This window comes from Butyricicoccus porcorum (assembly GCF_002157465.1).
Classification (GTDB): domain Bacteria; phylum Bacillota; class Clostridia; order Oscillospirales; family Butyricicoccaceae; genus Butyricicoccus_A; species Butyricicoccus_A porcorum.
This window is the reverse complement of sequence record NZ_NHOC01000010.1, coordinates 1-55,987: the sequence shown is the minus strand read 5'-3', so window position 1 is coordinate 55,987 and position 55,987 is coordinate 1. Positions and strand designations below refer to the sequence as shown.

At 50.6% G+C, this 55,987-nt stretch carries 61 protein-coding genes, 1 tRNA gene and 1 pseudogene (1 of these 63 cut by a window edge); 27 read left to right on the top strand and 36 right to left on the bottom strand.

The genetic code is table 11. From position 1 onward, the window contains the following. Positions 1 to 977 carry the 3' portion of an IS256 family transposase gene (locus CBW42_RS11170; RefSeq protein ID WP_087021444.1) on the top strand. Its footprint begins 244 nt before the window's first position, so 977 of the gene's 1,221 nt are visible here — the last part of the coding sequence; its start codon lies off the left edge, out of view; its stop codon occupies positions 975 to 977. Positions 978 to 1,231: 254 nt separating this feature from the next. Here CBW42_RS11170 and CBW42_RS11165 read toward each other — a convergent pair whose 3' ends face one another. Beyond that, entirely contained in the window at positions 1,232 to 2,263 is a 1,032-nt protein-coding gene (locus CBW42_RS11165; RefSeq protein ID WP_165761155.1) for a LacI family DNA-binding transcriptional regulator, read from the bottom strand. Between the two features lie 341 nt (positions 2,264 to 2,604). Between CBW42_RS11165 and CBW42_RS11160 the strand changes: the two genes are divergently transcribed. The 4 genes from CBW42_RS11160 to CBW42_RS11145 all read left to right on the top strand — a co-directional run bounded on the left by CBW42_RS11160 (position 2,605) and on the right by CBW42_RS11145 (position 7,904). Next, on the top strand, positions 2,605 to 4,275 hold the full coding sequence (locus tag CBW42_RS11160) for a solute:sodium symporter family transporter (protein ID WP_165761154.1): 1,671 nt from the start codon (positions 2,605 to 2,607) through the stop codon (positions 4,273 to 4,275). A gap of 67 nt (positions 4,276 to 4,342) precedes the next feature. Next, a complete protein-coding gene (locus tag CBW42_RS11155) occupies positions 4,343 to 5,215 on the top strand; it encodes a sugar phosphate isomerase/epimerase family protein (RefSeq protein ID WP_087021435.1) in 873 nt (290 codons plus the stop codon). Positions 5,216 to 5,338: 123 nt separating this feature from the next. Further along, positions 5,339 to 6,364 (top strand): inositol 2-dehydrogenase, encoded by a 1,026-nt coding sequence (gene iolG, locus CBW42_RS11150; RefSeq protein ID WP_087021433.1) that lies wholly within the window; start codon positions 5,339 to 5,341, stop codon positions 6,362 to 6,364. A gap of 133 nt (positions 6,365 to 6,497) precedes the next feature. Further along, positions 6,498 to 7,904 (top strand): IS1182 family transposase, encoded by a 1,407-nt coding sequence (locus tag CBW42_RS11145; RefSeq protein WP_087021430.1) that lies wholly within the window; start codon positions 6,498 to 6,500, stop codon positions 7,902 to 7,904. A 41-nt stretch (positions 7,905 to 7,945) separates the two neighbouring features. On the opposite strand, the gene CBW42_RS11140 is transcribed toward CBW42_RS11145, so the two are convergent. Continuing rightward, the gene (locus CBW42_RS11140; protein ID WP_165761153.1) at positions 7,946 to 8,959 is read right to left on the bottom strand and encodes an AraC family transcriptional regulator; all 1,014 of its coding nucleotides are present in this window, start codon (positions 8,957 to 8,959) and stop codon (positions 7,946 to 7,948) included. Between the two features lie 434 nt (positions 8,960 to 9,393). On the opposite strand from CBW42_RS11140, the gene CBW42_RS11135 reads away from it, so the two are divergent. The 5 genes from CBW42_RS11135 to CBW42_RS11115 all read left to right on the top strand — a co-directional run bounded on the left by CBW42_RS11135 (position 9,394) and on the right by CBW42_RS11115 (position 13,163). Next, the gene (locus tag CBW42_RS11135) at positions 9,394 to 9,870 is read left to right on the top strand and encodes an Lrp/AsnC family transcriptional regulator (RefSeq protein WP_087021424.1); all 477 of its coding nucleotides are present in this window, start codon (positions 9,394 to 9,396) and stop codon (positions 9,868 to 9,870) included. After that, a complete protein-coding gene (locus CBW42_RS11130) occupies positions 9,863 to 11,032 on the top strand; it encodes a pyridoxal phosphate-dependent aminotransferase (RefSeq protein WP_087021421.1) in 1,170 nt (389 codons plus the stop codon). The genes CBW42_RS11135 and CBW42_RS11130 overlap by 8 nt, the downstream gene beginning before the upstream one ends. A 129-nt stretch (positions 11,033 to 11,161) precedes the next feature. Further along, entirely contained in the window at positions 11,162 to 11,704 is a 543-nt protein-coding gene (locus tag CBW42_RS11125; RefSeq protein ID WP_087021417.1) for an ECF transporter S component, read from the top strand. Beyond that, the gene (locus tag CBW42_RS11120) at positions 11,701 to 12,534 is read left to right on the top strand and encodes a pyridoxamine kinase (protein ID WP_087021414.1); all 834 of its coding nucleotides are present in this window, start codon (positions 11,701 to 11,703) and stop codon (positions 12,532 to 12,534) included. Before CBW42_RS11125 ends, CBW42_RS11120 begins: the two co-directional genes overlap by 4 nt. A gap of 11 nt (positions 12,535 to 12,545) precedes the next feature. Then, entirely contained in the window at positions 12,546 to 13,163 is a 618-nt protein-coding gene (locus CBW42_RS11115; RefSeq protein ID WP_242969860.1) for a TIGR04100 family radical SAM protein, read from the top strand. Positions 13,164 to 13,225: 62 nt separating this feature from the next. On the opposite strand, the gene CBW42_RS11110 is transcribed toward CBW42_RS11115, so the two are convergent. Beyond that, positions 13,226 to 13,747, bottom strand: coding sequence for a DUF1836 domain-containing protein (locus CBW42_RS11110; protein ID WP_087021411.1), 522 nt, complete (start codon positions 13,745 to 13,747; stop codon positions 13,226 to 13,228). Between the two features lie 196 nt (positions 13,748 to 13,943). Here CBW42_RS11110 and CBW42_RS11105 point away from each other — a divergent pair, with 196 nt between their 5' ends. Further along, positions 13,944 to 16,355, top strand: coding sequence for an ATP-dependent helicase (locus CBW42_RS11105; protein ID WP_087021408.1), 2,412 nt, complete (start codon positions 13,944 to 13,946; stop codon positions 16,353 to 16,355). Positions 16,356 to 16,712: 357 nt separating this feature from the next. Continuing rightward, positions 16,713 to 17,732 carry a Gfo/Idh/MocA family protein gene (locus tag CBW42_RS11100; protein WP_087021405.1) on the top strand — a complete coding sequence of 340 codons (1,020 nt, stop codon included), beginning with the start codon at positions 16,713 to 16,715 and terminating at the stop codon, positions 17,730 to 17,732. A 793-nt stretch (positions 17,733 to 18,525) separates the two neighbouring features. Here the strand turns inward: CBW42_RS11100 and CBW42_RS11095 are convergent. Next, on the bottom strand, positions 18,526 to 18,810 hold the full coding sequence (locus CBW42_RS11095) for a helix-turn-helix domain-containing protein (protein WP_087021402.1): 285 nt from the start codon (positions 18,808 to 18,810) through the stop codon (positions 18,526 to 18,528). Between the two features lie 144 nt (positions 18,811 to 18,954). Next, positions 18,955 to 19,377 (bottom strand): MarR family winged helix-turn-helix transcriptional regulator, encoded by a 423-nt coding sequence (locus CBW42_RS11090; RefSeq protein WP_087021399.1) that lies wholly within the window; start codon positions 19,375 to 19,377, stop codon positions 18,955 to 18,957. Between the two features lie 198 nt (positions 19,378 to 19,575). On the opposite strand from CBW42_RS11090, the gene CBW42_RS11085 reads away from it, so the two are divergent. From CBW42_RS11085 to CBW42_RS11040, 12 genes are all read left to right on the top strand, one after another. After that, on the top strand, positions 19,576 to 20,007 hold the full coding sequence (locus CBW42_RS11085; RefSeq protein ID WP_242969859.1) for a MarR family winged helix-turn-helix transcriptional regulator: 432 nt from the start codon (positions 19,576 to 19,578) through the stop codon (positions 20,005 to 20,007). 2 nt (positions 20,008 to 20,009) lie between these two features. Further along, positions 20,010 to 20,783 carry a sulfite exporter TauE/SafE family protein gene (locus CBW42_RS11080; protein ID WP_087021395.1) on the top strand — a complete coding sequence of 258 codons (774 nt, stop codon included), beginning with the start codon at positions 20,010 to 20,012 and terminating at the stop codon, positions 20,781 to 20,783. 412 nt (positions 20,784 to 21,195) lie between these two features. Next, positions 21,196 to 21,354 (top strand): hypothetical protein, encoded by a 159-nt coding sequence (locus CBW42_RS14730; RefSeq protein WP_165761152.1) that lies wholly within the window; start codon positions 21,196 to 21,198, stop codon positions 21,352 to 21,354. Then, positions 21,303 to 21,548 (top strand): uroporphyrinogen decarboxylase family protein, encoded by a 246-nt coding sequence (locus CBW42_RS11075; protein WP_242969858.1) that lies wholly within the window; start codon positions 21,303 to 21,305, stop codon positions 21,546 to 21,548. Before CBW42_RS14730 ends, CBW42_RS11075 begins: the two co-directional genes overlap by 52 nt. Positions 21,549 to 21,684: 136 nt before the next feature. Then, positions 21,685 to 21,870, top strand: a complete 186-nt coding sequence (locus CBW42_RS11070; RefSeq protein WP_087021392.1) for a hypothetical protein — start codon at positions 21,685 to 21,687, stop codon at positions 21,868 to 21,870. A gap of 40 nt (positions 21,871 to 21,910) precedes the next feature. Beyond that, positions 21,911 to 22,081: a hypothetical protein gene (locus tag CBW42_RS14725; RefSeq protein WP_165761151.1), complete on the top strand. Its 171-nt coding sequence runs from the start codon at positions 21,911 to 21,913 to the stop codon at positions 22,079 to 22,081. Between the two features lie 86 nt (positions 22,082 to 22,167). Continuing rightward, positions 22,168 to 22,386 carry a hypothetical protein gene (locus CBW42_RS11065; protein WP_087021389.1) on the top strand — a complete coding sequence of 73 codons (219 nt, stop codon included), beginning with the start codon at positions 22,168 to 22,170 and terminating at the stop codon, positions 22,384 to 22,386. 262 nt (positions 22,387 to 22,648) lie between these two features. Further along, positions 22,649 to 23,356, top strand: coding sequence for a tRNA (adenine(22)-N(1))-methyltransferase (locus CBW42_RS11060; RefSeq protein ID WP_087021386.1), 708 nt, complete (start codon positions 22,649 to 22,651; stop codon positions 23,354 to 23,356). 5 nt (positions 23,357 to 23,361) lie between these two features. Continuing rightward, positions 23,362 to 24,138: a Nif3-like dinuclear metal center hexameric protein gene (locus CBW42_RS11055; protein ID WP_087021384.1), complete on the top strand. Its 777-nt coding sequence runs from the start codon at positions 23,362 to 23,364 to the stop codon at positions 24,136 to 24,138. A gap of 25 nt (positions 24,139 to 24,163) precedes the next feature. Further along, complete coding sequence (locus CBW42_RS11050) at positions 24,164 to 25,939, top strand: Rqc2 family fibronectin-binding protein (protein WP_087021381.1); 1,776 nt, start codon at positions 24,164 to 24,166, stop codon at positions 25,937 to 25,939. A gap of 112 nt (positions 25,940 to 26,051) precedes the next feature. After that, complete coding sequence (guaA, locus tag CBW42_RS11045; protein WP_087021378.1) at positions 26,052 to 27,593, top strand: glutamine-hydrolyzing GMP synthase; 1,542 nt, start codon at positions 26,052 to 26,054, stop codon at positions 27,591 to 27,593. Between the two features lie 168 nt (positions 27,594 to 27,761). After that, a complete protein-coding gene (locus CBW42_RS11040) occupies positions 27,762 to 28,031 on the top strand; it encodes a hypothetical protein (RefSeq protein ID WP_087021375.1) in 270 nt (89 codons plus the stop codon). A gap of 124 nt (positions 28,032 to 28,155) precedes the next feature. Here the strand turns inward: CBW42_RS11040 and rbr are convergent, their stop codons facing one another. The 14 genes from rbr to CBW42_RS10970 all read right to left on the bottom strand — a co-directional run bounded on the left by rbr (position 28,156) and on the right by CBW42_RS10970 (position 40,396). Next, a complete protein-coding gene (gene rbr, locus CBW42_RS11035) occupies positions 28,156 to 28,821 on the bottom strand; it encodes a rubrerythrin (RefSeq protein WP_087021372.1) in 666 nt (221 codons plus the stop codon). Between the two features lie 192 nt (positions 28,822 to 29,013). After that, a complete protein-coding gene (locus tag CBW42_RS11030) occupies positions 29,014 to 29,220 on the bottom strand; it encodes a DUF1858 domain-containing protein (protein WP_087021369.1) in 207 nt (68 codons plus the stop codon). Positions 29,221 to 29,436: 216 nt separating this feature from the next. Continuing rightward, the gene (locus tag CBW42_RS11025) at positions 29,437 to 29,715 is read right to left on the bottom strand and encodes a zinc-ribbon domain containing protein (protein WP_087021780.1); all 279 of its coding nucleotides are present in this window, start codon (positions 29,713 to 29,715) and stop codon (positions 29,437 to 29,439) included. A gap of 67 nt (positions 29,716 to 29,782) precedes the next feature. Then, entirely contained in the window at positions 29,783 to 30,370 is a 588-nt protein-coding gene (locus CBW42_RS11020; protein WP_087021366.1) for a sigma-70 family RNA polymerase sigma factor, read from the bottom strand. A 202-nt stretch (positions 30,371 to 30,572) separates the two neighbouring features. Next, a complete protein-coding gene (gene glmM, locus CBW42_RS11015) occupies positions 30,573 to 31,916 on the bottom strand; it encodes a phosphoglucosamine mutase (RefSeq protein ID WP_087021363.1) in 1,344 nt (447 codons plus the stop codon). A gap of 73 nt (positions 31,917 to 31,989) precedes the next feature. Beyond that, positions 31,990 to 33,042 carry a Holliday junction branch migration DNA helicase RuvB gene (gene ruvB / locus CBW42_RS11010; RefSeq protein WP_087021360.1) on the bottom strand — a complete coding sequence of 351 codons (1,053 nt, stop codon included), beginning with the start codon at positions 33,040 to 33,042 and terminating at the stop codon, positions 31,990 to 31,992. Positions 33,043 to 33,058: 16 nt separating this feature from the next. After that, entirely contained in the window at positions 33,059 to 33,676 is a 618-nt protein-coding gene (ruvA, locus tag CBW42_RS11005) for a Holliday junction branch migration protein RuvA (protein ID WP_087021357.1), read from the bottom strand. A 35-nt stretch (positions 33,677 to 33,711) separates the two neighbouring features. Continuing rightward, on the bottom strand, positions 33,712 to 34,212 hold the full coding sequence (gene ruvC, locus CBW42_RS11000; protein WP_087021354.1) for a crossover junction endodeoxyribonuclease RuvC: 501 nt from the start codon (positions 34,210 to 34,212) through the stop codon (positions 33,712 to 33,714). A 103-nt stretch (positions 34,213 to 34,315) separates the two neighbouring features. Further along, complete coding sequence (locus CBW42_RS10995; protein WP_087021351.1) at positions 34,316 to 35,572, bottom strand: methionine gamma-lyase family protein; 1,257 nt, start codon at positions 35,570 to 35,572, stop codon at positions 34,316 to 34,318. Then, positions 35,569 to 35,991: a GNAT family N-acetyltransferase gene (locus tag CBW42_RS10990; RefSeq protein ID WP_087021348.1), complete on the bottom strand. Its 423-nt coding sequence runs from the start codon at positions 35,989 to 35,991 to the stop codon at positions 35,569 to 35,571. Before CBW42_RS10990 ends, CBW42_RS10995 begins: the two co-directional genes overlap by 4 nt. 59 nt (positions 35,992 to 36,050) lie before the next feature. Next, positions 36,051 to 36,866, bottom strand: coding sequence for a hypothetical protein (locus CBW42_RS10985; RefSeq protein ID WP_087021345.1), 816 nt, complete (start codon positions 36,864 to 36,866; stop codon positions 36,051 to 36,053). 15 nt (positions 36,867 to 36,881) lie between these two features. Then, positions 36,882 to 38,030 carry a non-hydrolyzing UDP-N-acetylglucosamine 2-epimerase gene (gene wecB, locus CBW42_RS10980; protein ID WP_087021342.1) on the bottom strand — a complete coding sequence of 383 codons (1,149 nt, stop codon included), beginning with the start codon at positions 38,028 to 38,030 and terminating at the stop codon, positions 36,882 to 36,884. A gap of 17 nt (positions 38,031 to 38,047) precedes the next feature. Further along, on the bottom strand, positions 38,048 to 39,178 hold the full coding sequence (locus tag CBW42_RS10975; RefSeq protein ID WP_087021339.1) for an MraY family glycosyltransferase: 1,131 nt from the start codon (positions 39,176 to 39,178) through the stop codon (positions 38,048 to 38,050). A gap of 27 nt (positions 39,179 to 39,205) precedes the next feature. After that, on the bottom strand, positions 39,206 to 40,396 hold the full coding sequence (locus CBW42_RS10970; RefSeq protein ID WP_087021335.1) for an aminotransferase-like domain-containing protein: 1,191 nt from the start codon (positions 40,394 to 40,396) through the stop codon (positions 39,206 to 39,208). A gap of 361 nt (positions 40,397 to 40,757) precedes the next feature. On the opposite strand from CBW42_RS10970, the gene CBW42_RS10965 reads away from it, so the two are divergent. Further along, complete coding sequence (locus CBW42_RS10965; protein ID WP_087021332.1) at positions 40,758 to 41,255, top strand: COG2426 family protein; 498 nt, start codon at positions 40,758 to 40,760, stop codon at positions 41,253 to 41,255. A 10-nt stretch (positions 41,256 to 41,265) separates the two neighbouring features. Further along, on the top strand, positions 41,266 to 41,823 hold the full coding sequence (locus tag CBW42_RS10960) for a phosphatase PAP2 family protein (RefSeq protein WP_087021329.1): 558 nt from the start codon (positions 41,266 to 41,268) through the stop codon (positions 41,821 to 41,823). 97 nt (positions 41,824 to 41,920) lie between these two features. Here the strand turns inward: CBW42_RS10960 and CBW42_RS10955 are convergent, their stop codons facing one another. The 11 genes from CBW42_RS10955 to CBW42_RS10905 form a co-directional block, all read right to left on the bottom strand. After that, positions 41,921 to 43,321, bottom strand: a complete 1,401-nt coding sequence (locus CBW42_RS10955) for an APC family permease (protein WP_087021326.1) — start codon at positions 43,319 to 43,321, stop codon at positions 41,921 to 41,923. Positions 43,322 to 43,336: 15 nt separating this feature from the next. Continuing rightward, complete coding sequence (locus CBW42_RS10950; RefSeq protein ID WP_087021324.1) at positions 43,337 to 43,687, bottom strand: P-II family nitrogen regulator; 351 nt, start codon at positions 43,685 to 43,687, stop codon at positions 43,337 to 43,339. A gap of 11 nt (positions 43,688 to 43,698) precedes the next feature. Beyond that, on the bottom strand, positions 43,699 to 44,523 hold the full coding sequence (locus tag CBW42_RS10945) for a helix-turn-helix domain-containing protein (RefSeq protein ID WP_087021321.1): 825 nt from the start codon (positions 44,521 to 44,523) through the stop codon (positions 43,699 to 43,701). A gap of 21 nt (positions 44,524 to 44,544) precedes the next feature. Beyond that, positions 44,545 to 45,675: a tyramine oxidase subunit B gene (locus tag CBW42_RS10940; RefSeq protein ID WP_087021319.1), complete on the bottom strand. Its 1,131-nt coding sequence runs from the start codon at positions 45,673 to 45,675 to the stop codon at positions 44,545 to 44,547. Between the two features lie 320 nt (positions 45,676 to 45,995). Next, the gene (locus CBW42_RS10935; protein ID WP_087021316.1) at positions 45,996 to 47,159 is read right to left on the bottom strand and encodes an iron-containing alcohol dehydrogenase; all 1,164 of its coding nucleotides are present in this window, start codon (positions 47,157 to 47,159) and stop codon (positions 45,996 to 45,998) included. Positions 47,160 to 47,172: 13 nt separating this feature from the next. Then, positions 47,173 to 48,321, bottom strand: coding sequence for a tyramine oxidase subunit B (locus CBW42_RS10930; RefSeq protein ID WP_242969857.1), 1,149 nt, complete (start codon positions 48,319 to 48,321; stop codon positions 47,173 to 47,175). Positions 48,322 to 48,346: 25 nt separating this feature from the next. Continuing rightward, positions 48,347 to 49,474, bottom strand: a complete 1,128-nt coding sequence (locus CBW42_RS10925; protein ID WP_087021310.1) for an NAD(P)/FAD-dependent oxidoreductase — start codon at positions 49,472 to 49,474, stop codon at positions 48,347 to 48,349. After that, positions 49,467 to 49,805, bottom strand: coding sequence for a (2Fe-2S)-binding protein (locus CBW42_RS10920; RefSeq protein ID WP_087021307.1), 339 nt, complete (start codon positions 49,803 to 49,805; stop codon positions 49,467 to 49,469). Before CBW42_RS10920 ends, CBW42_RS10925 begins: the two co-directional genes overlap by 8 nt. Further along, positions 49,802 to 51,391 (bottom strand): FAD-dependent oxidoreductase, encoded by a 1,590-nt coding sequence (locus tag CBW42_RS10915; RefSeq protein WP_087021304.1) that lies wholly within the window; start codon positions 51,389 to 51,391, stop codon positions 49,802 to 49,804. Before CBW42_RS10915 ends, CBW42_RS10920 begins: the two co-directional genes overlap by 4 nt. Positions 51,392 to 51,395: 4 nt before the next feature. Next, complete coding sequence (locus CBW42_RS10910; RefSeq protein ID WP_087021301.1) at positions 51,396 to 51,725, bottom strand: (2Fe-2S)-binding protein; 330 nt, start codon at positions 51,723 to 51,725, stop codon at positions 51,396 to 51,398. A 139-nt stretch (positions 51,726 to 51,864) separates the two neighbouring features. Beyond that, entirely contained in the window at positions 51,865 to 52,071 is a 207-nt protein-coding gene (locus CBW42_RS10905; RefSeq protein WP_133058305.1) for a hypothetical protein, read from the bottom strand. A 73-nt stretch (positions 52,072 to 52,144) separates the two neighbouring features. On the opposite strand from CBW42_RS10905, the gene CBW42_RS15170 reads away from it, so the two are divergent. Further along, positions 52,145 to 52,273: a hypothetical protein gene (locus tag CBW42_RS15170; RefSeq protein WP_278308594.1), complete on the top strand. Its 129-nt coding sequence runs from the start codon at positions 52,145 to 52,147 to the stop codon at positions 52,271 to 52,273. Positions 52,274 to 52,361: 88 nt separating this feature from the next. On the opposite strand, the gene CBW42_RS10900 is transcribed toward CBW42_RS15170, so the two are convergent. The 6 genes and pseudogenes from CBW42_RS10900 to CBW42_RS15410 all read right to left on the bottom strand — a co-directional run. Then, positions 52,362 to 52,437: transfer RNA gene (locus CBW42_RS10900), tRNA-Val, on the bottom strand. Positions 52,438 to 52,776: 339 nt separating this feature from the next. Beyond that, a complete protein-coding gene (locus CBW42_RS10895) occupies positions 52,777 to 53,034 on the bottom strand; it encodes an HPr family phosphocarrier protein (RefSeq protein WP_087021295.1) in 258 nt (85 codons plus the stop codon). 39 nt (positions 53,035 to 53,073) lie between these two features. Further along, positions 53,074 to 54,681, bottom strand: a complete 1,608-nt coding sequence (locus tag CBW42_RS15420) for a mannitol-1-phosphate 5-dehydrogenase (RefSeq protein WP_165761150.1) — start codon at positions 54,679 to 54,681, stop codon at positions 53,074 to 53,076. A 498-nt stretch (positions 54,682 to 55,179) separates the two neighbouring features. Further along, positions 55,180 to 55,416 (bottom strand): annotated as a pseudogene (locus CBW42_RS10885) (transposase); the annotation flags it as partial. A 70-nt stretch (positions 55,417 to 55,486) separates the two neighbouring features. Further along, complete coding sequence (locus tag CBW42_RS15415; RefSeq protein WP_407922968.1) at positions 55,487 to 55,660, bottom strand: integrase core domain-containing protein; 174 nt, start codon at positions 55,658 to 55,660, stop codon at positions 55,487 to 55,489. A 32-nt stretch (positions 55,661 to 55,692) separates the two neighbouring features. Further along, positions 55,693 to 55,987, bottom strand: a 295-nt coding sequence (locus CBW42_RS15410; protein WP_407922967.1) for a transposase, incomplete at its 5' end; no start/stop codon positions are given.

The following is a 55,987-nucleotide window of genomic DNA, read 5'->3' as shown; positions in this document are numbered from 1 at the left end:
TTGGCATCAAGATTTCGCGAGATCGTAATGGGAGCTACGAACCCAAAATCATCAGCAAGTATGATCGGAACGCAGAGGGTATGGAGGATAAGATTCTATCCCTGTATGCCTGCGGCATGAGTCAGCGGGACATTGCCGAGCAAATCAAGAGTCTATACGACGTGGAAATCTCTCCGGAATTGGTGAGTAAGATCAGCGAGAAGATTATGCCGGAGGTCAACGCCTGGCAGAACCACCCTTTGGAAGCAGTCTATCCTTTCATTTTCATGGATGCCATCCACTACAAGATCAAGGAGGATCACCGCTATGTAACCAAGGCGGCTTATGTGGTTTTGGGCATCACCATGGATGGTCAGAAAGATATTCTGGGGGTCTGGATCGGCGAACATGAGAGCAGCAAATTTTGGCTGAATGTGTTGAATGACTTCAAAAGCCGGGGCGTTATGGATGTTTATCTGTTCTGCACCGACGGCTTGTGCGGTATGATGCAAGCCATTCAGGCAGTCTATCCCAAGAGCCGTTTGCAGCGGTGTATTGTCCACCAGATTCGCAGTTCTACCAGATATGTCAGTTATAAAGATATCAAGAAAGTGACATCCGACCTAAAGAAGATTTATACTGCCGTCACACTGGACGAAGCGGAAGAGAATCTGCGCTCTTTCGGGGACTCCTGGCGGAAACAGTACCCATCCTGTGTCAAGAGCTGGGAGGACAACTGGGAGGTCCTGAGCACCTTCTTCGAATATCCGCCGGAGATTCGGAAAATCATATACACGACGAACATCATTGAGGGGCTGAATCGTCAGTTCCGGCAGATTACCAAGAACAAACCCTCATTTACAAATGATGATTCTCTGCGCCGGATGCTGTATCTGGCATCTCAGCGAATTGTCAAGCACTGGCATGCACGGTGCCAGAATTGGGACATGGTACTCAGCCAGTTGCATATCATGTTCGCCGACCGTCAGACGGGCTGATTCCCTTGTAATAGGGTTTCCGAAAGGCTGTGCCGGCATTCCAAAACAGGCGCAGACAAGGGGAATAAGCCCCATCATGCACATTGATAACGTGATATTCTTGATTTTGTCGAAAAACGCTTACACAAAATATTCCGACATGCCTATTCTTTGACTGACAGGTCCTGCCTGGCGGCTTGAGTCAGTGCGCACATGCGGACATTTTGGAGAGGTATCCCGATCATGATTCATGGTCGGGATTTCTGTTTGGCGCTTTAGTCCGTGAGGTTGCATCGGAATTTGATGCCGATTTCCGTTGTATACTGCCGTTGGGTGGGTGATTTGCGTTTGGTTAGGTATTGATACAGCAGGCGGAGCGGGAGCCAGGCCTGCGTTTCGGCATCCTGCCCGATGGCAAAATCCACAACGCCTTCGCGGATCATCTGAAGGTTGTCCGCAGTCAGGTCATGAACCACAACATGTACCTGTCCCTGCTTGCTGGCGCGGCGGATGGCCTGATAAACACCGCTGCGTCCGACTGAGGAGAGATAAATGCCGGAAAGATTGTCCACATCCCGCAGGGCACGGGCGGTAATGCGCTCCGCCAGATCCTGATCCAGAAAGCAATATTCCGGCGACATTACCGTTACATTGGGGAAGGACTCGCTCATTTCGGACAAAAAGCCGCTCAGACGCTGCGTATCCGCGAAGTGTCCGCTTTGCTGTCCGAGAATCGGAAGTACACGTCCGGTGCCGCTGATGGTGAGTCCCATCAGCGCGGCGGCTGTGCGACCGCAGGCAATATTGTCCGGGCCGACATAGGCAAGCCGCCCGCAGTCCGCGATATCCGTATTCAGCGTGACAATCGGCAGTCCATGGGTTTCAGTCAGTTCGTTGATCTTATCCCGCACTTGGTTGCTTGCCAGTGGCATCAGCATCAGACCGTCAATCTGCTCGTTTTCCACCAGCTCATCAATCAGCGCGAGCTGATGTAGCACGTTCGTACCGTCCATGATGTGCACGGTGGGGGAAATCGGGAGAATTGTCTGACTTGGAAAGCTCCGGATCAGCTCCGCCAGAGACTGCACAAAGTCGGATGCACCGGTATGCAGCACCACGCCGATGCGCAGCGGACGAATATCAGTCAGAACGTTGCCGTGGCGGGGAATGTAGCCCATCTCTCGCGCCTTTTTCTTGATACCTTCCGCAACCTCCGGGCGCACTCCTTCCCGTCCTCGCAGCGCACGGTCTACTGTGCCGCGTGAAACGCCGCATGCCTCTGCAATCTGCTGTAATGTCACAGCCATGTTGCATCCCTCTTTCTCAGTCATTTTGCTGTCCCTATCATAGCACAGTCGAAGTCGTTTTGCCAGTCCGATTTGTGATATATTTCCCGATAAATTTTTATAAAACGTGCATTGTTTTCTCGTGCAAATGATACTTGTAGAGCAATATGCCTAAAATGTATGAAGATTTTTTGGATATATTTACGATACTTTGCACGGAGAAATGTTCTTTGATTCAAACGCTTGAAACCTGCTTTTGCGTGTGATATCTTTGGTTCAACAAGCAGAGAAAGCTACGGCACCGGCTGGTCTGCTGTCTCGTAACAATGAGAGAGAAATCTACACTGAAGGGAGAAAAAATTTTGAGCTTCTTTAGTTCTACACCATGGATCATTATTACATTTTTATTCTTCACCATTATGGTTGCTGTCGTTGCAGCGCTGAAAACGAAGGATGAAAATCTGGAATCCGCTGAGGGATATTTCTTGGCGGGACGCGGACTGCCGGGAATTGTCATTGCGGGCTCGCTGCTGCTTACAAACCTATCTGCCGAACAGCTTGTCGGCACCAACGGACAGGGATGGGCTTCCAACATGAGTCCGATCGGCTGGGAGGTCGGTTCGTTGTTTACGCTGTTTGCACTGGCATACTGGTTCCTGCCGACCTACTTAAAGATGGGTACTACCACCATGCCGCAGCTGATGGAGCAGCGCTTTGGCAGAAACACCCGCACGATGTTTTCGCTGATTGTCGTTGTAATGTATTCCATCCTCAATCTGCCGGTCATCCTGTATTCCGGCGCGGTTGTGTTCGAAAATATTTTTAATGTCTCCGGAATGCTCGGTTCGAGCAAGTTTGCGGCTGTTGCAATTCTGTGTGTCATCATCGGTATCATCGGCGGTTGCTATGCAATCTTCGGCGGTTTGAAGGCGGTAGCGGTATCCGACACAATCAACGGTATCGGTTTGATTATCGGCGGTCTGATGATTCCGTTTCTGGCGCTGTCCCTGCTGGGACAGGAAACCTCCGGCGGCGGTATGCTGGCCGGCATCCAGTATATGATTGATACCGAACCGGCAAAGCTGAATGCATGGGCTGAGTGGGACGCAGGTGAGCCTGCACTTCCGTGGCCGCTGATCTTCACCGGTATGTTCTTCAATAACCTGTACTGGTGGTGCTGCAATCAGTCGTTTGTACAGCGTTCGCTGGCGGCAAAATCCCTCAAGGAGGGTCAGAAGGGCGCAATCTTCTGTGGATTCCTCAAGACTCTCGGATTCTTCTATCTGGTTCTTCCGGGCGTTATCGCACATTTCCTGCCGTCTATTCAGGATAAGATTGCTGCAGCCGGAGACAGTGCAATCGACTTTGCATATCCGGCTCTGGTGTCTGCGGTTGTTCCGAAGCCGGTGATGGGCTTCTTTGCAGCGGTTCTGTTCGGTGCAATCCTGTCGTCCTTCAATTCCGTGCTGAACTCGGCTTCCACAATGTTTACTCTGGATTTGTTCAAGCCGGTCATCTGCCCGGGACGTACGGATGCATTCTATGTCAAGGTGGCAAAGATTTACGGAACTATCGCGGGAATTATCGCAATCATCATCTCTCCGTTCGTCATGTATGCAAACGGTATCACTACATTCCTGAACTCGATGAGCCAGTTCGTATCTCTGCCGATTCTGTTCACCGTGCTCGGCGCAATTGTATTCCGCCGCGTGCCGCGCTATACGCCGTTCCTGATTACCATATTCCATGTCATCTGCTACGGAGCGTTCATGCTGATTCAGCCGACCTATGAAATTGTCGGAGGATCTTCGGAGCCGATTCATTATCTGTATGCAATGGCAGTCCTGTTTGTGATTGAGCTGCTCATCATGCTGTATCTGAATCACTTCAAGGGTGTAGAAGAATGGGAAGCACCGAATGCCGGCGTAGTGGATATGACCCCGTGGAAGTACCGTCATGTGGTCTGCATTATCGGAGCAATCATTGCAATCGGTATTTATATTCTGTTCTCGCCGATTGGCATTGCTGCTTAACTTGGATATAAATGATTGCCTGCCAATCATTTTAGTGTAAATATTTTACTGAAAAGGAGAAAATGTTATGAAAATCGGATTTAACGAGGCAAATGACCGTTTCTGTAAGGGTCATACCGTGATGATGGATCTCGAGCTGTGCGAGAAGTACGGCTTCGACTGCATCGACATTCAGTCTGAATGCCTGAACCGCGATCTGGAGGCCGGTGTCGTAACGCTGGAGGAGCTGGGTGAGTGGTTCCAGAGCCATCATCTGAAGATGCTGTCCTACAACGCCCTGTGCTTCTTCAACATGAAGCAGACCGAGGAAGAGAAGGCAGCAGTTATGGCAGAGCTGGATGAGATCATCCGCCGCTGCAACATTCTGGGCTGCAAGATGATCGTTGTCGTTCCGTCCAAGGATATGACCGAGCGCGGTCTGCAGCCGACCCGCAAGGAGATCCGAGAGGATGCGGTTGCTGTCCTGAAGGAGATGGTAAAGAAGGTTGAGCCGTATGGCATCAAGCTGTCTTTGGAGTTCTGTGGTGAGCCGGCAATGACGATCAACCGTTTCGAGGATGCTTACGCAATCGTTGAAGAGGTTAACTCTCCGCTGGTCGGTGTAACCCTCGATCAGTATCACTTTTACGCAATGGGCTCCGGCTGGGAGACCCTGGAGAAAGCAGACGGCAAGAAGATCTTTGTATGGCATCTGAATGGTACCGAGGATCTGCCGTGCGGCGCACCGTATAACAACGATGAGAAGCGCATGTGGCCGGATGCTGAGGGCGACTGCCTGCCGCATCAGCGCTATGCAGAGACTTTGCAGAAGATCGGCTTTGACGGTGACTGCTGCACGATTGAGATCTTCCGTCCGGAGTACTATGAGATGACTCAGGAGGAGAATGTCAAGAAGTCCGCTGAGATCACCAAGGCACACGTAGCAAAGTACTGCAAGTAATGTTTTCCGTCTCTGCATTCAGGAAGCAGCGTATAGGTACTATTCTCACCGGCTGTGCTATGGCCGTTACCCGCCGGGCACAGCCTCCCTTTTTAAAAATGTTATAGCAAAGGAGTGCTATTTATGGCAAATCTGAAAATTGGCGTTGTCGGCTGCGGACGCATCGGCAAGCTGCACATTAACAATCTGATCAACAGTGTTCCGGGCGTCGAGGTTGCAGCAGTTGCTGATCCGATGCTGGACAAGTCCGGCGCACGCGAGTGGCTGGCTGAGCGCGGCATTACAACGGTGTCTACCGACTTTATGGACGTCATCAACAATCCGGAGGTAGAGGTTGTATTCGTATGCTCCTCCACCGATACGCACTGCCAGGTTTCGATGGAAGCAGTCAAGGCCGGCAAGCACGTATTCTGTGAGAAGCCGATCGACTACGATATCGACAAGATCAAGGCACTGCTCGCACTGGTTGAGGAAAAGGGCGTCAAGTTCCAGGTAGGCTTTAACCGCCGCTTTGACCACAACCATAAGGCTGTCGCTGACGCTGTCAAGGACGGCACCGTGGGCGATCCGCATATCGTTATCGTTTCTTCCCGTGATCCGGAGCCGCCCCCGGCATCCTACGTTGCAGTTTCCGGCGGTATCTTCTACGATATGATGATCCATGACTTTGATATGGTTCGCTACGTTACCGGTTCTGAGGCAGTGGAGATTTCCGCTGTCGGCTCCTGCTTGGTCAATCCGAATCTGCAGGAAGAGTCCGGCATTCCGGATGTTGACACCGCAGTTGTCACCATGAAGATGGCAAACGGCGCAATTGCCGTTATCAACAACTCCCGTCAGGCGGTTTACGGCTACGATCAGCGTGTCGAGGTATTTGGCTCCAAGGGTATGGCTTCGGATGCAAACGATCTGCGGAACACCGCTACCGTTATGACCGTTGACGGTGCTGTTTCCCAGAAGCCGCTGTGGTTCTTCCTCGAGCGCTACAATCAGGCATTTATCAATCAGGTTCTGTCCTTTGTGGATGCAATCCAGAATGACAAGCCGACTGCTGTCGGTGCAGTAGACGGCCTGCGTCCGGTACTGATGGCTAAGGCTGCAACCGAGTCCTGCCAGAACGGCGGCGCTTGGGTTAAGGTTGAGGCATAAAACAACATATTAGTGCATTCCGCTGACTGAAAACACCCCGTTTATCCGAAGATAAACGGGGTCAGCCTGTCGAAAAAGTCGCCGAAAGGCGGCTTTTTCTGTTATAATAAAGATAAGAAAGACAGGTGATAAAATGATAGTAAAAGGGAAGGAAAACAGAGAGGCAGTAGAGATTGTAAGTCTGGATATGTTAGTGCCCGAGGATCATCTACTGAGGAAAATAGATGCAGCAGTAGATTTCAAACAAATTTATGAATTTGTAGATGATTTGTACTGCAAGGACAACGGCAGGCCAAGTATCGATCCGGTAGTATTGTTTAAGATTGTAATGATACAGCACATATATGGGATACCATCGCTCCGGCGGACGCTGGAAGAAGTGAATATGAATGTTGCATACAGGTGGTTTATCGGTTATCCATTGAATGAACAGGTGCCGCATTTTTCAACAGTAAGCTATCATTTTAAGCATCGTTTTACAACAGCAACTGTAGAATATATATTTCGGTGGATATTGAACACAGCAGCAAAGGAAGGATTTCTGGATACGAGTGCAATTTTTATCGATGGGACACATATCAAAGCAAGTGCAAACATGAAGAAAAAAGCACGAAAAGCTGTTCCAGTTGAAGCAAAACGATATGCAAAGGAGCTGCGGGAAGAAATTAACAGAGATCGCGAAGAACACGACAAAAAGCCATTCGATGATGATGACGATTCAACACCGCCAAAGGAGAAAGAAATAACAGTTTCGACAACGGATCCGGATGCCGGCGTATTCCATAAAGGTGAACACAAGAAGTGTTTTGCCTACGAAGCGCATACAGCCTGTGACAAGCATAATTTTATTCTCGACGTAGAAGTAACAGCAGGAAATGTACATGACAGTGTAGCGTTTGACCCGTTATATGACCAGCTTTGCGAACATTACCCAGAACATAAAACGATAGTAGCAGACAGCGCCTACAAAACTCCTTCGATTTGCAAACGTATTTTTGAGAGTGGAAGAGTATTATCTACAGCATATAAACGTCCAATGACAAAGAAAGGCGGTCATGAATGGTGGAAATATGTTTATGATGAGTATTATGATTGTGTAATCTGTCCGGAGTATAAAACACTTCATTATGCAACAACGAACAAAGATGGATATCGTGAATATAAGAGCAGGTCATACGTCTGCGAACATTGTCCGACCAGAGAGCTGTGTACATCGAGTGCAAAGTTTGAAAAGACTGTCACCAGACACGTATGGGCTGATTATGTAGAGTTGGCAGAAGACGCACGTCATATGACTGAATATCGTGACTTATATAAACTCCGACAACAAAAGATTGAACGTGTATTTGCAGATGCCAAAGAAAAGCATGGTATGCGCTATACACAATATCGAGGCTTGGCTCAAGTTACCAACTGGGTGAAGCTTAAATTTGCTGCCATGAATCTGAAAAAGCTGGCTATGTGGAAGTGGAAGATCCATTTCCCTATTCCAGTTTTCCGGCTTTTTCCCTATATGTGCCAAAATCTGGCTCTCGCTTAATGCGCAGCCGGGTTCTTCGACAGGCTCAGCAAGCCCACCTGTTAAATGCAGGTGGGCTTGCTTACATAGATACGATATGATGATTCGCGGATTTCAGTCATTCGGAATCCTTTTTGCTGCGCGGCTTTCTGGTCCGCGTATTTTTTTTCTTTTTCAGCGACAATGTAATTCTGGCGGAATTTCTTGGGCGGCATGCCGACATGCTTGGTAAACTGCATGTTGAAATAGCTCTGTGTATCATAGCCGACCATTCCGGCGATTTCCGTAATGGAATAATCGGTTGTAATCAGCAGTGTCTGCGCCTCTCCGATTCGCCTGCGCAGCAGATACTGAATAGGGGAATAGCCACTCATTTCCTTAAAGACATGCGACATATAATAGGGGCTGGTGTGCAGCGCTTCTGCAATGGTTTGCAGGGTAATCGGCTGGGTGTAATTCTGGTCGATGAACTGCTTGACGCGGTGCCCGAGAATATTCGGCTCATCGATCTCAGAAGAAGCTGTGCCTTCCTCTGCCGTTCCGGTATTTTCACGAACCACCGTAAGCACCTTGCGCAAAAGGGCATGCATCAGGCTGTTGCAGAAGGCCGCAGCATCCGGTTCTTCCTCCGAAAGATTGCGGAACATCAGTTCCAGCAGTTGGCGGATATCCTCAAAATTGTGCCCCGTCTGGAACAGGTATCCCAGCTCATCCGGAATCAGTGCATTTTCACGCAGTCCGGGCATGCGCAGCCCGCCGACTGCAATGGTGATAAAACCGAGCAGGGAATCCGGCCCGGCCATTTCGTCGTGCACGACTCCTGAATTGTAAATCAACAGGTCACCGGCCTTGACGGTACATTTTTTATCGTGAATCAGATAATCGCTTGCACCGCTGTAAATCAGCACCAGTTCAACCAGATCATCGTGTGAATGCATGATGCGGGGATGGCGGCTGCTGATATCTGGGCGTACCTTACAGACATAGAGCAGCTGCGGATTGTTGTCATCCACAAAAATCGGATGAAATTCTCTTTTTACAAAACACTGTGCATTGAGCGGCTGATGCTGTGCCATGCAAAAACTCCCTTCCCACCAAATACCAACAATTTGTCTATACATTATACAACATTTGCCGAAAAAACTCAACTTTTCTGAAAAAACAAAGCAATTATCAACAAATGATGTCTTTCGTAATCTGCCAGGAAATGCATATCATTTTCAAAAAAGTGCTCCAAAGCAAAGATTCCCGCACGTTTTGGATGATATTTACAGACGGGATAATATTTGGTGCCAATTTCACTTTATATCTGGTTTACTTCGCAACTTTATGCTATACTAAACTGGTGCAATTCTATTTGCCCCCCGATTCATTCCCTTAGAGAAGGATGGCAGGAGCATCTGTCCGCACAATCAACGTGATTTTATCTTGCTGTTTCAGGGAACACATACCGGAACCCATTCCGGTTTCCGTTTCCGGGAGCCGCATCCATTGCAGGAGGTTTATTCTTATGCATCGAATTTTACAGCTGTTGGAGCAGGACGCCCGCATTACGCCCGCCCGCATTGCAAAAATGCTCGGCATTACAGAACAGGAAGTCAATGCCAGCATCCATAAATACGAAAAAGAAAACGTTATCCTCGGCTACAAGGCCATCATCGACTGGGATAAGGTTGAACGCGACAGTGTCACCGCACTGATCGAGGTCCGCGTCAGCCCCCAGAAGGGCATGGGCTTTGATGAGCTGGCACGCCGCATCCATTGCCACAAGCAGGTTGTCAGTGTTTACCTGATGAGCGGCAGCTTTGACTTTACCGTTATCATCAACGGACGCTCGCTTCAGGAGGTCTCGCGTTTTGTATCCGAGAACCTTGCGCCGATGGAGAACATCATTTCCACTTCCACGCACTTTGTCCTGAAAAAATACAAGGATGCCGGTATTGATTTTAATCCGGTTGACGAAAGAGAGGATTTCCACGATGATTGATTATTCCTCCCTGATTTCGGACAAGGCGCGCACCATCAAGCCATCCGGTATCCGGAAGTTTTTCGATATCGTCAATACAATGGACGATGCCATTTCTCTCGGTGTCGGAGAGCCGGATTTCCAGACGCCATGGCAGATCCGCCGTGCAGGCATTGCGTCTCTGCAGCAGGGCAAAACCTTCTACACCTCAAACTGGGGCCTTGCAGACCTGCGCAAAGAAATTGCCAAATATGCGTGGGAGAATTATCATCTGGAATATGATTACCACAAGGAAATCATTGTCACAGTCGGTGGCTCGGAGGCAATTGACAATGCACTCCGTTCGTTTGTCTCGGAAGGCGATGAGGTTCTGATTCCGGAGCCGTCCTTTGTCTGCTATACGCCGCTAACCATCATGGCAGGCGGCACGCCGGTTCCGCTCAAGACGCGCATGGAAGACGGCTTCAAGCTGACAGCAAAGACACTCAAGGAAGCGATTACGCCGCGCACCAAGGTTCTGATTATGCCGTTCCCGAACAATCCGACCGGTGCAATCATGACCCGTGAGGAGCTGGAGAAAATTGCAGCTGTCCTGCGCAGCACCAACATTATTGTTATTTCAGATGAAATTTACTGTGAGCTGACCTATGGCGGCAAGAAGCATGTCTGCTTCGCAGAGCTGCCTGGCATGCGTGAGCGCACCATCGTCATCAACGGCTTTTCCAAGTCGTATGCCATGACGGGCTGGCGTCTCGGCTGGGTTATGGCGCCGAAGGAAATGCTTGCGCCGCTGGTAAAAATCCATCAGTTCGGCATCATGTCCGCACCGACGGTCAGCCAGTTTGCCGGAATTGAAGCCATGCGCACCGGACAGGACGATATCGCGTATATGCGCGATCAGTACGATATGCGCCGCCGGTTTATGTACACACGGTTACAGGAAATCGGCATGCCGTGCTTCGAGCCGGAGGGAGCGTTCTACATTTTCCCATCCATTCAGAAATATATGGAGGATGACGAAGAGTTCTGTGACCGCCTGCTTCGGTCGAAGAAGGTCGCTGTTGTGCCGGGCAGCGCGTTCGGTGAGAGCGGCCGCGGACATATTCGCATTTCCTATTCCTACTCCATGATGCATCTGGAAACCGCTATGGAGCGCATTGAGGAATTTGTCAACGAGTTATAAAATAACGCAAAACAATGGTGGAAAAATGAAAACTGTGCTTTGAAATCCGTACGAAACTGTCCATTTTATTGGGGTCAGTTGTGCGGTATAATGCACCCGTATAGAATCCATTTAATATAAGGTGTAAGTATGAATTCAAACAAGTTTTCCGCGCGTTTTCTGTGCATGACTGCCGTTATGGCGGCATTGATCTGTGTTATGACCATGGTGGTACAGATTCCGATTCCGCTGGGTTATGCACATCTGGGCGATGCGTTTATCCTGCTGACCGTCCTGTTTGTCGGCAAACGCTCCGGCATCTGGGCAGGCGGCATTGGCTCTGCGCTCGCTGACCTGCTGACCGGCTTTACCGGCTGGGTTATCCCGACCTTTATCATCAAGTCGCTGATGGCACTGTTCGTCGGCAAAATTGCGTACAACAAAGATGGCACCTGCACGCTGTTTTCTGCACGCGCACTGATTGCCTGTGTTGTCGGCATGGTATGGATGGTTGTCGGCTACACCGTTGCCGGCGCAATCCTGTATGGCGGCATCGCGCAGGGTCTGGCATCCACGCCGGGTCTGGCTGTCAAGGGTGTACTCAATCTGGCAGTCTGCTATGGCGTCGGCGCACTGTTTGAAAAGGCAAAGGTCCGCCCGCTGCTCACATCGGAAAGAAAGGGTCAGGCATGATTGACCACAACAGACAAAAGAAAATTGCCGTCATCAACGACATGTCCGGCTTCGGACGCTGCTCCATTGCAGTGTCCATGCCGATTATTTCCGCGATGAAGGTGCAGTGTTGTCCGGTACCGACCTCGATTTTTTCCAACCACACTGGGTTCCCGGAATTTTTCTTCGAGGATTATACGGCGAAAATGCAGCCGTATATCGACAACTGGAAGAAGCTCGGGCTGGAGTTCGATGGAATTCAGACCGGATTTCTCGGCTCCGAACAGCAGATTGAAATTGTAAAGCGGTTCATTTCGGACTTCCGAACAGAACGTACGACGGTCATCATTGATCCTGTCATGGGCGACCATGGCAAGCCATATCCGACTTATACGGATGAGCTGTGCCAGGCGATGAAGCAGCTGGTCGGCTATGCTGATATTCTGACACCAAACCTGACCGAAGCGTGTATTCTGACCGATACTCCGTTCCACGAGGGACACTGGGAGACAAAGGAACTTGTGCGCCTTGCATATGCACTGGCAGAGCAGGGTCCGGAAAAGATTGTCATTACCGGCGTTCCGCAGAAGACATATGTCTCCAATCTGGTCTATGAAAAGGGCGGGGAAGCAAAGCTGCTGCGCACACTGCGCATCGGAGATGAGCGCTCCGGCACAGGCGATGTCTTCTCATCCATTGTAGCCACGGATGCCGTCAATCAGGTTCCGTTTGAAACATCTGTGCGCAAGGCATCTGCGTTCGTCAAAAAATGCATTCTGCGCTCGATTGAGCTGGGGATTCCGAAAACCGATGGCGTGTGCTTCGAGGAATTCCTCACCACACTGCATTAAGGAGATTCCCGATGAAAAAAGAAATGACGATTGTGTACGATGTACACAACGGTCTGTATATCAACCTGACCAACCGCTGCCCGTGTGCCTGCACGTTCTGCCTGCGGCAGACCATGGATCATGTGGGCAATTCCGGCGGACTCTGGCTCGAGCATGAACCGTCCTATGAGGAAATCACGGCGGCAATTGATGGCTGTGATCTGGACAAATACAGCGAAGCCGTGTTCTGTGGCTTCGGCGAGCCGACAGAACGCCTGGATATGCTGCTCCGCACGGCGCAGTACATCAAATCCAAGTGCCCGGAACTGGAAATCCGCATCAATACCAATGGCCTCGGCGATCTGGTCAACGGTGAGCCGATTGCCGATCGATTGTCCGGTCTGATTGATGTTGTTTCCATCAGTCTGAACACACCGAATGCAGAGGAATACCTCCGACTGACCCGCAGCAAATTCGGTGAACAGTCGTTTGACGCGATGATCCGTTTTGCGAAGGACTGCGTCAAGACAGTCCCTGAGGTTGTGATGACGACGGTTGACACAACGATTTCCCATGAGGAAGAAGCACAGTGTCGCGCAATCTGCGAAAGCATTGGCGCACGCTATCGCATTCGCCCGTGGGAAGATTGACAAAGACAGAGAAAAGCCCAATCCGTTTGGATTGGGCTTTCGTGTTGTCAGTCCTGCGCCTGCTATGCGGCAAATTGCTCGAGATATTTTGAAAGATAAATTTTGTGCGCAATGGCAGACACATCGGCGCGCATGAGTTTGGTCTGCTGTGTCTGCGTACTGGCAGTGTCTGCTGGCGGCTCCGCGCCGTTGAAAACAGCATGCAGTGCATTCTCCAACTCCGTGCAGAAATAATCATATGCGGCTTCAAGCGGATAGCTGTCCAACTGGATCTGAATCAGCTTGCGGATGCCGTCAATCGACAGCACCTGCTTGGATGCAGCAATAAAGATCAGGTAGGCGATATGATCGCGGGTATATTTCTTTTTGACCGGGCGGCTGATGACACCCTGCTTGGCATAATTGTTAATCATTGACGCTGTCATACACTGCTGCGTATCCGCGTCAAACAGCGGGCTGAGAATCTGTTGGAGCACAGTAATCAACTGATCCAGATAGATCTGGATTTTCGGCAGTTCATGGAATCTGGGCAGTGTGTATTCCCGCATCTCCTGTGCCTTGTCTGATTGAATAAATGAATCCATTTTCCTTCCCCCTGTGATACGGTTTGTTTTCTTTATTATAGCATAACAGAGAAGAGGTTACAAGGAACTCAACAATCTGTCATCTTGTATTTAAAACCGCATGGCGGTTTGAAAGAGGCTGGCCGCTGCATCCTTGTTCCTCCACTAAAATTGTGCTATACTGAAAGTCCAGTCTGCTGTTTTGAAGGAGATCATCATGGAGCAAACAAGATTTGACATACAGTATGCTGCACTGCGCAGCGCGATTATTGAACGGGAATTTGAATCGCTCAATGACCGCCAGCGTGAGGCAGTTTTTCATACCGAAGGCCCTCTGCTTGTGCTCGCAGGCGCAGGCAGCGGCAAGACCACTGTCTTAATTCACCGCATCATCAATATCCTGCGGTTTGGGCGCGGTTATTCCTGTGAATTTGCACCGGAGGACGCAACCGAAGACGATTTGTTATTCCTGCGCGATTACCTGCGCCATCCCACGGAAGAAAATCGCATGCGCGCCGAGCTGCTATGTGCTGTCCAGCCCGCACGCCCGTGGCAGATTCTCGCCATTACATTTACCAACAAGGCGGCAAAGGAAATCCAGCAGCGCCTGGAGCGCGCAGTTGGCGAAGATTTTGCACGCGATATCTGGGCATCGACATTTCATTCCGCCTGTGTACGCATCCTGCGGCGCAACTGCGAAGCCATCGGCTACGACCGTTCGTTCACGATTTACGACGCGGATGACCAAAAACGTGTGTTGACCGCAATTATCAAGGGGAAAAAGTTAGACGACAAGGTCTTTGATGTCCGAACGATTGCCAGCACCATTGGACGTGCAAAGGACAATCTCCAGACGCCGCGCATGTTTGAGCTGGAAGCAGGAGACAACTATTATCAGATGACTGTCGCAGAAATTTATAAGGAATATGCCCGGCAGCTCAAGGAATCCAATGCAATGGATTTCGACGATATTATTATGAAAACCGTCCAACTGTTGCAGGGAAATCCGGACATTCTGGAGCATTATCAGCGCCAGTTCCGCTATGTTCTCGCAGACGAATATCAGGATACCAACCACGCACAGTATGTGCTCATCAGCCTGCTCGCAGGCGGCTATGAAAATATCTGTGTGGTCGGTGACGACGACCAGAGTATTTATAAATTCCGGGGCGCGACAATCACCAATATTCTGGAATTTGAGCAGCAGTACAAAAACGCAAAGACCATCCGTCTGGAACAGAATTATCGTTCGACACAGAATATCTTGAATGCAGCCAATGAGCTGATCCGCAACAACGCGCGCCGAAAGGGGAAAGAGCTGTGGACAGACAATGGAGATGGCGCAAAAATCCGCTTTCATCGTTCCGAGACACAGGAGGGGGAAGCGGAATACATTGCAGAAACCATCCTCGACGGCTTCTCTGAGGGAAACCGCTGGGGGGATTACGCGATTTTGTATCGCAATCACGTGCTGTCCAATAACATTGAATCTGCATTCAAACGCAACAGCATCCCGTACCGCATTGTCAGCGGCCTGCGCTTCTTTGACCGCGCCGAAGTCAAGGATATGCTTGCGTATCTGTGGGTTATCCTGAACCCGGCAGATGACCTGCGCCTGAAACGCATTATCAATGTACCTGCGCGCAAAATCGGCAATAAAACCGTAGAAACAGCCGCAACTCTCGCGGAACAGCACAATACGACATTGTTTGATATTGTATCCCATGCAGGCGAATATCCGGAATTAGGCCGTGCGAGCGCCGCACTGACTAAATTTGCAAATCTGATTCTCGATCTGCAAAAAATGTTGGAATATATGCCGCTGGATGAGTTCTATGAACAGGTCATGGAGCACACCGGATACCTTGCAGCACTCGAAGCCAAGGGGGATTCCGAGTCACAAGGGCGTATTGAAAACACGATGGAACTCAAGTCAAATATTGCGGAATATGCGCAACGCGAAGAAAATCCAACGCTGGGTGGATTTATGGAAGAAGTTTCACTGTTCACGGATATTGACCGCATGGACGCGGAAGCCGATGCAGTTGTCATGATGACAATGCACTCTGCAAAGGGATTGGAATTCCCGAATGTGTTCCTTGTTGGCATGGAAGAGGGAATTTTCCCGGGCTTCCGTGCAGTGGAAAAGGAGGAAGATCTGGAAGAGGAACGCCGTTTGTGTTATGTTGCTGTGACACGCGCAAAAAAACAGCTGTATTTGACCTGTGCGGAGCGCCGTATGATGTATGGCAGAACCCAATATTCCAGACCGTCCCGGTTTTTAGAAGAAATCCCGAAGGATTTTGTCGATTCCAACATTATGGAAACCAAGCGAGAAATTCTTGAAAAGCAGGAGTTTCAGCCGAATCCGAAATTTTACTCTAAGCGGGCACATGATATTTCAGGTAACATTCATACGAATACAGCAACCAAAAAGAAGCCGTCCAGTGTGGCGGCAGTTGATCTGAAGCCCGGAGATCAGGTTGACCACAAAGCATTCGGCCATGGCATGATTACGTCGTGCAGGCCGATGGGCGGAGATATTTTGCTCGAGGTGTCATTTGACAAGGTCGGCACAAAACGCCTGATGGCAAAGTCCGCTATGAATTTTATGACCAAACAGGATTGATTTATATTCTCACGGCAAGAGCGCCTGCATCCGCAGGCGCTCTTCATATGTAATTTCCGGCATTCTTCCAGCCAACAGAACTCCCTGAACGCACGGTTTTGGCTTTCTCATTCGCTGTCCGGACAGCAATAATTATAAGACCAAACGCAATAATTGCAATGGAAAACAGCCGATACACCTGATATGATAAGGAAAAGAGAAGTTAAACTTTGATTTATATAAAATATGCAGAACTGTTATTTATTACAACTACACAGAAGACGGAATGCTTCGCTGTTGACAAATGTCAGGCAGAAAAATGGGAGAAAAGAGGGCAGTGGGCTTCCACAACCTCATTTATAGAAAAGGAGAATTATCATGAAGGAAGTAAAAGTTGGTGTTGTCGGTCTGGGACGTCTCGGGTCTGTCTATGCCGAGAATTTAGCATTCAAAATTCCCGGATGCAAGTTAGTCGCCGCGTGTTCGCTTGATGAGAAGGAACTGGAATGGGCGAAGGATTACCTCAATGTTGATTTCGCCACGACCGACTACAAGAAAATGATTGATGAAGCCGACATCGAAGCTGTCGCTATCGTTTCGTCTTCGCCTGAGCACTGCTGGATGATCGAGTATACTTTGGACGCCGGCAAGCATGTATTCTGTGACAAGCCGCTCGGCTGCTCGCTCGAGGAATGCAAACGTGCCGAAGCCGCCGTCGAGCGTCATCCGGACAAAGTGTTCTTCCTTGGCTTTATGCGCCGCTATGATCCGTCTTATGCCCATGCGAAGGCGCAGATTGATGCAAACAAGATTGGTAAGCCTTATCTGGTCAAAGCAACCGGTCTTGATCCGGAAGCACTGGTCGAGAGCTGCATTAAGTTCTCAAAGACTTCAGGCGGTATCTTTATCGACGCGGCTTCGCATGACATCGACCTTATGCGTTGGTTCCTGGGCGGCGAGATTACCGAGGTTTATGCGGCTGGTACGACGTTTAAGCATCCGGAATTCACCGAAAACGGCGACACAGAGACCGGCATGGCGATGCTCAAGCTGGATAACGGTACGGTTGCTTTCCTGCATGTTGGCCGCACCGCGCCGCATGGTTATCACACTGAGACCGAGATCGTCGGAACCGAAGGCCACATTCGTGTTGCAGATGTACCTTGGAAAGATCGTACCATGGTATACGATCAGTACGGCGCACGGCAGGAGATCATTGAGAACTTCCCGCAGCGTTTTGCGGAAGCCTACCTGCTTGAGATGGTCGATTTCATCGATTGCATCCAAAAGGATCGCAAACCTGAGTTAACAGTATATGATGGTACGAAGGCGACTATTGTTACGTATGCGATCACGGATTCGTTCCACAGCGGCAAGGCCGTCAAGGTTGAATATTGATTCAAAAACATACAGACGAGCCGTGGTATCCGGTTTTGGATACCACGGCTTTTTTTCAGGAACCTGATTGTAACACTGACGGAAGAATTATGCAAAAAAGCTGTTATAAACCCTATAAAATACAATGAAAACAAATACAATATGGTTAAAAAGGAGACGTTTGAATCCACCTGACAAAAGGCATCGGAACGCGGGACAATTGTGGCAAACAAATCGATGACGGCAAAAGCGTGACAAAGCCGCACAAAATGCCTGATAGCAAAGTCAGCATAGTAAAAAGTTTTTGATGCAACTATAAAATCAATACTCGGAATCCAAATAAAAATTATAAATCCACAGCTCACGGCAATCCATTTAGAATTGACAGATGGCCGGACTGCGGATTTTTTTGATTTTATTTTAGGAATAACAGATTCGTAAACAAAACGGCAGACGGATTGTGACGAAAAAATAATGTGCAGACTGCAAACAAAAAACACGAAAAATTTCAAAATCCAATTCGTGGAAAATTTGGCTGATTTGGCCGGTTTTCCGGAAGACCCCTATCTCCAGTTGAACAAAATTTTTATTTTGTTCAACTCATAATATTGCTCCTCTGGGCGATCTCAAGCTTGAACTTGCCATGTCGATTCCATACGTTCTGAACTGTCTTGTTGCAAACTTATTGCAATCCGTTTCAAACCATCTTTCTGAGCAGTTCGGCACATACCTTTGGCTCAAACTGCTCAGAAAGCTTCTGCGTTTCCAATAGGTTCGAGTTGGAATTCAATAAAAAATCCAGACCCGCTGCTTGTCAGCAAGCCAGACGATTGATCCAGGACTCATGCGCATATTCGCTCTGCATATTTTCCGGCAGCAATTCCCCCGGTGAAATCGCAGCAACCATGCTGTCCAGCGAAATATTATATAGGCCGCTCAAAACACAGCAATCATAAATACTCGGCTCTCTCGTTCCATTTTCCCATTCGGAAATCATGGTAATGTTTCCATCGAAAAACTGAGCCAGACGCTCAATGGAATAGCCTGCTTCTTCCCGCAGGCTTTTTAATGTCTGTGCAATGCTGTTGTTCTTTTTCATATAAAACACCCTTTGATAGTATTATTTTGTCCTGCACAGTCCTTCGTGCAGTAAATTTTAGCTTGTTCTTATATAATTGCTAACGGAATTAGCAATTATGGAAAAAGAGTCGCCTACAGCCTGTAGCTGTAGGCAGCAATTCTTTCATGCTGTGCGAAAAACCTGTAGCAGCTTTTTTTGAAGCCGAACATATTCTTTGGCATCCTCTGGCCCGAGCAGTTCGAGCATCTTAACCAAATAGTCCAACATTTGCGCGCGATGTTCCTGCGCAGCCTGCATGCCGGCTTTTGTCAGGGTTACAATGATCTGACGGTTATCCTGTGTATCTGTTGTGCGGGTAATGAACTGTTGCTCCTCCAAATGATTGAGAATGGTAGCGATTCTTGCGGTACTCACCTTCATTCCTTTGCTGAGTTCCTTTGGATAGGCTTGATTGTTGTGAGATGACAGATAACCCAGAAGAAAAATTTCCCCTTTCATCATTTTTGACATCTGGCGCTCAACGGTCATCTGCGACATACTCGTTCGCGTCTGAAGCAGATCCTCTGCCAAAGCTGTATAATCCATATCATATTCTCCTAACGGAATTAGCTTTCTATGTTAGCAATTATAGTCGTCTTCCTCTCACTTGTCAATGTTACGTTTGTAAACAAATTTTGAATCTGTAAATCGTAACTATTGTCTCATTCCGTAGCCGATAAACCTTGCAATATTTTGATTGCGTGCTATAATAGTTCTAAATAGAACTTTTTTGGAGGTGATGGTGTGCTTTTCTGGGAAAATCAAAAAGTCATACACACGTTTTATATCCAGTGTACAAAACCTGTCTGTGCTGCATATGGCCTGACACAGATGGAATTTGATATTCTCATGTTTCTCCACAATAACCCGCAGCATGACACTGCTTCAGACATCGTAAAATTGCGAATGCTGACAAAATCTCACGTTTCTTCTGCGCTGAAATCGTTGGAAAACAAGCGGTATATCACAAAATCCTATCAAAACGGCAATCGAAAGACTGTTCATCTGGCCATAACAGAGGCGGCAGCAGACATCTTAAACGACGGTAAAACAGCACAAATGAAATTTGCACAACAATTGTTCCGAGGATTTTCCAACGAAGAATTTGAATTCTGTAAAGCGCTGTTTTCCCGTATGTACACCAATGCCCGTGATAACATCCACCCGGAGGTTTAAAAATGGAACTCTTTATTAAAATTTTTGTTTGTTTTCTGGCTGGTGCCGGCGCCGGTATTGGCACTGGCTTTGCCGGAATGAGTGCAGCTGCTGTTATCAGCCCGATGCTGATTACTTTTCTGGGTATTCCTGCGTATACGGCGGTTGGCATTGCACTGGCAAGCGATGTTCTTGCAAGCGCAGTCAGCGCTTATACCTACAAGAAAAATAAAAATCTCGACATAAAAAACGGACTCATCATGATGGTGTTTGTATTGCTCTTTACGTTGGTCGGCAGCTTTGTCGCAAGCCTTGTGCCGAATGCAACGATGAGCAATTTTTCCGTCTTTATGACCATGCTGCTCGGCATTAAATTTATTGTAAAGCCAGTTATGACCACCAAAGAGGCCATGGAATCAATTCCGCAAAGAACCAGGATGGTGAAATCTGTCATTGGCGGCATCGTCATCGGTTTTATCTGTGGTTTTGTCGGTGCCGGCGGCGGCATGATGATGCTGCTTGTATTGACCACAATGCTTGGATATGAATTAAAATGTGCAGTCGGAACCAGTGTATTTGTGATGACCTTCACAGCGCTTACGGGATGTGTCAGCCATTTTGCAATCGGCGGAATGCCCGATGCTCTGACACTGATTTTGTGTGTTGCCTTTACTTTTGTTTGGGCAAGAATTGCAGCAACCATAGCCAACCAAGCGCAGCCAAAGGTGTTGAACCGTGTAACCGGTGTTGTATTGCTTTTGCTCGGTGTAGTCATCCTCGGCGTCAATTTCTTCTGACTGTTTGAAAGCAACATTGCCGATTGACTTCCCCGTACCGTTTTCGCCTGTACTTTCTGAAAAAGTACCAGAGCGCTTCCCTACTGTATTGCATTGGAGCGACTGTACGATCTGGCTCATCAGACTGCATCCTGCATTCATATGATAGTCATGGGCGCACAGCAATTTATCAGCACATCCCTTCTTTTTTCACTATTCTTGTAGCATTTTCGCTCACTTGAATAGGTAATGAGGACATTTTTCGAAGAAAATAGTCGATTCTTTGTTTCTTTTGCCCAAATAAAACAGAGCATGAATTCCAAAGTGAACAGCAGGTATCATCATTTTTTTCCGAATACCGCTCGTTTATAATGAGATTCAGAAAGTAACAGGATATCACAAAACATTCTGGAACGAGACAAGGAGGATCCCTATGACTTCGAGAGAAAGAGTAATTGCTGCGATCAACCACCAGCAGCCGGATCGTGTTCCGATTGACTTCGGCGCAACCGGTCAGACCGGTATCAATGTATGTGCAGAATGCTCAAAGAGAAATATGGCGATAAGCTCGTATTCTGGGGCGGCGGTGTAGATACGCAGCGGATGCTGCCGTACGGTACGCCGGAAGAAGTTGCTGCGCAGGTAAAGGAGCGCATTGATATCCTGTCCAAGGGCGGCGGCTATGTCTTCAACACCATCCACAACATTGTCGGTGATACGCCGGCTGAAAACATCTGGGCAGCTTTCAAGGCAGCGCATGAATATAACGCCGAGCATTTCGGTTGAGTTCTTCTGCCTCTGGCTCCCTATATCAGAAATATGATGAATTGCCCCCCGGTAACTCCGGGGGGGGGTTGCTATATTTCCACAGCGATGCATACCGCAATATCTTTCCGCAAAAACTGTTCCAGAGGTGATTGTGATGAAACTGGAACTTCCCCTGGGTTTCGGGATGGCACTGGCGCAGAATGAAGCTGCTATGAAAAAATTTGAATCACTGACGGAATCAGAGAAGCTGGCGGTTCTTCAGAAAACACACAGCGTCCGTTCCAAACAGGAAATGCAACAGCTGGTGTCCAGTTTGGATGCACAGAGTGCGGTCGAATAAGATGCCCTCCCCGCGGCATACTATTTCCGGGGGTGATGATATGGCAAAGCAAACCGACAGGCCGGATCGGACAGATGATCTGCGCCTGAATCCAGAGCAGCGCCTGTGTGCCAAATTTGATGCAGTCAGTATTGCGAACTTCCCTGTCGCTTTGAGAGAAGAGATGGGTGTGCGTGTGCTGGATAACTGTGCAGAGGAGCATATCATGTAGCTCCCGCCGCCTTCTGGCGGCTACATAACTCCTCTGTAACATTGCGGCTTGCTGCGACATAATCTGATGTATAGGGGGTCGATGGTATGACGACCATGATCGCAACTGTGCGGGAGGTTCGTCCGAACAATTTACTGGTTCGTGACCGCCGCACATCACAGGAAGTCCTTGTTCACACATCTTTTGCACGCAGGTTCCGCCCCGGTGATGTAGTGCACGTTCTGTTCAGCGGTGCAATGACTATGAGCATTCCGCCGCAGATCACTGCAATGCACATTTTCAAAGTTGGCACCTGCCGATGCTGACCACAGATAAATAGCAGCCCGGCAGCCGGATTGGTCGCCGGGCTTTGCTTATGGGCTTTTGCCATCGCTGTTTGCCAAATTGATTTGCCAAATCAGCTCTGATATGATAAAATTATTCTGTTATGTTGAGGCTCTTCCATCAGAGAAGAGCCTTATCATATCTGTAAACTGATTTTTGCTTTGGGATTGCCTGAGACATATCTGAAACATACAGATAATGTCTGGCAAAACATGAGATTTATTTGTGCAGGGAGGAATTTCTATGCAGGACAATCGAATGCATCTGACACCGCGCCTGCGCATGATTATGGAGCAGGTGCCGCAGGGTGCGCGGCTTGCCGATATTGGCACGGATCATGCACTTATCCCGGCAGCACTGCTGCGCAGAAAGCGCATTGTATCTGCCATTGCGTCAGATATCCGAACAGGTCCGTTGGAAAGCGCCGCCCGCACAGCTGAACAATTTGGCTTTGAAAACGAAATTTCACTGCGGCTCGGTGCAGGATTATGTACAGTCACACCAAAGGAAGCCGATACCATTGTCATCGCCGGCATGGGCGGCGAAACCATTGCGCAGATTCTTGAAGAGGATCCGTGGGCGCTGGACGGTGAGCATTTGTTGCTCTTGCAGGCCATGACCGCACAGGCGCAGCTGCGACAGTATCTGGCGGCGCACGGAGGTATCATACAAAAGGAATCGCTGTGCCGGGAAGGAAAACGCATGTATACTGTAATGACCGTGCGCGGCGGCGGAGAATGCATGGAAAAAACACTGTCCGATTGTTGTATTTCGGATGCACTGTTGTGCGATCCCCTTGCGGCAGATTATCTGGCGCGTCTGCTCAGCCGGGAGGAAAAAATCTGTGCCTCGCTCGAAGCGGCACAACATCAAAAACCGGATGAGCTGGCACTACACCGCGGCAATGTCCGTGTATTGTCCGGCGAATTGGAGCAACTGGAAAAGGAGTGACAGATATGATTCAGGTAAAACAGGTATTGCAGTGTCTGGAACAGGCGGCACCGTATGAACTGGCGGAGAGCTGGGACAACGTCGGCCTGCTGGTCGGTGACCCGGAGGCACAGGTGGAAGGTGTGTTGTGTGCACTGGATATCACGGAAGCGGTTGTTGAAGAAGCTGCGGAGCGCGGCTGCAATCTGATTGTGGCACATCATCCGGTGATTTTCACTTCCGTCAGTCGTGTTACATCGGATACCGTGACCGGAAAAATTCTGATCTCGATGATTCGGAAAGGTATTTCCGGCATCTGCATGCATACCAATATGGACTGTGCGTCAGCAGGTGTCAATGATCTGCTCGCCGCGTCGCTCGGCCTGACCGATGTAGAAAATATGGAGGCGGGCGAAGGCGGAAATCTCGGCAGGGTCGGAAATTTGCCGCGCGACATGACGTTGGAGGAATTTGCAAAGCATGTGAAGCTTTCACTCGGTGCGGGCGGCGTGCGTGTTGCAGATGGCGGCAAACCGGTACGCCGTGTGGCAGTCGGCGGCGGCGCCTGCGGCAAGCTGATGGACTTCGCCGTGCGAAAAGGTGCAGATACCTTTGTCATTGGCGATTGCAGCTATGATATCATGATGAAAGCGCATGATATCGGGCTGAACTTGCTGGATGCAGGACATTTTCCGACGGAAAATCCGGTTGCCCGTGGCTTCCGTGATCTGATCGCGGAACAGTTTCCCAACCTTACGGTTGAGGTCTCTGATGTCCACTGCGACTGTATTTCATTTTATTAAATAAAAAAATAAGGAGTACTTCCCTATGCCATTAGATGCTGTGTGTCTGCTGGCCACTGTACGCGAAATCAGCACGCGCATGGCCGGTGGTCGAATTGATAAAATCTATCAGCCGGAGCGCGATGAGCTTGTGCTGTCTGTCCGACTGATGCGGGGCGGTGTCAAACTGCTGCTGTCTGTAGGTGCCGGAGCACCCCGGATGCATTTCATTGAAACCGGACGCGAAAACCCCGCTGCTCCCCCGATGTTCTGCATGCTGCTGCGCAAGCACCTGCAAGGCGCAAAAATTGTTTCTGTTACCTCTCCTGATATGGAACGCATGGCAATCATTGAGTGCGATACCGTAGACGAAATGGGTATACCGAGCAAAAAATATCTCGCCGTCGAGATGATGGGCAAATATTCCAACATTATCCTCTACGGTGAAGACGGACGCATTCTGGATGCCATTAAGCGTGTCGATGGCGATACTTCCGGCAAACGGCAGGTTCTGCCCGGATTATTTTACCGCATGCCGCCCCCGCAGGACAAAGTGAACCTGCTCGAGGTGTCTCAGGCAGGCATTGCCGCAGCAATCAAAAACGCGGATGATGATACGGCGGCAGACCGCTGGCTGCTCAGCCATTTCAAAGGACTGTCTCCCCTGCTCTGTCGTGAGTTGGCCTGCCGTGCCTGCGGCGAAACAGCCAAACCAATGTGTGACCTCACGGACGGCGAACGCAGCAGTCTTGCCGATGTGCTCGCAGATTTTGTCCAGATGATTGAGGACAACCGCATGAAACCATATCTGCTCACCCATGCGGAAGACGGCAGTGTCTTTGATTTCACTGTCATGCCAGTCACGCAATACGGCGATCTGATGCACAATCAACAGACGGATAGCTTTTCCCAGCTCCTCGCAGAATTCTACGAGAAAAAGAGCAGTATGGAACATATCCGTCGCCGTGCGCAGAATATGACCCACACGATACAAAATGCACGTGATCGCATGCGCCGCAAGCTGGCGGCGCAGCGGCAGGAGCTGAGCCGTTCGCAGAACCGCGACAAATACAAGCGCCGTGGCGATCTGATTACAGCGAATTTGTATCAGATTGAACCGGGTGCGCGCAAGGTACGCGTCATTGATTATTATGATCCGGCGTGCCCAGAGGTGGAACTGGATCTGGATATCCGCCTCTCTCCCCAGCAGAACGCACAAAAGCAGTTCAAACTGTATACCAAGGCGAAAAATGCCGAAGAAAAACTGACGGAGCAGATTGCGCAGGGCAAACAGGAGCTGGCTTATCTGGACAGCGTTCTGGAGTCCATTTCAGAAGCGGAAAATCTCACCGATTTGGCACAGATCAATGAGGAGCTCGTGAACACCGGCTATCTTTCCGCCAAGCAGGACAAGAAAAAACGCCGTCGTGCCAAGCCGGTACAGGGCAAGCCGTTTCATTACAGGACGAGTGATGGTTTCGATGTATTTGCCGGAAAGAATAACACACAAAACGATCTTCTGACATTAAAAACGGCATTTAAGAGCGACATGTGGTTCCATACACAGAAAATCCATGGTTCCCATGTCATCCTTGTCTGTGACGGGCGTGATCCCACCAATGAAGCGATGACAGAAGCAGCTGAAATTGCCGCCTGGCATTCGCAGGCGCGCGGTTCGGCACAGATCCCTGTAGATTATTCCCAGGTGCGCAACATCAAAAAGCCAAATGGTGCCAAGCCCGGCATGGTCATTTATCATGTCTATCAGACCGCTTTTGTCACACCAGATGAAAAGAAAATCGAAAAAATGCGTATCGAATGAGAAAATATCTTGTCGTTTGTGCTATTCTATGGCATAATTAAAAGAATAAATCTTATTGAGCGCAATGTGCATGCACATGCCAGTTCACGAAAGGAAAAAGGAGTATATTCGGATGAAGAATCATCAGTATGTTCTGATTATTGACTTCGGCGGACAGTATAATCAGTTGATTGCCCGCCGTGTGCGCGAAAACAATGTATATTGTGAGGTCAAGCCATATACAACCCCGTTGGAGGAATTAAAGGCGCTGAACCCAATTGGCATTATCTTTACCGGTGGACCGAACAGCGTATATCTGGAGGAATCTCCCCACATTTCCAAGGAAATTTTTGAATGGGGTGTCCCGGTTCTTGGTATCTGCTATGGCTGTCAGCTGATGGCCTATACACTGGGCGGCGAAGTCACACCGGCACAGGATGATTCCGCCCGTGAATACGGCAAAACCAAGACCTATTACAACACGGACTGCAAACTGTTCCAGGGTCTGCCGGAAGAGGGCATCTCCTGGATGAGTCACAGCGATTATATGGCACGTGTACCGGAAGGCTTTGCACTGGTTGCACATTCCGATGCCTGTCCGAACGTCGCAATTGCTGATGAATCGCGTGGTTTCTATGGCGTACAGTATCATCCGGAGGTCAACCATACCGAGCACGGTCAGGATATGCTGCACAACTTCCTGTATAATGTCTGCGGCGCAGTCGGTGACTGGACGATGGAGGACTACTGCAAAACTGCAATTGCCGCTGTCCGCGAGCAGGTTGGCGATGGCAAGGTACTGCTTGGTCTGTCCGGTGGTGTCGATTCTTCTGTTGCAGCTGCTCTGCTGGCAGAAGCGGTCGGCAACCAGCTGACCTGTGTCTTTGTTGACCACGGCCTGATGCGCAAAAATGAAGGCGACGAGGTCGAAGCCGCTTTCAAAAAGTGGGATATCAATTTTGTCCGCGCAGATGCGGAACAGCGCTTCCTCGACAAGCTGGCGGGTGTCACGGAACCGGAGAAAAAGCGCAAGATCATCGGCGCAGAATTTATCCGTGTCTTTGAGGAAGAATCCAGCAAGGTCGGTCAGGTTGATTTTCTGGTACAGGGCACTATTTACCCGGATGTCATTGAATCCGGCAAGGGCGATGCGGCTGTAATCAAGAGCCATCACAACGTCGGCGGCCTGCCGGACGATGTTCAGTTCCAGATTATTGAACCGCTCCGCATGCTGTTTAAGGATGAAGTTCGCCAGCTCGGCCGTGAGCTTGGTCTGCCGGAATATCTTGTCATGCGCCAGCCGTTCCCGGGCCCGGGTCTTGCAATCCGTATTATCGGTGAAATTACCAAGGAAAAGGCAGACATTCTGCGCGATGCAGATGCCATCTTCCGCGAAGAAATTGCCAATGCCGGTCTTCAGTATTCCATCAATCAGTATTTTGCGGTTCTGACCAACATGCGTTCTGTCGGCGTTATGGGTGATGCAAGAACCTATGACTATACGCTCGCACTGCGCGGTGTCACGACAACCGATTTCATGACCGCAGACTGGGCAAGAATCCCATATGAGGTACTGGACAAGGCATCGAGCCGCATTGTCAACGAGGTTGCCGGTATCAACCGCATTGTGTACGATATCACGTCCAAGCCGCCGGCAACCATTGAGTGGGAATAATTGCATAACTGAATTTATCGACCAATAAGTTCTAAAACAACCCTATTTCGCTTGAAACAATTGCTTTCTAACGAAATAGGGTTGATTTTTTTTGCTACACAAAATTGACTCATCCAAGTGTTGGCTAAAAAGAATGATAAGAGCACATACTGTTCCTGAGGTGATTTTATGGCAAAGCAAGGGATGAAACGTCCGGAGCGGACGCACACGCAACGCAGAAATGATGCGACACCGGTACCGGAGCTTCAGGGAAAAGCCAAGACTGGAAAAAGCAAAGCAAACCCCATCATTTCAGGGACTGTTCCCCCGTCACAAAAGGTATTCCACGCGCATCCGCACACAGCGGAAAAGCCAATCTCTGACATTTATTCTGTCATAGACAACGATCTTGCACGGGATAATCTGGAAAATGATATTCCGGAACCGGATCTTCCGTGACGTTCTGCTGAAAAGATGAGCCCTGAGATACAAATGCATCTCAGGGCCTTTTATGCATGATATTTGATATCAGAAATTAAAAGCTTGCGATATATTGTTAAAAGCAGCCTGACAGATAGTCTAATCAGTAATTTTCCTTGCGGACCTCAAAATAGCTCTGCGCATGTGCACAGACCGGACAGACTTCCGGTGCTTCCATGCCGACGACCAGATGGCCGCAGACGCGGCATTCCCACATTGTCTGTCCGCTCTTCGCAAAGACCTGCTTCATTTCTACGTTGTTCAACAGCTTGCGATAGCGCTCTTCATGTGCTTTTTCAATCGCACCGACACGGCGGAACTTTTCAGCCATTTCCGGGAAACCTTCTTCGTCAGCTTCCTTCGCCATACGGTCATACATATCCGTCCACTCGTAATTTTCGCCTTCTGCGGCAGCCAGAAGATTTGCAGACGTGCCACCGATACCGCCCAGAGCCTCGAACCACATCCGTGCATGCTCCTGCTCATTGCGGGCTGTCTTCAGGAACAGCTCTGCCAGCTGCTCATATCCTTCGTGCTGTGCGACTGCGGTAAAGAATGTATATTTATTGCGCGCCTGACTCTCGCCGGAAAACGCTTCTTCGAGATTTTTTTCCGTTTTGGTTCCGGCATACTTACTGCGGCTGTCTGACTTCTCGTCTTCTACCGGAACGAAAGCAGATGCCGGCTGTTTACAGCGCGGGCAGGTAAAGTCCTGCGTCATCGGGCCCTCATGAATATATCCACAAACAGTACATCTCCATTTTTCCATTGTCTGATTCCTCCAAATCTGTAAAAATAAAAACAGCGAGTAGCAATTCAACTGGATTTACGCAGTTACGCTACACGCTGTTTTTATTATATTACCAAATTTGCGTAGTTTTGTCAAACTTTTTTGTGTAAAACTTACATAAAAAGAAGGGCGACCCAATACTGCGCCGCCCTTCCGGTTTCGATTTGAAAATTAAGCCTTGCTTGCAAGGTAGTTGTTGATCTCCGTTACCAGCTCGTCCGCATTGGTGCCATGAACCATGCAGGCTTCCTCAATACTTTCACCCTGAGAATGCGGGCAGCCGAGGCAGTGCATGCCGATGTTGATAAAGAACTGGGCGGTATTGATATCAATTGCGAGAACCTCGCCGATCGTGGTCTGTTTGGAAATTGCAGCCATGGAAAATGACCTCCTGTGTTTTAGAAATAGATTACTTTAGTATTATACTGTCTCTCCGGATGTTTTTCAATACGCTGCAACTGAAAAACCAGAAAATCAGTCGGAAATTTTTATAAATTTCCAGCTGATTTTCTCACATATTTTTTTGATATTACTAATTTCATAAAAAAGCGTCCATCGATCAACGATAGACGCTTTTCGTTCTTATCTGTCTAATCAGCCCTCTGCCTTCATCTTGGCAAAGCACTCGCTGCAATAAACTGGGCGGTCGTTCTTCGGCTGAAACGGGATTTTTGCCTCTCCGCCGCATGCCGCACAGGTTGCGGTGAAATATTCACGCGGTGCCTTGGCTGCGTTCTTTCTCTTGTCGCGGCAAGCCTTGCAGCGCTGCGGCTCGTTCTGGAAACCACGCTCTGCGTAAAAAGCCTGTTCTCCGGCAGAAAAAACGAATTCCTGACCGCATTCCTTGCATACCAATGTCTTATCCTGATACATCATGATACCTCTCTGTGACTTGTCCTCCGCGTTCGCGGAAAGACTGAATTTTATTGCGCACAGGACGTTACCTGTGTTCGCCCAAAAATGTTGCGGCCTTCCGCCGGATGCGCTGGATTGCGTTGTCCACCGACTTTACGGGTTTGCCGACTTCTGCAGCCATTTCTTCATAGGAACAGCCGTCCAAATACAATGCGAGAACCCTGGCTTCGAACGCAGACAACAGAGACATCAGTTTCTGCTGTCTTTCCCGGTGCTCCTCCGCGCCGATGACCAGATAAGCCGGATCAGCAGCCGCGTGCGCCGTTTCAGTATTTTCGTCAAAAAGAGGGGTTTTTGCAATGCTCTCCGAATGATTGAGCGGTTCATGCTTGGCAGCGGAAGCCGCACTGACGGCGGAATAGATACGGCGCATAATACACATGCGCGCAAACGCCTCAAACGGCACGCCGCGTTCGGATGAAAATGCGCGCACCGCCTTGAGCAGACCGAGCATGCCCTCCTGAATCAGGTCTTCCCCGTCGCCTCCTGCCAGAAAATATGGACGGGAACAGGCCTTGACCACGCTGAAATAGCGTTCAACCAGCAGTTCTTCCGCAGTGCGGTCTCCCTGCTGTGCCAGCGCGCACAACTGTTCATCCGAGTAGTCTTCCATTGTGAGAGTTTCATTGCTATACATCATATTGCTTTGATTATACCCCATCGTTAACAATTTGTCAATAATATTTGTTCACTTTATCGACACAAAGCGAAATATACTCATATTTTTTGTGCGTTTCCGCCAAATGCCGTGTCTTATTTTATGCAGATACAAAAGAGAGGATACATTTCTGCATCCTCTCTGCACAAAATTGTGATCAAACAATAGACTCTATTACCTTTGCAACTGCTTCAGCGGCATTGTGTACCCGGGTTTTGTCCATGCCCTCGACCATGACGCGAACCAGAGGTTCGGTACCGGACGGACGAACCAGAATGCGGCCTTCGCCAAGACCCTGCTTCTCCTTCTCAATGGCCTCCTGAACCTCTGGGCGGTCAGAGATCGAATATTTGAGCGCCGTTGGAACCTGTACGTTAATCATGATCTGCGGCCACGGAACAACCTCAGATGCGATCTCAGACGCACGCTTACCGCTGTCCTTGAGCATTTTGAGGAACTGGATGGCGGTCAGTTCACCGTCACCAGTGGTGGCATATTCGAGGAAGATGATATGACCCGACTGTTCACCGCCCAGGATGTAACCGTTTTCCAGCATCTTCTCAAGCACATAGCGGTCACCGACATCTGAGCAGACGATTTCCATGCCGCGTTCCCGGGCATACGCATGCAGGCCCATATTGGACAGGATGGTTGCAACGAAAGCATTGCCGCGCAGTTTGTGCTGCTTTTTGAGTTCTGCTGCACAAACCGCCATAATACGGTCACCATCCAGCTTCTCACCCTTGTCGTCGACAATCAGGCAGCGGTCTGCGTCGCCGTCGAAAGCAATACCAACGTCATAGCCGCCCTGACGGACAAGCTCCTGCAACGCTTCCAGATGCGTTGAACCGCAGCGATCGTTGATATTGCAGCCATCCGGCTCATAATAGCGGATGGAAGCATCGAGATTCAGCTTGCGGAACAGACGGGATGCCGTTGCGGACGAAGCGCCGTTTGCACAGTCGACAACGACACGCAGACCCGACAGATCTCCATTGATGGTCTCGGCGAGATAGTCGGTGTATTCTTCTACCGGATCAATCTCCGATTTGATGACATGACCGATCTGTTCATGCGTCGCACGCGGCAGGTTTTCCACGTGATCGATGTACTCTTCAATGCGGGCCTCCAGTTCGTCGGAGAGCTTGTAGCCACTGCCTGCGAAGATTTTAATGCCGTTGTGTTCATACGGATTGTGCGAGGCGGAAATGACAATGCCTGCATCTGCCTTATGCTTGATGGTCAGATACGCAACAGCAGGCGTCGGAATGACGCCAAGCGACTCGACATCGGTGCCGGACGAGCAAATGCCGGCAATCAGCGCGGCTTCCAGCATATCGGAGGAAATGCGGGTATCCTTGCCGATCAGAATTTTGGTGCGGTGGTTGGTCTGCTGTGCCAATGCATATGCAACGGCGCGCCCGACCTTAAATGCCAGATGTGCGTCCAATTCGACATTGACGACACCGCGAATGCCATCTGTTCCAAAATACTTGCCCATGTTCATAACTCCTTCTATCTGATAAAATACTGTGCCGAATATAAAAACATATCGCACAATGTGAATTTTCTGTTTAATCGGTAAACCGCAGCTGATCCGGTGTCAGCGGCGTGTTCGGCCGGATGTCGAGATGATCGTAAGCCAACGCTGTGACACAGCGCCCGCGCGGGGTGCGGTTCAGAAAACCGATCTGCATCAGATATGGCTCGTATACATCCTCCAACGTGACAGCTTCCTCGCCAATCGTTGCTGCAAGCGTTTCCAGCCCAACGGGGCCGCCGCCGAATGTGGTCATGATACTGCGCAGCATGCGGCGGTCAATCGAATCCAGTCCAAGCTCGTCGATTTCCAGCGCACGCAGCGCGGTATCTGCCGCCTTCTGTGTGATTACACCGTCAAATTGTACCTGTGCAAAGTCACGCACACGACGGAGCAGACGGTTTGCAATACGCGGCGTGCCGCGCGAACGGCGCGCAATTTCATACGTACCTGCCGGATCGGCTTCGACCTGTAAAATATCTGCTGAGCGCGAAACAATCATTTGCAGCTCTTCCGGCGAATACAGCTCCAGCCGAAGCATGACGCCAAAGCGGTCACGCAGCGGTGAGGTCATTTGACCTGCACGCGTGGTCGCACCGATCAGCGTAAATTTCGGCAGGTCAAGACGAATGGAACGTGCGGACGGCCCTTTGCCAATGATAATATCCAGCGCATAATCCTCCATCGCAGGATATAAAATCTCCTCCACGCTTCGATTAAGACGGTGGATTTCATCGATAAACAAAATATCATTTTCGCTGAGATTGGTCAGCAGCGCTGCCAGATCCCCTGCCTTTTCAATTGCCGGGCCGCTGGTGACACGGATGTTGACATCCATCTCGTTTGCAATAATGCCTGCCAGCGTGGTTTTGCCAAGACCCGGCGGGCCGTACAGCAGCACATGGTCGAGAGGTTCACCGCGGCGGCGGGCCGCTTCGATAAACACCGACAGGTTATCCTTTGCCTTGGTCTGTCCGATGTATTCCGCCATCGTTTTTGGACGGAGGGACGGTTCACTTTCATCCTCCGGCGTCTGTGATGACGTCACGATACGGTCAGAAAAATTATCGTCAAATTCAATACTCATAGGGTTGTTTCCTCAGTTACTGCGCCGCCAGCTTTTTCAGGCAGGCGCGAATGAGATCCTCTGCGGACAAATCGTCAGAAACCGGCAGCCCTTCCATCGCCTGCATGGCTTCTGCCTGGGAATAGCCGAGCACCATAAGCGCGGAAACCGCCTCGCTCACAGCATTTGCCGTGCCTTCCGGCGCCGCAGCAGCCGTCATGACGAGACCGGAGCCTGCACCAATGTTCTCCTGTTCCTTGGCAAGCTTGTCCTTGAGTTCCAGACAGATGCGCTGTGCGATTTTCTTGCCGATGCCGGGTGCGCGTGTCAGAAATTTGGTATCTCCTGTAATAATAGACAGCGCAAGCTGGCTCGGGGGCGCACTGCTCAGAATGGCAAGTGCAGCCTTCGGGCCTACGCCGGAAACACCAAGCAGCATTTTAAAACAATTGAGCTCTTCCATTTCGGCAAAACCGTACAGGTCACAGGCGCTCTCCCGCACGCTCAGATAGGTATATAAGCGCGCTTTTTTGCCGCATTGCAATGCGGCGCACGTATTCTGCGATGTCCTGCACGCATAGCCGACGCCGCCGCAATCGATGACGGCAAGCTCCTGCTCAATCAGCGCAACTGTGCCTTCCACATAATAAAACAAAGATGACTCCTTTTCCGTTCCGAGGGGTAGGGCTGTTACAGCCCCAGTTTCTGCCTGGTCAGCTGAGAACCGGCGGCATGTGCATGACAAATGGCCAGCGCAAGCGCGTCAGCAGCATCATCCGGGCGCGGCATGCGCGGCAGCTTCAGCATGACGCGCGTCATCTCCATCACCTGGCGCTTTTCGGCACGCCCATAGCCGACGACGGACTGCTTGACCTCCGAGGGCGTATATTCTGCCGGCGCAATGCCTCTCTGTGCACAGGCAAGCAGAATCACCCCTCGGGCATGACCGACCTGAATGCCGGTCGTGATATTGGTATTAAAAAACAGCTCCTCCACTGCAACCGCATCCGGATGGAATGTGTCCAGAAGAGTCAGCATATCGTCATAAATTTCTTTCAGCCGCAGATGCAGCGGGATGCCGGCGGGTGTGGTAATCGCACCGTGGCGGATATGCGTGAACTGTGCGCGTTCATACTGCACGACGCCATAACCGACAGTGGCATAGCCCGGGTCAATCCCCAGAATAATCATATATCCCTCCTGCTTCCGCATGCTGTACCATTAGTGTACCACAACTTGCCCGATATCACAAGAAATTCCCGCTTCTGCCGCCGGAAAAAGTGCAGATTGCACATTACACACCGTACCCGGCGCGGCGGATGCGCTCAGCAGCGAGCAGGATGCCTGCCTTGCCGGAAGGATATGTCAGACCGCCCTGCATATAGCAGACATATGGCTCGCGCATCGGCGCATCCGCAGACAGTTCAATGGACGCGCCCTGTACAAATGCGCCGGCTGCCATAATAACCGGATCATCGTAACCCGGCATATCCCACGGAACCGGCGTCACGTAGGAATCAACCGGTGCGCCGGCCTGAATGCCCTCGCAGAATTTGCACAGCGGCTCAGGTGCGCCGAACGCAATTGTCTGGATAATATCATGTCTGGTCTCTTCCGGCAGCGGATGCACCTCAAAGCCCATCATCTGCATGACTTTAGCACAGAAAATTGCGGTCTTGAGCGCCTGTGCAGTTGTATGCGGTGCAAGGAACAGGCCCTGATACAACAGACGATTCTGCCCCATTGTGCAGCCGCACTCGCCGCCGATACCCGGTGCAGTCAAACGGTAGGACGCGTTTTCAATGAGATCCTTTCTGCCTGCGATATAGCCGCCCGTCGGCGCAAGTCCGCCGCCCGGATTCTTAATCAAGGAACCGGCAATGATGTCTGCACCGACCTGAGTTGGCTCAATTTCTTCGACAAATTCGCCATAGCAGTTGTCGACCATGATGACAGCGTTCGGATTTGCCGCACGGACTGCCGAGCAGACCTCTCCGATCTGCTCACAGGACAATGTCTCACGCACGGCATATCCCTTACTGCGCTGGATAAAGACCAGTTTGACGTCGGGGGCTGTGGCTGCTTCCACAATGGCCGGGATGTCCGGCAGACCATACTTCATCTCCACTTGGCGATAGCCGATGCCGTACTGCTTCATGCTGCCTGCCATGTCACCGGTAATGGTATTCATCAACGTGTCATATGCCGGTCCGGTCGCGGACAGCACGACATCTCCGGTTTTGACAGCGGAAAACATCGCGCAGCACAGCGCATGCGTGCCGTTGACAAAGCCAATGCGCACCAGAGCCGCCTCTGTTCCGAAAATATCGGCATAAATTTTGTCGAGCGTATCGCGGCCTTGATCGTCATAGCCATAACCGGTCGTACCTGCAAACATACTCTCGCCGACACGATTTTTGGAAAATGCTGCGAGAACCTTTTCCGTATTGCGCTCACTGATCTCATCAATGCGGTCAAACAGAGGGCGAATGGCTTTTTCTGCGTCGCATCCAAGCTGACGCACTTCGGGTGAAATATCCAAATAATTCATAATTTCTTCTCCATCATCTGATGCGGGCATCCTTCGTCGTCATAGCATTCGCCAAACGGCTGGAACCCGTTTTTTTCATAAAATTTCATTGCACGGCACTGTGCACCGAGCACCAAACGCTGCGCGCCCAGTGCGCGTGCCTTTTCGCAGCACGCCGTCAAAAGCGCCGATCCGCTTCCGCCTCCGCGCTCCTCACGGAGTACTGCCACACGCCCGATATGCATGTTGTGATTGCTTCCATCGGAAAACAGACGCGCCGTGCCAATTGCCTTGCCATTCCGACGGAGCAGCAGATGGTAGCTCTGCCCGTCCAGCTCGTCGAATTCACTGCAAAAGCCCTGTTCCTGCATAAATACCGCTTCGCGGATATGCGCCGCCTCCGGCGGAAGCTCACCATACCTGCTCCAGATACAATCCATAAAAATCCTCCCGGTTCCGTCAAAAAGGACGGCGCATTGCTGCAATCCGTCCTTTTTTGTTATTCAGTATCCTCTGGCAACAGGGATGTACCGTCCGGCATGACAAACAGCGATGCAGACGGCTGTTCCTGCTCCATCTCATCGACGACTACACTGCGCACAAGCTCACTGCCGCGCGTATAATCCGCCTGAATCAGCAAGCCACTGACCGCTGAAATCCAATAGGTCAGACTGTAGCCGGTTTCCGCATCCGTGACCGTTGCATAAATACATGACACACCGCCAACTGTACGCAGACCTGCCTCCGTGATTTCCTGCGGGTCTTCCGCAACCAATGTTTCATAGGTCGGAATCATGCTGAGATCATCGGATGTGACCGTGCCGGTTGCACCGGTGTATTGCGCAGAACCAGTACGCTGCCATGCAAAATAGCTGCCGCCTTTGACCGCTTCAAAGCGCTCAGCAGTGCCGTCTGCGTCATCATATTCCGTCAGACACACGCCGTCCCGCACATACTGCATCGCATGGATTTCCTTCCATGCACCGTTCCAGTACAGCGTATTGGTGACCGATGCAGAATACGACTCCGGCCGGGCGAGGCTTGCAACCACCTGCTGCACGTTTTCCTTTGTGATATCTGCACTTGTCAGTTGATACTGTGTCTGCTCGGTAATCACATCATGCACATCCGCGCCGCTTCCCTTCGGGAGTACAATGCCGGCGGAGCTGCTGCCCGGCAATGCCGCAGCGCAGAACACTGCGAGCGCGATTGCTGCAAGAAAAACCACCCACGCCGCACGGCGTGGCGTTATTTTTTTTACGGATTTATTAGGTGCATCCTGTGTTTCCGGTTGTTCCGTTGGTTTTTCTGTCATTTTCTGACGCTCCCGTTACGGACGGAATTCATCCGGCAGCTCGGAAATCTGTCCGAAATAATGCCGGATCATCTGCACAATGCGGCGCGAAGTCTGACCGTCACCGTACGGATTGACCGCATGTGCCATTTTCTGGTATTCCATGTTGTCATCCAGCAGCGTGCATGCCATCGAATAGATGGTCTCTTCTTCCACACCGGCGAGACGAACGGTACCTGCCTCAATGGCCTCCGGCCGTTCGGTTTCACGGCGCAGGACGAGTACTGGCTTGCCCAGACTGGGCGCCTCTTCCTGCAATCCGCCGGAATCGGTCATCACCATATAGCTGCGTCCCATCAGATTGTGCATCTCATCGACCGAAAGCGGCTCGATCAGATGGATGCGTGCGTGACCGGACAGATAGTTTGCCGCAGTTTCACGCACATATGGGCTGAGATGCACTGGATAGACGATATCAATATCCTCATAGGCGTCTGCAAGGCGGCGCAGCGCGCGCATGATATTTTCCATCGGCTCGCCGTAATTTTCGCGGCGGTGCGCCGTGACCAGAATCACGCGGCGGTTTTGATAATCCAAATGCTCCAGTGTTTCATCGCGAAAACGGAAGGACGGATTGACCGTCGAATGGATGGCATCGACGACGGTGTTGCCGCATACAATAACGCCGTCCGTAATGCCCTCTGCCGCCAGATTTCTGCGATTGCGTTCGGTCGGGGCAAAATGCAGGGTGGCAATCTGTCCGGTCAGCTTACGGTTCATCTCCTCCGGGAATGGGGAGTATTTATCAAACGTGCGCAGACCGGCCTCGACATGTCCGACCGGGATTTTGTGGTAAAATGCCGCAAGTGCACCCGCGAACGTCGTAGACGTATCGCCGTGGACCAGAACGATGTCCGGCTTTGCCTGCTCCAAAACTTCGTCCAGACCGGTGAGCGATTTCGTGGTGATCGTTGCAAGGGTCTGACGCGGCTGCATGATATCCAGATCATAGTCCGCCTTGAGGTGGAAAATATCCATGACCTGGTCGAGCATCTGCCGGTGCTGCGCCGTGACGCAGACAATCGACTCGACACCTTCTGTGCGCTCCAGCTCATGCACGAGCGGCGCCATCTTAATCGCCTCCGGCCGCGTGCCGAAAACGGTCATAACTTTGATTGTTTTCATTCTGTTTTCCTCCGCAGTCACGATTTCTGTTCCGGGAAATCCGTGTGTTGCTCTCGCTTCTGGAGTTCTTCCTGAAGCTGCTGCTCATGGCGGCGCATTTTCTGGCGTGAAGAGGACAGATATACGCCGCCGCCAATGACAATCGTGAGAATGACAACGGCAACCAGCACGATGGCGCGCAGCTCACCGGATGTTGTCAGGACCACTGCCAGCAAGCCAAGCACAGTTGCAATCGCATACAGGATTGCAACTGCCTGCTTCTGATTGAAACCCATGTCCATCAGGCGATGGTGTACATGTCCGCGATCCGGGGACAGCGGGCTGCGTCCGGACAGAACGCGGCGCAGGATGGCAAATGCCGTGTCGAAAATCGGCAGGCCGAGAATCAGGAACGGAACGGCAAATGAAATAATCGCATAGACCTTGAACATGCCCTGAATGGACAGCGTTGCCAGCATAAAGCCCAAAAAGGTGGAACCCGTATCGCCCATAAAGATGCTCGCCGGGTTGAGATTATACGGCATAAAGCCGACGCACGAGCCGGCAAGTGCGGCGAGAAGAATTGCAATTTCGATTTCGCCGATGAGCAGCGATACTGCCAGCATGGTCATGCAGGCAATCGCAGACACGCCAACCGCCAGACCGTCCAGACCATCAATCAGATTGACCGCATTGGTGATTGCAACAATCCAGATGATCGTAATCGGGATGGACAGCACGCCGAATTCAAGATATAAATTATCGCTCAACAGATTGGGGTTGGTAATCAACTCGATACGCAGATTGCCGAATACGACTGGAATGGCCGCTGCAACCAGCTGAATGCAAAACTTGAATTTTGCACCGAGTGCATTTCGGTCATCAAAAATACCGAGGACGACAATCACTGCCGATCCAAGGAAGATCGTCAGATTTTGCACACTTTTTTCGGCAAAAAGGATGCATACGACGACAAATGCGAGATAAATCGCAAGACCGCCCAGCCGCGGGATCGGCTTTTTGTGCATGCGGCGCGCATCCTTCGGGACGTCAATCGCACCGATGCGGTGCGCCAGGCGCTTGACCGGCGGTGTGAGGGCAAACGAAAGAATGCCCGCAGCAAAAAATGCGATCAGCACCCGGACGACAACCAGATATACTTCATCCATAACATACCTCTGAACCGATCAACTCGGTTACTTCAGAAACTCCTGCATGGCCTCGCCGATGCGTGCGCATGCGGTTTCGATCTGTTCCAGACTCGGCTTCGAGAAATTCATGCGGAAGCCATTGCATACGGCGCTCTCGTCGACAGAGAACGCATTGCCCGGAACACAGGCAACCTTTTTCTCCGTGATGAGCTGGCACAGCTTGAAGCTGTCATAGCCCTCCGGCAGTTCGCACCAAATGAACAGGCCGCCGTTCGGATGGGTATATGTCACGCGCTTGTCGAAATATTTCTCGCAGGCATTCAGCATCGCGTCACGCTTCTCTTTATGCAGCTTGCACATATCTGCAATATGCGCATCGAGATCGAAGCGCTCCAGGTATTTGGCAACCAGCATCTGGAAGTACAGGTTGGTATGTACATCGCTGACCTGCTTGCAGACGACCATGCGGTTAATAATCTCCTTGTTCGCAATGCAGTAACCGATACGCATGCCGGGAGACAGCACCTTGGAATAGGAACCCGCATAAACGACGCGGCCCTCGGTATCCATCGACTTGATGGTGGGAACCGGCTCACCCTCATAGCGCAGCTCGAAATACGGATTGTCCTCCAGAATCAGAACGTCGTACTTCTTTGCAAGCTCCAGCAGCTGACGGCGGCGCTCCAGCGACATGGTACGTCCGGTCGGGTTCTGGAAGGTCGGGATAACATAGATGAACTTAACACGCTCAGTGGTGGCAAGAACCTCCTCCAGCTTGTCCATACGCATGCCTTCGTCATCCATCGGAACACTCTTGAGGTTCGCGCCGAAGCTGCGGAACGCATTGAGTGCGCCGATAAAGCTCGGCCCCTCACAGATAATGGTGTCGCCCTTGTCAATCATCGTCTGGGTAAACAGGCTGATGGTCTGCTGGCCGCCAGTCGTGATAATCAGCTCATCGTCATCCGTGCCGATATTGTATTTTTCCCGCATGCGCTTTTTCGTCAGGTCGCGCAGCGGCTGATAGCCTTCGGTCATGCCATATTGCAGTGCTGCCGCAGCTTCATTTGCAAAAATCTCCGCACCAATCTCCGCCATTTCCTCTTTGGGCAGAGACGCTGCATCCGGCTCGCCCGCAGAAAGTGCAATGACCTTCGGATCTGCGAGGACCTTAAAAATTTCACGGATTGCAGACGGCTTCATTTCCGCAATATGGCTGGCAATTTTGTATTCCATAATCAATCTCTCCTATCATATATATCATCCGCTTCATTTCCGCTCACCGAAAATAAAACGTTCCTGGTTGATTTTATCACAATACAGCGTTTCTTGCAACCGCATGGATGGTTCTCCTGTGAATTTTTCAAGAACATTTCATGGTTTTCTGCCCACAATGCAGGCAAAAAGCAATGGGTTTCCCGCCGCCATGAACCAGATGTCTGTGATTCCGACATTCTTCCGGCTTCTTGATGGATTGTATCTGCAAAAGATGCAGTTTTTGCAAAAATTTAACGATTTGGTACTTCTGTCCAGTTCTATTTGTGGTATACTATCGAGGTAATGTTTTGTCTTATTTTCACGAAAGGAACCTTGAAGCATGATAGACACCATATTTCGCTTTCTTACTGAGCACATCAGCGCCTATGGCGCTGTATTTCTTGTATCGATGATTCCGCTCATCGAACTGCGTGGTTCGGTCATTGTCGGCACGGCCTTCGGCCTGCCATGGCTCAACGTACTCGCGCTGAGCATTGTCGGAAATCTAATTCCCATCCCGTTCATCCTGATATTCGGCGAAAAGCTGATCGCATGGCTCAAGACACTGCCGATGCTGTCACGCCTCACAAACTGGTACGAGGCGCGGCTGATGTCCAAGTCGACAACCATCCAGAAATATGCCTTTTACGGTCTGTGGGCATTTGTGGGCATTCCACTGCCGGGTACCGGCGCATGGTCAGGCTCACTGATTGCTGCCCTGCTCGATGTCCCGCCGAAAAAGGCCTTCGCTGCTGTTATCTGCGGCGTGCTGACTGCCGGTATTATCATGACCATCGGCTCGCGCGGCGTGGTCGGACTGTTCCAGCTGTTTGCATGAGGGAGACGCCATGACAGCAGCCATTACTTCCCTCGACTTTTCACTGTTATACTGGATTCAGGCGCACATGCGCAACGATTTTTTCGATGGCTTTTTCAAGCTGGTGACCCATCTGGGCGATGCAGGCATATTTTGGATTGCACTTGGCATTATCCTGCTTTGTTTCCCCAAAACGCGGCGCTGTGGAATCTGCATGCTCGTCTGTCTCGCCGTCACTGCGCTTCTTGGAGAAGGCCTTCTCAAGCATCTGTTCACAAGGGAACGCCCCTGTGTACAGCAGCCGATTGCAGATATGCTTCTGGCACTGCCGACCACATACTCCTTCCCGTCCGGACACTCCGCATCCTCGTTCACAGCTGCAACCGCGCTGTTCTTCCATGATCGAAGGGCGGGCATCGCCGCATACATCCTTGCGGCACTGATTGCATTTTCCCGTCTGTACTGTTATGTACACTTCCCCACCGATGTGCTCACAGGGATTGCACTTGGCTTGTGCGTCGGCATTGTCCTGACGCCGCGCCTCAGCAGCCGCCTGTTGACGTGCATACATCCCGATCCATCCGCGTGAGAGCGTTTCAGCGGCTCGCAGATGATAAAACTCAAATGATACGCAAAACGGCTTATCTGTACGTGCAGATAAGCCGTTTTTATCTGGCGGGGAAATTTTATCGCCAGATTCCTCTGTTTTTGCGGATTGCATAATACAGATCGTTTTCCATCGCCATAACCTCTGGCAGCGGAATGCTCTTAAATACCGGGCGTTTCATCTTGTATTTAATCCAGAAGAATGCATAGATCGCCAGGATGAGGAAGGTGACACCGGTTAATACCCAGATCTGCATGCGTTCGGTCGGGTCAGTAGAGATATTGAGGATCATATAGACGGTTCCTACGATGCCAATAATCTGGAGAGCGATACCCATGGGCGATTTAAACGACCGCGGTGCTTTCGGCAGACGCTTTCTCAGGATCAGGACATCAATGTGTGCGAGGATGTAGGAGACCATCCAGAACACGGAACCGACCAGAATCAGGAACGAAATCATATCGGACGAGCTGTCACTGAGTACGGCAAAGATCGCAATCGAAACGCTGATGAAAATAACGCCGACATACGGAACGTTGTGCTTGTTGGTCTTCGCAAAGACCTGCGGCATCATGTTCATCTTCGCCATGCCCTGACAGATGCTGGCGAGACCATTGACCGTGGAATTTTGCGTGCTGATGACTGCAAGTGCTGCAACCAGCGTCATCCAGGTCTTGCCTACACTGCCGAGCAGGTTTTCACCGTACAGCAGGTGCGGCGCGGCAGAATTGGCCAGGTCATCCCATGCCGTGTAATTGTGGAAGCCAAACACCATGATGGACTGCATCGCGCAAATTAAAATCAGACCGATAATCATGCCGAGCGGAACATTGCGCTTTGCGTTTTTTACATCCTTGGAGACCGGAATGACGTATTCTGCGCCGATGAACAGCCAGAACGCAACCGCCGTCATCGGGACGATTTCCGACAGATTGGACGCCATATAATATGGCTGATCGACCTGCGTACCGGTGCCCAGACCGAGCGCGCCGATGATACCCATGACAACCATGGAACCGACCAGCAGAAATGCGACGAGATTCTGAATCTTGGCGAACATATCGATGCCATACAGATTGGCAATCATGACGATAACTGACATAATCAGTGCATAGCCAACACTGGGAATCGGAAATGTAAACGTCTGTGCCATTGCATAGGAGAAAATCGATGCTTCAACGCCACAGGACAGCGTATTGCAGATCAGATAGCCGCCGACCATCGAAATCAGCGTCGGGAACGGCCCAATGCTGACCAGCGTGTACTGTGCCAGTCCACCGGTCGTGTTTGGCATCAGCGCGTTCAGCTCGGAAAGCGAGGCGACCGTCGTCATATTCAGCAGACACGCGATAATCATGGCGAAAATAAACACAACGCCGATGGTGCCTGCGCCCTGTCCGAGGGAAACCAGACAGCTGGTCGCAATGACCAGGCCGACAGAAATCGAAACGACACTGCCAAGGCCGAGTTTCTTTTCCATATTCACCGCCTCCTGTTATTTATGCAGTGCATCCGTGCCCTCATCGCCGGTTCTGACACGGATTGCATTGTCTATTTTATATACGAAAATCTTGCCGTCGCCAATGTGTCCGGTATACAGCTCCTGCTTGATTACCTCGACGATTTTCGTCACCTTTTCGGTCTCAACGACAATGCTGATGAGCTGCTTCGGGAGAAGCTCCATCTCCTCATTTTCCTCGACAGCGTATTCCAGAGAACCTTTTTCTACGCCACAGCCGAGTACCTGTGTTACTGTCATGCCGCCGACACCGCATTTGCTGAGCGCTGCCTTCAGGCCATTCATTTTTGCGATTTGGGTGATGACTTCAATTTTAGATAAACTCATGATGAAACCTCCTAGATTCTGCTCTCATCGACCGGAACCATAATGGACTGATACCGCTCCGGCGTGACGCCTGAAAAACTTTTGAAATCCTTTACCATGTGAGACTGGTCATAATAACCACATTCCAGCGCAGTCTGTTCCAGTGTAAGCGTCCTGCGGCGCATGAGATCGAGCGCATTTTGGAATCGCACAAAACGTTCAAACACTTTTGGAGATATTCCGTGGATACTGTTGAAGATCCGGCGGATATAGCATTCGGAATAGCCGGTTTCCTGTGCGAGCTCTTGTATCGTGACATTGCCCCGGCTCTCGTAAATCCGGCTGCGGAGATAAAATTCCAGCCGGTGTGCCGGATCCTGCTGCTCGGACTGTGCCGCAGCCTTGGATGCATACCACCGCAGGAAGCACAGCGCACGCTCCCGCGCATCCCGACAGGATGCAAGCCGTTCCACATAATCTTCGCCGAGTATTGCAGTGGTATCCAGCTCGATATCGGCGTTGACAACGTCTTTGATGGACAAGCCTGCCGGAAGCACGCACTCACCGGGCTGAAAGCGCACGCCGAAATGAAGGCGCTGCTCGTCAATCGGCCATTTTTTTACCTTGAGTACCGTACCGCCGATGACGGTACGGATATCATGTCCGCTGATGCTGAACAGGAGATCGACACTCCCGTCCGGGACGGCCTGTACATCGGGCGGCGTCCCACCATTGACGGTAAATTCGTAAAAATGCGAAATTCCCGCGTCTTCCACAACGATTTTTTTATATGTATCGGTATGCATGGCGAGAAACGGCTGTCTCGGTGTCAGCACATGGATCTGCTTCCTGCGCATAGCATCAGCTCCTTTAACAATTTATGCCATCGTCGGGGCATCCCACAGCGGGAGTGTCACGCCGATGTTCTTTTTGAGGGCATTGCGATAGACCGTAGCACCCCAGGCAATGTCCTCTACCGGCATGCCGCCAACCGAATAAATGATAATTTCATCATCATTCTTGCGACCCTCGGCCTTTCCGGTGATAATATCGGTGATATCGATGATCTCGTCGCGTGTAATCTTACCCAGATGCTTCAGATCAGTAAACTTGGTGCCGATAATCTGAAGCTGGTCATAGGTCGGATACGGATATTCCTCTTCCCAAGCCTCGTACAGCTTCCAGTTGTCCACAACCTTCTTGCAGCGGTTGACGAGAAAATCCTCCTCAAAGCGCGCCGCAGACGGCATGCTGATGAGCGCACCCTTTTTGATCCAGGATTCATCGATGTACGGGAATTCCGCTTCCTTATTGCCGACAGAGGTTGTCATGCTGATGATATCAGCATCGCGGACAGCTTCTTCAATCGTGTCGCAGATGACAATATTTTTGATCTGCGGATATTTTTCCTTAACAAAATCAACAAAGGAATTCAGCGAACGCTGGCCGCGTCCCTTGACTTTGACCGTATCAATGCCTGGACGAACACTCATGAATGCGGCGAGCGAGGTCTTTCCCATAACGCCCGGGCCAATTGCGGCGACTGTTTTGGCATCCTTACGCGCCAGATACTTCGCGCCGACACCTGGAATGCCGCCGGTGCGGTAGCAGCTCAGCAGGTTCGCGGACATCAGAGCGAGCGGTGCGCCGGTGTCCTTGTCGTTGAGCATCATCATCAGGATGGAGCGCGGCAGGCCCTTCTTCTTGTTTTCTACATTGGAGCCGTACCACTTCATGCCCGCCATCTGATATTTGCCGCCGAGGTATGCCGGCATTGCCATAAAACGGCGGTCGTCACCGTTTTTCGGCATGCCTGGGAACTGCGGATCATCCGGGAATGTGACCATGCAGCCGTGCGAATTGTGATTCTGTCCGCCCATCACATAGTCGCCGCGGTTGAGTGTCAGCAGCATATTCTCCATGACCTCAACGCATTCGTCCATGTTCATAACGCCTGCTTCGATCATGTCCTGTTCGCTCAGGTACTTGAAACTGATTTTGGTGTCCATTGAAAATCCTCCTGTCCGGACGATATACCGTATCACCAAAAAAGAGGCGTCAGCAGCTTTCTGCCGACGCCATTGTCACATACAGTATACCATACATTGTATCGCGTTGTCATGCCAATTACGGCATTTTTTTACATTTTCATTCAAAAACCATCGATTTCTCGCTTTGTCTACTGCTTTTTGAGGATAAACACAGGTAGAAATACGCAAAAATGCCCATGCATGTGCACAGGCATCCTTGACTGTTCGCAGCTTTCTGAACTGGCTATACTATACCACCGGTCCGCCTGTTTGTCTTGTAAAAATCGATACTCTGCCAGTCATCCCAGGCAGCTTTCGTAAATCTTTACAACATCCTCCGGCTGGAGATGATAATAGGAGCGTGTGGCAATGCCGCTGGTGCGCACCGCTTCTGCGGCCATTTCCTCAAATTTTTCCGGGCCAATGCCGACCTCACGCAGCGTGGACGGCAGGCCAAGCGACTGGAAAAATTCTTCCGTGCGGGCAATGCCCTGTTCTGCCGCCGCGCGGTCGTCCGGTTCGGTGATGCCCCAGACATTTCTCGCATACATCGCAAAACGCGCTTCGGTTCTGTCACACAGGACATAGCGCATCCATGCAGGCGTTACAATGGCAAGACCGACGCCGTGGGTGATGTCGTAATAGGCGCTCAGTTCGTGTTCCATCGCGTGGCATGACCATGCGCCGCCCTTGCCGACTGTCAGCAGATGGTTGAGGCCGATGGTGCTCGACCACATCAGATTGGAACGCGCTTCATAATTGTCCGGCTCTGCCAACGCAATCGGTGCATAATGGATGCAGGTCTTGAGCACGCTCTCACAGAATCGGTCGGTCAGATACGCGCCGTCATATGGTTGAAAATATTGCTCAAACACATGGGACATGATATCCGCCGTGCCTGCCGCCGTCTGTCTTGCGGGAAGCGTATACAAATAAGTCGGGTCACAGACCGACAGGGCCGGATACAGGATATCACCCGCAATTTCCAGCTTTTCATGCGTTTCCTCGTTGCTGATGACTGCGCCGCAGTTCATCTCTGAGCCGGTCGCACAGATAGTGAGGACAACTGCAATCGGCAGTGCCTTTGTCATTTTGCTGCGGTCGATGACCAGATCCCACGGATCGCCGTCGTAATATGCGCCGCAGGCGATATTCTTGGACGCGTCGATACAGCTGCCGCCGCCGACTGCCAAAATGACATCAATGCTGTGTTCCCGACACAGCGCCACACCCTTGCGGACGGAGGTAATCTTCGGGTTCGGCTCAATGCCGGACAACTCAAAGAGATTGAAGTCCTTCAGCAGCTCCTGAATTGTGTCGTATAAGCCGCTGCGCTTGATGCTGCCGCCGCCGTATACCAGCAGGACATTTTTTCCGTATTTACCAAGCTCCTCCGGCAGGCAGGAAATCTGTCCCTCGCCGAACCGGATATCAGTCGGTACGCAAAATCGAAACGAATTCATTTGTATTCCTCCGTCATTTCAGATACGGCTCATCCCAGAGGTTGAGCACAGTGCCGAGTCCCTTTTCCTTTGCTGCCTGATAGCAGTCATAGCCCCAGGACAGATCTTCCAGCGGCATGCCGCCGATGCTGCACATAACAATCTCATCGTCGGATGTGCGCCCCGGTGTAATACCGTTTACCATATCCGCCAGATCGAGCACATCGCTGCGCTTTGCCTTTCCGCTGTTTACGAGATGGACAAAGTGCATGCCCATGATGCACCACTCACGCTTGTTGCCCAAGTCATCGACCGGGCCGCGTGCGATGAAATTCTTCATGTACTTTTCATACATGCCATAGTTGTCGACAACCATCGTTGTATCGAGAAATTTGTCATATTCCTTTGCAAAAAAGCTGCCCATAGAGAATACAGATGCGCCCTTTTTGAACCAATCCAGCTTGAATTCCTCCATGTCAGTCTTGGTGACGGACATCGCTTCGCTCACGATATCCGCATCGCGGCATGCCTCCTCCAACGAGGAACAGAAGATAATATTCTTGATTTGCGGATATTCCGCACGAATCCAGTCTGCCATACGGTGTGCGGATTTGGAATGGGCCGAACTGCCGCGCAGCTTGACGGTGTCCAGTTTCGGGAGCACCTTCATATAGCACATAAACGCACACTTGTTGATGACGCCGGGGCCGATCAGGGAGATAACCTTGGAATCCTTGCGTGCCAGATAGGACGCCGCCAGCGCAGGCATGGCACCGGTGCGCATGGCGCTCAGCAGGTTTGCAGACATATATGCGACCGGCGCACCGGTATCGACATCTGCCAGCGTGACCATCAGGATGGAGCGCGGCAGGCCGATGCGCAGGTTATGGTTATTAGAACCGTAAAATTTCTGGCCGGCGATGTGGAAACGGCCGCCCAGATAGGCCGGCATCGCCATAAAGCGACGATCCGGGCCATCATCCAGCGGGAAATTCTCAATGTCGGATTTACCCGGGAAATTGACCTGAAGCCCGTGCTCGTCTGCCTTTGGGCCGCCGAGCAGATAGTCCTTTTTTCCGAACAGAGAAATCGTATCGCGCATCGTTTCAATGCATTTTTCGGCATCCAACACGCCGGCTTCGATCATATCTTTTTCATTCAGGTATAAAAAATCTACTTTCAATCTGGTTTCACTCCTGTCCGCTGGATTAAATCTTTGCCTTGAAACGGTCATACCGCAGCGGCGTCAGGTCAACATCCGTCTTTCCGGTCAGCATCAGTTTTGCAAGCTGTTCGCCGACTGCCGGAGAAATGCCAAAGCCGTGTCCGGTGAAGGCACAGGCCAGAACCAGTCCCGGAACCTCCTCGACTGCGCCGAGCACCGGGACGCCGTCAGCAGACTTATCACTCCAGCCCGCCCAGGTGCGAACAATCTTCGCATCTGCCAGATCGGGGAAATACTTCATAATGCCGCGGCAGATACAAGGTGCGGTCTTGCTGCTCGTAACCGGTGTGCCGTTATCCTTGTTAAACGGTTCCAAACCGGAGGAACCACCGAATACAAACGAACCATGCTTGGTCTGATGGCCATAAAAGTCTGCCTCTGCCGTGCCCAGCATCTGGTCAAACATATGCGGCTGCGCTTCAGTGACCAGCGCTTCCAGCAGCGAAGACGTCATGGGAATATCAATGCCGACGGTTCCGGCAAGCTCCCGGCTGTGCAGGCTCGCTGCAAGCAGAACCTGATCGCCTTCGTATACGTTATTTTCCGTGATAACCTGGCGCAGTTTGCCTCGAATTTTCTTCAGGCGAACGGCTTTTTCTCCTGTGATGAAGCGGACACCAAGGCGGCGCGCCATTTTATAAAAGCCAAGTGTCGTAGTCAGCGGGTTTGCATGGCCATCGGTCGGGCACCAGCTCGCAACCGTAACTTCATGGGAGAGATATGGGTTGATCTGACGAACCTCGTCGCCGTCAATCATGCGAACATCCAGGCCACAGGCTCTTGCCTTATCGGCCAGATTGGTCAGAATCTTTGCATGTGTTTCGTTCTTGCCAAGGCGGAGATTTCCGTCCTGATGATATTCACAGTCAACCTCCAACTCCTCAGACAGCGTCGGCCACAGGTTGCGGATGCCGTAAATCGCCAGCGGAAGCTCACGTGGATCGCGTCCGGACTGACGGACGCCGCCGCCATTGCGGCTGGAACCGCCATTGCCGATGTGGTCACTGCCCTCCAGCACAATGACGCTGCTGCCTGCCTTTGCCAGATAATATGCTGTCGCGCAGCCGATGACACCGCCGCCGACAATGATGACATCTGCACAATTACGCATTGTCTTCGACCTCCTCGGATTCATTTGCAAAAACCCGCATTTCAATCGGGCGCATGGGCGCGCGGCTGGTTGCCGGTTCCAGCTCTGCCGGAGAAACCTTCAACTCACGTGCGACAATGCTCTTGACCAGCTTCGCACAGGTCTGACCCTGACACAAACCCATACCGGTACGCAGATAGCGCCGGATCTCAGTCAGTGTCCACATACCATCGTGTACAGCACGGCGAATTTCACCCTGCGTGATCTCCTCACAGCGGCAGATGATGCGGTCATCATCCGGCTTCGGGACAAATGGCCCGATATCACGCGATCTATCATTGATACTGTTCATTTTGCCACCTCATCTGCGCGATAAAAACGCGCCTTCATTGCCATTTCGACCGGAACCTTAATTGTCAGCAGGTTGGTATGGTCAAACGCCGGAGCAGACTTGACGGATACCACCTCTGCTTCACAGCATGCCTTGCCGCTGCGGCTGAGCGCCATGCCCTTGTCCCCTGCCTTCGGCAGCGGAAGGAATTCATACGGCAGTGTAACGGTCGCATAGCCCGGCTCATAGGTTTCATCTACAAGGAAGATCGCCTGACCGGAGCAGGAAGCCACACACATGCCGCAACCAATACAGGTTGCCGTTTCATCTACTGCGGGCAGAGAGGTGATCTTCTCACCGATTTTAATACATTTCTTCGGGCACGCATCCTGACACGGGTTGCACGGGATATTCTGCGAGCACTCCATAACCGGATGGATGCCAACGCGATGCGTGACGCCCGGATACTGCTCGACTTCTTCATCGGTCAGATAACCATGGCGCAGCAGGTTGGTAGAAATCGCAATGCCCTCTTCGGTCTCGGTCAGCACCTTGCCCTTGTTCTTCGGGGCAAACATGCCCTGACGCAGGCCATCCAGCGCATGCATTAAGTTCTGATGCTCGGCATCGCGCTCCGATTCATCCATGTATCCCAGATAGCAGGAGGCGGAAATGCCAGCCATACGGCCTTCAATCATCGCGGAGCTGGCTTCCTCAATGCCGGAGACATCGCCTGCAACAAAGACACCCGGCAGCGAGGTCTCGCCGAGATCATTGCACAGCGGAACCTGTCCGCCCCGCTTCGGGTTATCTTCCATCGCACAGCCTGCCATTTTGAGCAGCTGAGACATCGGCGACAAACCGACTGCCAGACAAATGGTATCGACATCGAAATGCTTTTCAGTGCCCGGAATAAACTGGAATGAGCTGTCAACCTCTGCGATGGTGACGCCGGTGACATGGTCTTCGCCCTCCGCCTTGACAATCGTATGCGACAGATAGAACGGCACACCGGTGCGTGCTACCTTTGCCGCATGTACGCCATATCCGCCAATGCGCGGCGCTGCATCAACCAGCGCAACCACATCACAGCCGCACTGCATCAGCTGGAAGCTGACGACCAGGCCGACATTGCCAGAGCCGAGCATCAAGACTTTCTCGCCCGGCTTGACGCCATGCAGATTCATCATGGTCTGTGCGGCGCCTGCGCCGATGACGCCCGGCAATGTCCAGCCGTCGAAGGTGACCATATTTTCCGAAGCGCCGGTTGCGATGATAATCGCATCTGCTTTGTAATGAACGACCTGCTCGCCGATGCGCACGACGATCTCTTTATCCTGATACAGTCCGATGACCGTCGCATTCAGGACAACCCGTACACCAGCCTTCTCTGCTTCCTCCAGCAGTTCCTCGCCAATGCGATAGCCCCGGATCTTTGCGTGATGCTCCTTGGAGCCAAAGAACTTGTGAATCTGCTTGAACAGTTGTCCGCCCGGCTTTGCGTTCTCGTCGAACACGACGACATCCGCGCCGCGCTTTGCCGCTTCAATTGCCGCAGACAAACCAGAAGGGCCTGCACCTACAATGATTAAATCATATCGTTTCATTTGTTTATCCCTCCTGTCCATCCGGCTGAGCGGATACGCCGTACTGTGTCTGAACAGTCATGCCCTCTTCCAGAGGTGTTACGCATGTCCGGATATTCGGCTTCCCATTTACCACCATGACGCAGTCAGTACACCGTCCGATGGCACAAAAAATGCCTCGCGGCTTGTGCTGTTTCTTGGTATATCGGTGAATCATCACGCCGGCAGCCTTCAGTGCGGCTGCAATCGGCTCGCCTTCATATCCCTGCATGGGTTTGCCGTTGTATGTAAATGTTACGATGCGGCCCTTTTCCTGTTTCCCCAGAATTGGGTGCTCTGCAATACGTCCGGCCATAGTAAAACCTCCTAAAATACGCAAAAAAAGCCTGCGCAGTTTGTGCACAGACTTCTTTGGCTGTTCTCTATTTTTTTGAACTGCCTGTATTATACCAGCAGGTCATACGGAATGTCTTGTAAAAAACGATACAACGCGTTCAGGGCCAAAAATCAGCCAACCATCTCGCTCCTTCCACTTCAGACACCAGTCCCATCGCATACAATGTTTCCACTGCGCCCTCATACCTATGGAAGTAGGCTTTCGCGTCCGTCAGATTCTCTTCCTCCACACATCTCGCAGCAATCTGCATATAGAGATGCAGCTGGTCTTCCATTGCGTCCCGCATTTCTTTTGTCAGCATCATTGTTCCCCCTGTCTCTCGCTTTTCATCCACCCTGTTGTAAACTTCATGAAAATTATAACACAGGAAAGATGAAATGGAAAGCGCAGAAGCGACAGGACACAGCGCAGGAGATACGCAGCTCTCCAATGACCCACTTTTGACCCCTGTTTTTGAAATATGTGTGCATGATGTGGCAAACCCGAACGAGAATGAACAAAAATGAACATGCCGATTTTGCAACGCAATTTCCATCCAAACACAAAACAACGCGCAAAAAAGCCTTGAATCTAAATGATTCAAGGCTTTTTAACTGGTGGACACTAACGGTCTCGAACCGCTGACCTTCCGCACGTCAAGCGGATGCTCTACCAACTGAGCTAAGTGTCCATCTCTTTGCTGCGAGAATTATTATATCAGGACTTCCCTGTAATGTCAATAATAAAAATAAAAATTTTTTAAAATTTGTAAAAATAAAATCAAGCCGCCTGAGCAACTCACCCCGGCGGCTTAATATCATCATCCCAGCGATCAACCATACAGCCATTTATTTGTACGTTGTTCCATTGTTCCATAGTTCCTTCATATTGATATCTGCTCCAGTAAAAATTGTTTGCAGCTGCATATATGACTGCCAAGATGTTGTTTTTTTGTTCCGGCGCACCACAGAACAGGATGCGCCGGAGTATAGAATAGATAAAATAGATAGAGTGGGCTAAAACTTGGAAATTACAGATTTGCCTTCATGAATGCTTCGAGTGCAGCAGCAGCTTCTGCTTCCTGCTCACCCTCGGTGGTAATGGTGATGGTCTCTCCGCCCTTGATGCCAAGACCCATCAGGCCAAACATCTTGCGTGCATCTGCGCGCTTGTCGCCCTTAATGACCGTCGTGGTGCACGGGAACTTCTTTGCTTCCTTGACAAACAGGCCAGCCGGACGTGCGTGGAAACCTTCCGGATCGGTTAACGTGTAGGTAAAGCTAGTCATAATCTTTTCTCCTTTTCCGTCGATAAATAAATATATCAGTTAGATCTGTGATGCGACCGTATCATACGCATTGACAATGCGGCCAACCAATTCAGCATCTGTGATGCCGGTGATCTCTTGAATAGCAGCAATCAGTCCGTGCTCCTTGAGCTTGTTCTGCATTTCTGCACTCTGAGCATCGTCCGGGTTGTTGTACTTCAAAGCTGCGCCCATGCCGAGGATCAGATGATCTACTGGCAGGCCATAGCCATACGCGGTCATCATCGGCTTGGTGAGTCGATCTGTCGGGCTCAGCTTGCGCAGCGGCTCACGGCCGACACGGGTCACATCGTCCTTCAGATATGGATTCTTAAAGCGTCCGATGATCTTGTCGATGTAGTGGTAATGTGCCTCTGCATCAAACCCGTGTTTGCGGATCAGGCCGTCGCCGCTCTCCGTCATTGCCGCATGAACGATTTCATAAATCTTCTCGTCAGCAATGGCTTCGTCAATGGTGCTGTAGCCCTTGAGCGTACCCAAGTATGCCGTAATCGCATGACCGGTATTCAGCGTAAACAGCTTGCGTTCAATATAAGCCATCAGATTTTCGGCCAGATTCATACCCGCGATTTCCGGGATTTCACCCTTGAACGATGCCTTTTCCACGTTCCACTCATAGTAGTTTTCTACTACAACGTCGATGAAGTTTTCGCTCTTAACCGGTGGGACAATGCGGTCTACCGAGCAGTCCGGGAAACCGACATATTCGTCCGCATATGCGCGATCCTCTTCGCTCAGTGCGCCGTAAACGGCTTCCTTGAGCTGAGAGCTTGCACGGATTGCATTCTCGCAGGCGATGATGTTCAGCGCCTGCGTGCAGCCCTGTGCCTTACGCTTGGCGATACCCTGTGCGATCGTCGGGGCAATGCGCGGCAGAATAACCAGACCAACTGCGGTAGTTACGAGATCAGCCTCTGCCAGTGCATCAACCATCTCCGGGGTCGTCGAATTGATGCCGCTGATGTCAGTAATCGGGATATGTACCGTTACGGACATTCCATCTTCTGTCGGGTCGCCGCACAGCAACTGCATGATCTGACTCTCGTCGATGCTTTCATACACCACATTTGCAATCGCCTGACGATAACTGCGCTCGTCCCCTTCCAGCAGGATACCCAGCCCCGGACGACGGATGAGACGGATCTCATAGCTTTCCAGCCAGTGCCCTACCTCATCGAGATCGCTCGAGAGTGTCCCCTCTGAAATATGGAATTTTGAAGTAAAGTAATAGGATTTTAACGGCTCCTCTGCATATAGCAGCTCGCCGAGAATGCGCCTGCGCCGTTCCTCCTTGGTGTATTCCTTCGGGATGGATTCTACTTCCAGCAGCTCGAGGATCAGCTTCTGATTCTCAACGCTCTCGTCCAGAATCAGGCCAACGCCCGGCTTGCGGATAAAATGAAAATCATTCTGTGTCATCCATTGTTCGATGTGCGGGATCTCGCGCAGAATTGTGCGGGAACTGACGCCCATCATTTCGGAAATCATGGCAACTGTCACCGGGCGGGAGGCAGTGAACTTTGTCAGGATCTGAATGATCGCCTTCTGGCGCGATGTCAGCTGTACATGCTTGTCCTGATCTCCGCAATTTCGTGGGGATGATGACATTTTTGCTGCCCCCTTTCCTCTTACAATTGAAATTTTACCATTAACTTCCTGACAAGTCAACCAATATCTGTGGCATCTTTGTCCGCAAGTATTCATGACACAGCTGTCACTTTGTCTAATTTTGATGGATTATTGCGCGATTTATTGGCAATGTTTCTCTGTATTTTTCCGTTTCTTTTCTTAATTCTTACCAATTACTGACAAAAATGTTTTATTTTTGTCCACAGATAACACACCATCTGCCATGCAAAAACAGTCGTCAAGATTGGTGACAAAATTGCAGAAGTTACGGAATTCCTCCAATTCCTGCCAAAACCGCTGTCTAGACGTCATTTTTTTGTAAAATTATGCAACCTATACGAGGCCCGAAAACATACAGCATATTTTTCTGTATAATATGTAAAACAGCGATACCATCTGAGGTGACCCCTTAAAGTTAGACTTTTTTCGAGACGGCTTTGGCCGTCTCGTCAGCCTGTCGAAGAACCCGGCTGCGCATTAAGCGAGAGCCGGATTTTGGCACATATAGGGAAAAAGCCGGAAAACTGGAATAGGGAAATGGATCTTCCACTTCCACATAGCCAGCTTTTTCAGATTCATGGCAGCAAATTTAAGCTTCACCCAGTTGGTAACTTGAGCCAAGCCTCGATATTGTGTATAGCGCATACCATGCTTTTCTTTGGCATCTGCAAATACACGTTCAATCTTTTGTTGTCGGAGTTTATATAAGTCACGATATTCAGTCATATGATGTTGTGGTCAAGCTTTTTTGTAACACTTTGACCTGATTTTTACTGCATAGGTTTTACGCCCCGTAGCGTGCCTCGAAAGGCGTTTTGTAATTATTATAAGAATGCGGTCGTTCATGGTTATAATGGACATACGCAAATTCTTCGATGGATGTATATAATTCTTTCTCAGAATGATAGTAATGATGATTTATCAATTCATTCTTGAGAGTGTTGTAATATCGCTCCATAGGGGCATTATCGTATGGATATCCAGCCTTGCTCATACTTGCGTTATACCAACTGATTCGCAGTATTCTGTGAATTCCTTTGAGGTATACTGGCTTCCCTGATCCGAGTGAAGAATCAGGCAGCTGGGATCTAAGCCCGGCTGGGAATCAATTGCTTTCTGCAGGGTCCTTTTTGCAAGCTCTGCGGTTGTGTTTGTCGTAATGCTGGCAATAACGCTTCTGTCATATAGATCAATAATCGTGCAATTATAACGTTTGCTGCCATTCGTTAAAAATAAACAGGTAAAATCAGTGCACCATTTCTGGTTAATGGATTCTGCCTTAAAA

What these genes read in the sequence shown, in the direction of transcription:
- CBW42_RS11165 (WP_165761155.1), bottom strand. Translation starts at nt 2,263, where the DNA reads ATGGCTGTGACATTACAGCAGATTGCAGAGGCATGCGGCGTTTCACGC.
- CBW42_RS11155 (WP_087021435.1), top strand. Translation starts at nt 4,343, where the DNA reads ATGAAAATCGGATTTAACGAGGCAAATGACCGTTTCTGTAAGGGTCAT.
- iolG (WP_087021433.1), top strand. Translation starts at nt 5,339, where the DNA reads ATGGCAAATCTGAAAATTGGCGTTGTCGGCTGCGGACGCATCGGCAAG.
- CBW42_RS11145 (WP_087021430.1), top strand. Translation starts at nt 6,498, where the DNA reads ATGATAGTAAAAGGGAAGGAAAACAGAGAGGCAGTAGAGATTGTAAGT.
- CBW42_RS11140 (WP_165761153.1), bottom strand. Translation starts at nt 8,959, where the DNA reads ATGGCACAGCATCAGCCGCTCAATGCACAGTGTTTTGTAAAAAGAGAA.
- CBW42_RS11135 (WP_087021424.1), top strand. Translation starts at nt 9,394, where the DNA reads ATGCATCGAATTTTACAGCTGTTGGAGCAGGACGCCCGCATTACGCCC.
- CBW42_RS11130 (WP_087021421.1), top strand. Translation starts at nt 9,863, where the DNA reads ATGATTGATTATTCCTCCCTGATTTCGGACAAGGCGCGCACCATCAAG.
- CBW42_RS11125 (WP_087021417.1), top strand. Translation starts at nt 11,162, where the DNA reads ATGAATTCAAACAAGTTTTCCGCGCGTTTTCTGTGCATGACTGCCGTT.
- CBW42_RS11120 (WP_087021414.1), top strand. Translation starts at nt 11,701, where the DNA reads ATGATTGACCACAACAGACAAAAGAAAATTGCCGTCATCAACGACATG.
- CBW42_RS11115 (WP_242969860.1), top strand. Translation starts at nt 12,546, where the DNA reads ATGAAAAAAGAAATGACGATTGTGTACGATGTACACAACGGTCTGTAT.
- CBW42_RS11110 (WP_087021411.1), bottom strand. Translation starts at nt 13,747, where the DNA reads ATGGATTCATTTATTCAATCAGACAAGGCACAGGAGATGCGGGAATAC.
- CBW42_RS11105 (WP_087021408.1), top strand. Translation starts at nt 13,944, where the DNA reads ATGGAGCAAACAAGATTTGACATACAGTATGCTGCACTGCGCAGCGCG.
- CBW42_RS11100 (WP_087021405.1), top strand. Translation starts at nt 16,713, where the DNA reads ATGAAGGAAGTAAAAGTTGGTGTTGTCGGTCTGGGACGTCTCGGGTCT.
- CBW42_RS11095 (WP_087021402.1), bottom strand. Translation starts at nt 18,810, where the DNA reads ATGAAAAAGAACAACAGCATTGCACAGACATTAAAAAGCCTGCGGGAA.
- CBW42_RS11090 (WP_087021399.1), bottom strand. Translation starts at nt 19,377, where the DNA reads ATGGATTATACAGCTTTGGCAGAGGATCTGCTTCAGACGCGAACGAGT.
- CBW42_RS11080 (WP_087021395.1), top strand. Translation starts at nt 20,010, where the DNA reads ATGGAACTCTTTATTAAAATTTTTGTTTGTTTTCTGGCTGGTGCCGGC.
- CBW42_RS14730 (WP_165761152.1), top strand. Translation starts at nt 21,196, where the DNA reads ATGACTTCGAGAGAAAGAGTAATTGCTGCGATCAACCACCAGCAGCCG.
- CBW42_RS11075 (WP_242969858.1), top strand. Translation starts at nt 21,303, where the DNA reads ATGCTCAAAGAGAAATATGGCGATAAGCTCGTATTCTGGGGCGGCGGT.
- CBW42_RS11070 (WP_087021392.1), top strand. Translation starts at nt 21,685, where the DNA reads ATGAAACTGGAACTTCCCCTGGGTTTCGGGATGGCACTGGCGCAGAAT.
- CBW42_RS14725 (WP_165761151.1), top strand. Translation starts at nt 21,911, where the DNA reads ATGGCAAAGCAAACCGACAGGCCGGATCGGACAGATGATCTGCGCCTG.
- CBW42_RS11065 (WP_087021389.1), top strand. Translation starts at nt 22,168, where the DNA reads ATGACGACCATGATCGCAACTGTGCGGGAGGTTCGTCCGAACAATTTA.
- CBW42_RS11060 (WP_087021386.1), top strand. Translation starts at nt 22,649, where the DNA reads ATGCAGGACAATCGAATGCATCTGACACCGCGCCTGCGCATGATTATG.
- CBW42_RS11055 (WP_087021384.1), top strand. Translation starts at nt 23,362, where the DNA reads ATGATTCAGGTAAAACAGGTATTGCAGTGTCTGGAACAGGCGGCACCG.
- CBW42_RS11050 (WP_087021381.1), top strand. Translation starts at nt 24,164, where the DNA reads ATGCCATTAGATGCTGTGTGTCTGCTGGCCACTGTACGCGAAATCAGC.
- guaA (WP_087021378.1), top strand. Translation starts at nt 26,052, where the DNA reads ATGAAGAATCATCAGTATGTTCTGATTATTGACTTCGGCGGACAGTAT.
- CBW42_RS11040 (WP_087021375.1), top strand. Translation starts at nt 27,762, where the DNA reads ATGGCAAAGCAAGGGATGAAACGTCCGGAGCGGACGCACACGCAACGC.
- rbr (WP_087021372.1), bottom strand. Translation starts at nt 28,821, where the DNA reads ATGGAAAAATGGAGATGTACTGTTTGTGGATATATTCATGAGGGCCCG.
- CBW42_RS11030 (WP_087021369.1), bottom strand. Translation starts at nt 29,220, where the DNA reads ATGGCTGCAATTTCCAAACAGACCACGATCGGCGAGGTTCTCGCAATT.
- CBW42_RS11025 (WP_087021780.1), bottom strand. Translation starts at nt 29,715, where the DNA reads ATGTATCAGGATAAGACATTGGTATGCAAGGAATGCGGTCAGGAATTC.
- CBW42_RS11020 (WP_087021366.1), bottom strand. Translation starts at nt 30,370, where the DNA reads ATGGAAGACTACTCGGATGAACAGTTGTGCGCGCTGGCACAGCAGGGA.
- glmM (WP_087021363.1), bottom strand. Translation starts at nt 31,916, where the DNA reads ATGGGCAAGTATTTTGGAACAGATGGCATTCGCGGTGTCGTCAATGTC.
- ruvB (WP_087021360.1), bottom strand. Translation starts at nt 33,042, where the DNA reads ATGAGTATTGAATTTGACGATAATTTTTCTGACCGTATCGTGACGTCA.
- ruvC (WP_087021354.1), bottom strand. Translation starts at nt 34,212, where the DNA reads ATGATTATTCTGGGGATTGACCCGGGCTATGCCACTGTCGGTTATGGC.
- CBW42_RS10995 (WP_087021351.1), bottom strand. Translation starts at nt 35,572, where the DNA reads ATGAATTATTTGGATATTTCACCCGAAGTGCGTCAGCTTGGATGCGAC.
- CBW42_RS10990 (WP_087021348.1), bottom strand. Translation starts at nt 35,991, where the DNA reads ATGGATTGTATCTGGAGCAGGTATGGTGAGCTTCCGCCGGAGGCGGCG.
- CBW42_RS10985 (WP_087021345.1), bottom strand. Translation starts at nt 36,866, where the DNA reads ATGACAGAAAAACCAACGGAACAACCGGAAACACAGGATGCACCTAAT.
- wecB (WP_087021342.1), bottom strand. Translation starts at nt 38,030, where the DNA reads ATGAAAACAATCAAAGTTATGACCGTTTTCGGCACGCGGCCGGAGGCG.
- CBW42_RS10975 (WP_087021339.1), bottom strand. Translation starts at nt 39,178, where the DNA reads ATGGATGAAGTATATCTGGTTGTCGTCCGGGTGCTGATCGCATTTTTT.
- CBW42_RS10970 (WP_087021335.1), bottom strand. Translation starts at nt 40,396, where the DNA reads ATGGAATACAAAATTGCCAGCCATATTGCGGAAATGAAGCCGTCTGCA.
- CBW42_RS10965 (WP_087021332.1), top strand. Translation starts at nt 40,758, where the DNA reads ATGATAGACACCATATTTCGCTTTCTTACTGAGCACATCAGCGCCTAT.
- CBW42_RS10960 (WP_087021329.1), top strand. Translation starts at nt 41,266, where the DNA reads ATGACAGCAGCCATTACTTCCCTCGACTTTTCACTGTTATACTGGATT.
- CBW42_RS10955 (WP_087021326.1), bottom strand. Translation starts at nt 43,321, where the DNA reads ATGGAAAAGAAACTCGGCCTTGGCAGTGTCGTTTCGATTTCTGTCGGC.
- CBW42_RS10950 (WP_087021324.1), bottom strand. Translation starts at nt 43,687, where the DNA reads ATGAGTTTATCTAAAATTGAAGTCATCACCCAAATCGCAAAAATGAAT.
- CBW42_RS10945 (WP_087021321.1), bottom strand. Translation starts at nt 44,523, where the DNA reads ATGCGCAGGAAGCAGATCCATGTGCTGACACCGAGACAGCCGTTTCTC.
- CBW42_RS10940 (WP_087021319.1), bottom strand. Translation starts at nt 45,675, where the DNA reads ATGGACACCAAAATCAGTTTCAAGTACCTGAGCGAACAGGACATGATC.
- CBW42_RS10935 (WP_087021316.1), bottom strand. Translation starts at nt 47,159, where the DNA reads ATGAATTCGTTTCGATTTTGCGTACCGACTGATATCCGGTTCGGCGAG.
- CBW42_RS10925 (WP_087021310.1), bottom strand. Translation starts at nt 49,474, where the DNA reads ATGCGTAATTGTGCAGATGTCATCATTGTCGGCGGCGGTGTCATCGGC.
- CBW42_RS10920 (WP_087021307.1), bottom strand. Translation starts at nt 49,805, where the DNA reads ATGAACAGTATCAATGATAGATCGCGTGATATCGGGCCATTTGTCCCG.
- CBW42_RS10915 (WP_087021304.1), bottom strand. Translation starts at nt 51,391, where the DNA reads ATGAAACGATATGATTTAATCATTGTAGGTGCAGGCCCTTCTGGTTTG.
- CBW42_RS10910 (WP_087021301.1), bottom strand. Translation starts at nt 51,725, where the DNA reads ATGGCCGGACGTATTGCAGAGCACCCAATTCTGGGGAAACAGGAAAAG.
- CBW42_RS10905 (WP_133058305.1), bottom strand. Translation starts at nt 52,071, where the DNA reads ATGATGCTGACAAAAGAAATGCGGGACGCAATGGAAGACCAGCTGCAT.
- CBW42_RS15170 (WP_278308594.1), top strand. Translation starts at nt 52,145, where the DNA reads ATGGAAAGCGCAGAAGCGACAGGACACAGCGCAGGAGATACGCAGCTC.
- CBW42_RS10895 (WP_087021295.1), bottom strand. Translation starts at nt 53,034, where the DNA reads ATGACTAGCTTTACCTACACGTTAACCGATCCGGAAGGTTTCCACGCA.
- CBW42_RS15420 (WP_165761150.1), bottom strand. Translation starts at nt 54,681, where the DNA reads ATGTCATCATCCCCACGAAATTGCGGAGATCAGGACAAGCATGTACAG.
- CBW42_RS15415 (WP_407922968.1), bottom strand. Translation starts at nt 55,660, where the DNA reads ATGGAGCGATATTACAACACTCTCAAGAATGAATTGATAAATCATCAT.